Here is a 55,162-nt window from a genome sequence, read left to right on the forward strand (position 1 = left end):
AAAAAGTAGAGATCTCCCATTTGAAATTTCCACTTCCGATCTTTTTCAAAATAAGGTACCTTCAAGAGAAGTGCCACATTCCTTAGCGTGTTCTCGGAAAATTTTTTAGGAGAGACACCTCCTATAAAACTTTTATTCTCTTTTTTGTCCATAGTAAATGTCTCTTGAGTGGAAGACAGTTGTATTTCATTTATGGCATCAGCTTCCAAAGAACCTCGACCCTATCATCCCTTTCGAAGATTCTTTCTCGCTGCCGACAAGACTTCTCTTCCGCCATCTTGTTGTTCAGGCCAGATGTTTGAGCTAATCCATGACACGTTACCAGTAACTCGAGAGCACTTAGTAAGAAGAGAGAACTGCCAAACCGCAGGGCGGATAGACCGGCCGATTTTTAGCTGCATTTAAAAGTTAGGTTCTGCAGGGGAGCCTACTTTCTTCTCAACTAAACATTCTGTGATACGCGCTCCAAAACCTAACCAATTGTTAGGTTTTGGAAAGTGCTGTGTAGTCTTAAGCGCCGTAAGCCTTTCTGTAGGCCTCAATGGCTTTCTCGTATTGCTTAAGTTCGGAAGCTTCTGAGTTCTTCAGATAACTCATCAAGTCTTTCAAACTAGCAATTGAACAAACGGGAATTCCGTATTGTTCTTCTACTTCTTGGACTGCAGATTGTTTTTTAACTGTTTCTGCGTTGCCTGCGCATTCCATTCTGTCTAACGCAATGAGAACGCCGGAAGGGACGGCACCGTTGGCGCGAATAAGGTCAACGGACTCTCTAACGGAAGTTCCCGCAGAAATCACGTCATCGATAATAACAACGTTACCTTGAAGAGACGCCCCGACAATGGAGCCCCCTTCGCCGTGATCCTTGGCTTCCTTTCGGTTGAATGCAAACGGAAGGTCTCGGCCGAGTTCGGCCATGCGGATTGCAACGGCACAGCCCAAAGGGATGCCTTTATAAGCAGGGCCAAACACCATATCGCACTTTACTCGCCCTGTATCGATTGCGGCGATAAGAGTCTTCGCGTAAAAATCTGACAAAGTATGAAGCATGGAGCCGGTATTAAAAAGGCCCGCATTGAAGAAGTACGGGGACAAACGGCCTGCTTTCGTCTTAAACTCTCCGAATCTGAGAACTTTTGAATCAATACAAAATTGGATAAAGTTTTGCTGTAGAGTGGACATTTCAGGTAAGTAAAAAGTTAAACGATTAATCTTACGATTTTAGAATTTTTTCCAGTGTAAAAGTGCTACGAGTTATCACCATCAATACAAACGGCATCAGAAGTGCCTCTCAAAAAGGTTTTTTTAATTGGATGAAAGAACAAAACCCGGATTTTGTTTGCATCCAAGAACTGAAAGCTCAAGAATCTGATATATCCGAAAATATTCGGAACTGTCTGGGCTATAACTTTTATGCACACTATGCTGCCAAAAAGGGCTACTCAGGCTGTGCCGTGTACAGCAAAGAAAAAGCCGACAAGGTCCGTTTAGGATTCGGCATTGAAGAGTTTGACAACGAAGGCCGTTACGTTGAACTCTCCTTCAAAAATTTTATTTTGATTTCAGTTTACTTCCCTTCAGGAAGTTCCTCGGATGAACGTCAGCAAGCTAAATTCCGTTTCTTGGACGTATTCCTGCCTCACCTTCGTGAACTTAAGAAAACCGGAAAAGAAATTCTTGTTTGCGGAGACGTCAATATTGCTCACAAAGAAATCGATATCAAGAATTGGAAAGGAAATTTAAAAAATTCCGGCTTCCTTCCTGAAGAAAGAGCTTGGATGACAAACCTTTTTGATAACGAAGGGTGGTTCGACATCTTCAGAAAACTAGATAAACGTCCGGAGCAGTACACTTGGTGGAGCAACCGAGGCCAAGCCAGAGCTAAGAACGTTGGCTGGCGCATTGACTATCAGATTGGCACTCCCCTCATCTGCGATGCGGCTGCAAACGCATCGATTTATAAGGAAGAAAGATTCTCGGATCACGCTCCGCTCATCATCGACTATTTGTTTTCACCAGAACATGAAAGCTGAACAAGTACTATTTTCTCAAGGTTTCGGCACTCGCCATGAATGTGTCGGAATCATCGCCAACGGAAGATTTAAGGCAAACGGCGAGCTCGTTACCGATCCTTATGAAGAGATTGATACCGACAATCTCACTTTTGAGGTTGACGGCAAACCGTGGAGATTCTTTGAAAAGGCCATCATCCTTCTCAATAAGCCTCAGCATTACGAATGCTCTTTGAAGCCTCTGCATCATCCAAGCGTACTTTCTCTTCTTCCGCCGCCTTTGCGCGTTAGAGGCGTGCAGCCTATCGGGCGCCTTGATGAAGACACAACAGGACTTCTCCTTCTGACAGATGACGGCAAGCTCAATCATCGCCTGACTCATCCTAAGAAAAAAGTGCCCAAAGTGTATAGAGTCACTGCAAAGCATCCGATTACCGATAAAATGATTCAGCAGCTTCTGGCCGGCGTAAAACTCGATGACTCCGACGAGATTGTTAAGGCCCATGAGTGTTCTTTAATTTCAGAAAAAGTTCTGGATCTGACAATCTTTCAAGGCAAATACCATCAAGTAAAGAGAATGCTTGCCGCTGTCTCCAATCGAGTTGAAGCTTTAGAAAGAATCAAATTCGGGAAATTAGATCTTCCGAAGGATTTGCCTCTCGGAGAATGGACTTGGGTTGACGCTCCTTCAGAGATTTATTAGTTTCTATGTCTGATTCTGCTTCTTGGAAATCCCTCTTTAAGATTTATCTTCAGCCTGTCTGTCTGAGGATGTTTTTGCTTGGGTTTTCCGCCGGCCTTCCGCTTCTTTTGGTGTTAGGAACGCTCGGCTTTTGGCTTAGAGAAGCAGGAGTTGATTTAAAAACCATCGGCTTTATGTCTTGGCTTGGACTAGCCTATGGATGCAAATGGCTGTGGGCCCCTCTCGTTGACAATATCAGCCTTCCCTACCTGACCGCAAAACTAGGTCAGCGCAAAGCGTGGCTTTCTTTTTCTCAGGTTCTAATCGTCATCGGTCTGCTTGGAATGGCTTTCAGCAATCCGCAAACCCAACTGCTTCAATTAGGCATCTTTGCAGGGCTGACGGCCTTTGCTTCCGCTACTCAAGACATCTCATTGGATGCCTATAGAATCGAAAGTGCCGCCGAAGAATACCAGGGTGCGCTGGCCGCTTCCTATCAAACGGGCTATCGATTAGCCATGATTTGGGCCGGTGCAGGAGCTTTTGCCATTGCGGCTTTTGCTTCAAGAGCTGACGACGCTCTTACCTACGATCAGTTCGGCTGGACAGTAGCTTATACGGTGATGGCAGCTTCTATGGCGGTAGGCCTCTGTTCAACGCTTTTATCCCCGCCTCCTAATGAGGCCGACAAAGAACATAAAGCAGAACAACTGGCTCAAACCAAAACAGCCATCGACGCATTCTGCCTAGCACATCCTAACCTTCCGCTTCCGGCTTCCAAAATTATCGGATGGCTGAAAGTTATCTGTCTTACTCCGCTTTATGATTTCTTCATTCGCTACCGTTGGCACGCCGTTGCAATTCTTCTGCTGATTGCAACATACCGCATCAGCGATGTTGTGATGGGAGTCATGAGCAATCCCTTTTATCGGGACTTAGGATATTCAAAGGAAGAAGTTGCCGCTATTTCTAAGATCTTCGGCGTCATCATGACTTTGGCGGGGGCTTTCTTAGGAGGCGCCGTCGTTCTTAAGATTGGTGTTCTTAAAACTTTGTTCTTAGGTGCAGTCCTATCTGCAGGAACAAATCTTTTGTTCTCTTGGTTAGCCACCGTCGGCCATGACGTAACCTTTCTGATTTTTACCATCAGTGCCGATAACCTTGCAGGTGGATTGGCCAGCGCCGCGTTTGTGGCTTATCTCTCCGGACTTACGAACGTCGCCTATTCAGCGACTCAGTATGCGCTGTTCTCCTCAATCATGCTTATTCTGCCGAAATTCCTGGCAGGATTCTCGGGAGTAATCGTGGAAGCCGTCGGCTACAGCAATTTCTTTATCGGCACTGCGCTGCTCGGCCTCCCAGTCCTAGTTCTAATTCCTCTTATTGCTTATTTGCAAAAGAAGAATCCGCCAAACTAACTTTCAGGCTCTTCTTCCTCGGCCAACTTCTCTTCTACATCCCGCGGAAGAGGATAACCCTTCATGCCGTTTGCCATGATAGCCACGTTATTCACAACCGCTTCAAGCGCATCGTAGAAATCGTCATAGGTGACTGCCGTTTCTTCGACTTCTTCACCGGCTTCATTCTGCGGTTTGCCTAAAATGGATTCCAAATTAGAAGTGCCAACTACTAAGGGATAAACGGAATCCAGATCATTGAAGTTCAAGTTATTCGGGATGTCGTAAATAGCACAGTAGAGACCGTTAACGAAGGGGCTAAGGTAGCTGAGCTGTTCTTCCAGAGGTTCGGCAAGAAGCTCTTCAGTTTCCGGCTCAAAGCGTACCGGATCAATAACCTGAGAATTCTTAAGCTGTTCGTTGATTTCTTTATATCTCTTCATCAGAAGTTTTCTGAGTTTCTTGAAATCTTCAGTCTCAGCGATTGGCTTCCCGTCTTTGGCAAAAACTGCTTCAATCCAAACACGATGTCCCGGAGCATCCGGTAAAAGAGCCCATCCGGTTAAAAAGCCGTCCAAAAAAGAAGCGTCGATGTCATGCGGTCCGACTTCCTGAGCTACTGCTTCGGTCAGGCGTTCCATCTCTTCGAACTCTTCCATCGTCAGGGCATCGTTTTTAATTGACATTTTTATCCTCGTGTTTAGTCATGAAATTGTTTATTGCTGTCTTTACTTCAGCAGACGTATTTTTTCTCAGCAGATTCTTAGCAAACTTTTGGCACTCTTCCAGTGTCAATTTCCTAATCTGTTTTTTGACGGAAGGAATCTGCATTGCCGCCATCGAAAGTTCTTCGAATCCCAAACCGACAAAGAACGGCGCCAAATTTTTCTTTCCGCCCATCTCGCCGCACACTGAAAGCGGTTTATTAAGCTTCTGAGCCGCCTTTGCCGTATTAGCAATCAAATGGAGGACTGCCGGGTGGTATTCGCTGTAAATCGGAGCAACAGATGGATTTCCGCGGTCTACAGCCAACGTGTATTGAACCAAGTCGTTGGTTCCCAATGATGCAAAATCTACCTCTCGAAGGAAAGGCTCAGGGCGAATAGCCACGGCCGGAACTTCTACCATAATTCCAACCGGAACTTCAGGATTGAAGAGCTTTCCTTCTGCAGCAAGCTGTGCCTTTGCCGTCTCGATATATCTTTTTGCCTCAATGATTTCTTCTATGGAAGTTACCATCGGAAGCAGAATCTTGACGTTTTCTTTATATGCTGCACGGAGAATTGCTCTTATCTGAGTTAAGAAAAGGGAGGGATTAGCCAAGGTAAAACGAATGGCCCTCAGACCCAAAGCCGGATTTTCTTCCTCTTCATTTAGAGCAGTCTGAGGAAGGTTGGCCGCCTTCGCCTCGTGGGTCAGAAGTTTATCTCCTCCAACATCCAAGGTTCTAATAGTGACGGGCCTGCCGCCCATCGACTCGATAAGTTCTTTGTAGCTTTCGTACTGTTCTTCCTCGTCAGGAAGGCGGTTTCTTCCCATGAACAAATATTCACTGCGGAAGAGCCCCACGCCCTGAGCGCCCTGATGCAAGACTTCATCCAAGCCGGCAACCATGGCGATGTTAGCCAGAAGCTTAACCTTATGCTTTTGGTCCTTTGTTTCTGCGACACGTCTGCGGGCACGGTAGAACTCGGAGTAAAGCTCTTCCTGCTCTTGGACTTGAGCTGTAATTTCCAGGATCTCTTCCGGCGAGGGATTACAGATTATTTCTCCGGTATTAGAGTTTACGAAGAGCTGATCCCCATCTTGAATCTGGCTTCTAGCTCCTGCAACCCCAACAACTGCCGGTATAAACAATGTCTGCGACAGAACTGCAGTGTGAGATGTCGGTCCGCCTTTCTCTGTGATAATGCCTACAAGGTCAAGGTCTTCATATTCAGTCAGCCAAATCACGTCCGCCAAAGATAGGTCGTTCGTAACAAGGATGACTTCTTCTAAGGCCGTTCTTACTTCAGCCTGCAGTCTTCTGCCCTTTCCGAGAAGCTCTTCCTGCAGACGATTGACGGCATGTTCAATATCATCACCGCGTTCTGCCAAGTAAGAGTCGGTCATATTTTCGAAGACCGCCTTTACCTCTTCCAAGTGCTGCGCCAAAGCCCATTCCACATTGATCAAGCGTTCGGCAATAATATGATCAACCTCTTCTTTCATGGTTTGATCATTGATGAGCATCTTGAACATTTCCAAGAAGGACTTCAGCTCTTTCGGGGCTCTCTTCGGCGTTCTGGAGAGCATGCGGTTAATTTCTTTATTAACGGAAGCAATTGCCTTAACCAATCTTTCTTTTTCTGATTCTATTTGGTCAGGAGCGATGGAATACTGAGGAAGCTGTAGCGGAGCCATCGCCATTACACGTGCTCTGCCGAAACCGAGTCCGCTCGATACGCCTATTCCGCTAAGTTCCTTTCTGCCTGTTGCGCTGCTTTCCGTCATGGCTTACTGAGCCTCACCAAACTTATCTTCAAACATCTGTTTGAGTTCCGAAAGCATCTCTTCTTCATCGGTTCCGTCTCCGATTAAAGTCAGCTCGGTTCCCTTAGAAGCGGCCATCAGCATCACTCCCATGATGGACTTACCGTTGACCTCTCTGCGGCCATTGGTGATCTTCAAAGAACTGAGAAATTCGTTAGCTTTTTGAGTTAATTTAGTAGCCGGTCGGGCATGCAGACCAAGCTTATTCAACACGGTAACTTTAATTGTTTTCATTAGTTGTTCTCGTTGCGATTTGCGCCGCCTCAGAAGCCTTCTCCAACAATACTTCCAGAGGCTGATTTCTGTAGCAGAGGAGTTTCATCAGAAGAGGGAGGCTTAACGGAGCGATGCATTCGCAATTTTTTTCTTTTGCAAATGCGCAAACGACATTGCCGGGTGTTGCACCAAAAACATCGACCAGCACGACTTTCTGGTCCGCATCTATCGCATTCCAAGCTTTTTCGAGCTGCTCCTGCTGCAATTGCCGATCCTCGTCGGAATCTATATCCACTGCCTCCACGGCCTCCAGTCCCGCAAAGATTTCTTCAGCGACTGAATTAAACGCCGAGGCTAAGGGCTTATGAGCCACGAGTAGAAAACCTGTCTTCACAAAGAATACTCCTCCAGAATCCCACTAATTTTAGCCAAAGTTTCGAATCCTGGAGCTGCATAAAACCGAAAAAGAACAATCTTGAGTACCTTCAACTATGCTGTGTTCAAGAAATTCTCTGTGCGTTTTTCCTTCTCTGTACAGGCATAAGGCCAGAGACATTATGAAGACAAAGACTTGAGCCAAAGAAAATCTCTTCACCGCTGTAAAGGCGAAGCGTTCAGATAACCAGAGGTTTGTCTTGTTATTTTCTGTGAACGGCTACAAAATTACGTCTAAGTTTTCTTTTCTCGATTGCACAAAGAGGCGCATCCGGCCCACGCACATAGAAAATACAAAGAGTTCAAATATGGATAAAAAACCCAATAAGTTGGAAGAAGCTCAAATAGTACTTGAAATTTTAAACCGGATTCCTTACAGCCCGAATAAAACCAGTGCTGAAGATATCATCGAATCATTGGAAGCGGCCAGCATCCATTTGTCCAAAAGGTCGGTACAAAGATATCTGAAAAGAATATCAGAGTCAGATTCTTTCGGAGTTGAACGTGATCCTCGCGACAGGAAATTCGGCTACAGTCGAAACCGTTCGGAAAATAAATGGGAAACTTTGGAACTTAAACCTAATGAGTGTCTTCTTTTGAAGTTAGCTCAGGAATATATCAAAAATCAAGTTCCAGGCTCTATCCTTAAGTCTCTTGACTTCCTATTTGCCAAAGCCGATAAGGTTTTAAATGAAAAACACTCCAACCGGAAAGAAAAAGAATGGCTGCAAAAGGTAGCCCTTGTCTCCCCGGCCCTTCCCCAACTTCCTGCCAAAATTCTGCCGAGGATTTTTGATGAGGTTTCTAACGCATTATTCGAAGAGAAAAAACTTCGAATTAGCTATAAGAATATGCATGGAGTTTGCAGAACAGGAATTATCAATCCTTTAGGGCTCGTACAGCAACAATCTCGCCTTTATTTGGTGTGCACCTATGAGAACGATGACAAAATTTTTCATTTAGCGCTTCATCGAATCAAAAGCGCCAAGATGACAGATTTCTCAAGAGAGGTACCGAAAGATTTCTGCCTCTCCGAATACCTTAACTCTCGGCATTTCAACTACAGTGACGGCGAAAAAGTACGTTGGGTATTGGAATTTACTGGAGAAGATTCGGCACGAAATTTTGAAGAAACACCTTTTGCCAAAGATCAAGTATTGAAAAAACTAGATAACGGCAAATACCGGCTCGAAGTCGTCCTTCAAGACTCACGTTTACTTGATGGCTGGATTGCTACCTATGGAGACCTCTATCACATCACAAAAGAAAGAAGGTATCCTCTCTGACGAGGGCTGGAGGAGGGTGCTTTTTCCTCCTCCTCTTCCCACTTTTCGGAGTAGCTTTGCTTTTAACGGGCTTCTATCGGGTGGCTACCTTACACACTACGCTATTTATTGGATTACATCGCACAAAGTCAATTTAATTAGCTGATTAATCAGGAAGAACAAGATTCTCTTCCCGACATGAAGCGCTTTCTTTAATTGTTAATGTCAATACCTCTAACAATGCTGGAAGCGCCTCAGTACTCTTTTTCGAAATATGGAAATGAAAATATGAAGAATTCTCTATATGGCCTGCCTCCGCAGGATTGATGTTGATCTTTATTGCGTTCTTACATAGCCGAGAAAATGATGCCGCGGGATAAACCTCTCCGGAAGTTCCTACAGCAACAAATACATCTGTCCTCTTCAAATAATTTGGAATCCAGTCCATGAAATATGGCTGCTCGCCAAAAAGAACTACATCGGGCCTGACCGAGTAGCCTTTTGCTCCGCACGAAGGACAGACATTGTCTTTCCGAAATGAATTTGGACGAGGAAAGACAGCTCCACAAGCACTGCAACGTGCCTGATTCAATGATCCATGGAGATGGTAGACCTGAGGCGCCCCAGCTAACTCATTTAGCCAGTCTACATTTTGAGTTACGTGAATAAACTCACAAAAGCCAATTGTTTCCCGGGCAAACTTGGCCAATGCGTAGTGTGCTGAATTTGGCTGACAGCGGCATACAGTTTCAAACCTTTTGTTGTAAAACTCAAAAACTTTATCTGGAGTTCTGGCCAGAGCTTCCATTGTGGCTAGCTCTCTTGCATTGTTCTTGATCCATAGGCCATTCTTATCACGAAATGTTGCAATACCGCTTTCTGCCGACAGACCTGCGCCTGAGAGAACAAAGATGACCGGTGTGTTCCCTGTTTTTAAATTTTCAAAGTATTTTTCCATCGTGAGTACTCCTGGGCCTGAGCCTGTATTGAGGTCCCCAGACCCGTGGAAGATCTTTAAGATCTTGGCTTCCTTCCGGACCTTCCTCCAAAAGGAACGGATTTGCGGTCCGATAGTTCGTCCCAAAAATCTTCCTCTAGTGCGGAATCCTCTAATTCTTCGTCTGCATCGACATATTCATTGTCGAAATCATCATTTTCTTCGTCTTCTCCGATGTCATCGAAGTCTTCGGAACTGTCTAGAATATCTTCCAGAAATGGATCTTCTGCCTCCTCCGGAATCTTTTCCCAGCCGTTTGCAAGTGTCCGTATTTCGGTTACATCACTCTTACTCAATGCATCGCACAATTCTTCGCGCACGCTCTTTTCTCTTACTTTATCTAAAACAAGCTCGGCTAATTCTGGGTCATTGCCGATGATTTCCACAAGCTCTTGCGCGCAAAAGTTACCTTGAGCAAATGCTTTTGTTCTTAACGCGGCTTCTCTCACAAAAAAGAACTGATCCTTTAGGAGATTTTTCAATAACTCAGAATTGCGCACATAAGGAAGAGCAAGCGCACGGACGTAAGGATTCCGATTGGAAAGCAATTCTTCCAGTAATCGCTGTTTTTCTGTACGAGTCCCATGTTTGTCAACACTCCGGATAATTTCATCTAAATCTTCTTTTGTTGGTTCCCAACTGATGCCCTTGGAGCGGAACTCGCAAAAACAGTCTTCCTCACTGCCGCCGGATGATAAATAAGACAACCAAAATCTGACTTCGGGATTTCTGATGAGAGGTAGAAGCTCAGATTCTTTTTGAGCAATAAGCTCAGAACCACTGGCCCGCAGCAATGCCTCCGGAGATTTGTTAAACAAGAGCGCCAAAGAATGAATTGAGAGCTTCTCAAATAATTCTTGTCCTACAACCTCGTTTAAGTTATTCCGGCAGGTTTCTTTCTCAATAAATTTTTCAAGAGCATTTAAGTCTGAAATCGGATTGCTGATAGCTCTTGCTCTTATCTTGCGTGAATCATTACAAAGAAGCTTCGCACTTAATTCGGTTGGAATATCCCAAAGACCATCTGCCAGCAAAATAGTCTCGAGATTAACAAAAAACTCATTTTCTCCAGCGTCATTTTTACTTTCATCTCTGTCAAAGATAACTTTCATAGTCCTCTTCCTTTTCAACCAACTACGTTTTCAACGTTAACTTGCGGCACCTTTATTGCATCGCGTCTTTGGCACCAGCAGTATCTCTTCTCACGGGAATAAGCAGCGACATCGACTGCCGCTCTAATGCCTTACTAAAAACAGTTTAAGATTTGTTGCGACAGAATACGCCGCATATTTCGCTTACTTCTCTCTCAAGGAAACAGACAAACTAATAAAAATTCAATAAGTTATATTGCTTTTGAACCATGAACATTACTTGAATAGAAACCAACTTCGAAACTATCTAAGCTATTTCTATCTCCTTCTCGTCAGCGCGGTTTTTTATTGAAGCTCGCTTTCTATCTTTGGTCAGAAATAGTTTGAGTCTTTATAGACGAAGCCATAATGGGGAGCCAGAGTAAGAAGAGAAAGACTTTCCTCGGTTGTAGCCCGCATTGGATCTCCACCAGGAGTTCATAACCCATTGTTTAAAGGCGTTTTTTCAAATGAATGGTTGCTTTTTTGACGACTCTTTCTGTCGCATTATGAATCAAAATACTTCTATGTAAGATATTAAGGAGACCTGTTAATCGGAGCCTAGAAATGAGACAAAGCAGGTTCATGACGGACCTGCAGTCACTTATCTGCACGACCGCAATTCTGTTCTTCTTAGAACCTAAGACTCACAGCAGAAATTCAAGAAGTCTAAAAGCAGCCTCCAATAACTTACAGATCCTTTGAACCAATTCAAATTCTTCTATATTTTTCCTTCTTAAGAAAATGAGTGATAAGACGATAACATTGGCCACCTCCCCCGTACTGAATTATTGTGATCAGAGCCACCTTCACCGTGAAGATATTCACCTTAATCAAGAAGAGGAACCACTTAACTCTAACCTGTGTCTTGCCGAAAGTCGTCTCACGAAAATGCAAGAAATAGCCACAGAGATCAGAGAAAAATCTCATGCCAATCAAAAAGCAAACTTATTGACTTTTCGGAACGAAATCGAAAAAGCCCGCAGTACGACGGACATTTTGCGAGCTTTTTTTGTTTGCGGACTTCTTCAGGAAAAACCGCAGACCTTAACGGCATGTACGCTCGCAACAACCATATCTATCGCCAGAGCAGTGGCTGATGTTTGTGAAAAATATCCGTTACTTTTCGGAGAGATCAGAGGGATAAAAGTTAAATCAAGACTGAGAACCTCCATGGCTACTTGTTCCAAAGAAAGAATGATTTCTCTAAATCCGCGATACTTCTGTGGTAATCACACAGACAAAATCGAGGCCGCAGTGAAAAAAAATTTCTGGACTTCTTTTTCTGACAAAGGAGGTGTCTACCAAATTATGGCGCACGAGCTCGGACATGCTGTGCATTTTTCTCTCTTTAACCTTTTGGATAGAAAAGGATCTTTTGCTTTGCCTTCTATTTTCAATACTGCAGTGCGCCGAAGGGTCCTTCTTAAGCACGGCTACAACATAGAGAATAATCTAAGCAAGTATGCGAAAAAAAATTGTTATGAATTTTTTGCGGAAGCGTTTTGCGAGTTAATTTGCAGTAGCCAGCCTAGAATCTTCGCTCAAGAGCTCGGAGTGATATTAGAAGAGATTACTGACGGTGATCTTTCAATGCTTATTGGCTTCTACAGGTAAGAATAATTGAATGCTCATTAGTTTCGATTTTTGAAATCACCTAAATTCTTTTAAACGAAAGAAATGACTTTTCTGAAAGCAGTGCTTCCACGATGTTTTATGCCTGGCATAGACCTGAAACAGCTCATAGTGTTTGATTGTCCTCTTTAGCTCCTAGTAAAATCGGGTAAACACACTTAAGCGCTTTCCGTCTCAGGAAATTCATTAAACGAGAAGCACTACCTAAAATTTTTGGTTTTACGGAGGATTCCGAATGGCAATCGTCACATTCCGTTCTAAAGCTGCGGGCGAAATTTATATGTTTCGCGAAACAGCTGAGGAAATTTTTAAAGTATTCGGCAAACCTTTGGGCATTCGCGGAGTTTTAACTCCGGAAGAGATCCCTGCCGCCCTTAACTCCCTTCAGCTAAGAATTGAAAAAGAAAAAGAACTTCTGAAAGAGGTTAAAGCCAAGGAAGACAAAGCCTTCAGAGAAGGAAAAGATCTAGACAAAGAGAAGAAGCCGGCAATGGAACAAACCGTCTATTTCACTCAAAGAGCTTATCCCTTTGTCGAAATGCTTGAACGCTCGCTTAAAGATGATGTGCCTGTTACGTGGGGAGTTCCATAGCGGGAGTGATTTCTTTAAAGGTCCACTAAATAAGATACCAAAAAGAGTCATTCAAAAATTGTCGTGGTACAAAAGGCAAGCCTCACGTACCACGGTTTTCGAAGTATGCGCCGACACTTTCATGGCGAGTTACTTCTTCCTTTTCAACCATCCTAATAGCTTCAATCGTTTCATCTTTAAAAAACTCAACCTCAAATGGAAGTTTTCGCTCGTGAACCAGCTTAATCAAAGTAAGACGGACGAGATCTGAAAAATTTAATCCTATCGAATTCAAGACTTCAGAGGCATCCGCTTTGAGCTTTTTATTGACTCTGACTAGAATCGAATCATCGAAAATCTTCGTGGACATTCAATTCACCATTTCAACAATGTTGCTACAGAATTTAAAGGATGTCTTGTAGGTATCACTATCGTAAACGAAACAGCATAAAAGAATAATTTCTGAGGGAAGCCTCGTCTACATCTATAAAAACTTCTACTACGGTTCCTTTAGATCTTTTTCAATGCCGACGATCCTTTTTATTTCCTCGGTATCTGTTCCTGAAGGTATTGGAATATATTTGCCGGAAGAATTTTTAAATACACCAAGCGGGACAGTGGTTAAACCGGACCAACGAGCTATTTTGGCATTGGTCCAAACTTCATCTCTGTATTTTTTATCGACAGTTGTTCCGGTCGGATTTATACCTCGGAAATCTTTGTCTTTAAAGTGATCTTCGTGGTGCTGCATGGCATCCCAAGGTTCTTCAGAGGAAAGAATGAGAGCGGCTTGATCAATACTCAAATCACGTAGGACAGGAATTGGAAACCAAATAAAGTTCACATGGTTTTGCAGCGGCTTTGCTGCATTCCACAACTTGCTGCACCACGGACACTGAGTATCAGAGACAATGACGACTATAGGCTTATCTTTACCGACATTCGGATTGCTTATGCCGAATCCGTTAGCCAACATAGATTCATAGAGATGGTCGAGCTGTGTACCGGCACGTAGTTCCGGATAATCTGCACGTCCCGGAACAGTCTCCGGCTTGATTCCAACTTTTTCCGCTGCATGAACCATCGGTCCGCAAACAGACATTAAGGCCATAGCCAAACAGCTTCTTCTAAACATGCTTACTCCTGATTCTGTTTTCCGTATCTGGTTTTACATTAATTATCCCAACCAGTACCGAACTCAAGTTTATGCTCGCCAGAAACCTCTGGTAAAGAGAACGAGTACCGTAAATAGTTCCAAACGTCCGATAATCATTAAAAACGTACAGAAGAGGACTTGAAAATCCGTCAAAGACGAGAAGTTATAGGCGGGCCCCAAATTTCCTAACGCAGGACCAAGATTATTTAAGCAGCTAATTGCGGTAGAAAACGCTGTAAGGCCGTCAAAACCTGTCAGAAGGAAAACCATCGTGCTCAAGAAGGCAATCGCAATATAGAGCATTAAGAAGGCCAGAATCGCGAATATAACTTGGTTGCTAATCGGTTTGTTCCCAATCACCAACGGAGCAATGACGCGGGGATGCAAAATCTTCTTAAATTCGAGACCGCCCTGTTTTACCAAAGCAATCGCACGGATCATTTTGATGCCGCCGCCGGTAGAACCGGCACAAGTGGCAAAGCTCGAGCCGAACAAAGCCAGTAGCTGAACTACTAAAGGCCAGTCGCCATAGTTTGTGTTCGCAAAACCGCTGGTACTTATCACGAAAATGACGTTGGTCACCGAATAGTAAAAAGCATCTCCGACATTGACGTAAGTCTCAAAAGAAACCAATAAGAACGTCGATAAAAGAGTAAGGACTAACGCTGTTAAAAGCCATGCACAGCTTTCAACGTCTTTGAAGTAGAGCATCGGAGACAGCTTTTTCCATACGAGGAAGTGCATGGAGAAGTTAATGCCGCCGATAAGCAAAAAGACTACACACACATAGTCAACGGCTCTGGTTGACCAATATCCGAACCCGGCATCATGGCTGGAGAAACCTCCCAAAGACACCGTGGTGAACGTATGCATAATGGCATCGTCCCAGTCCATTCCGGCCATGTGATAGCAGATTGCGCAAAGAACGGAAATCGCAAAATAAATATTGAAGAAGGCCTTAGCTGTGTCCGAGATTCTTGGAGTGAGGCGCCCCTCCTTCAAAGGCCCCGTGCTTTCCGCCCTGAAGATCTGTGCACCACCGACGCCCAACAGCGGAAGAACTGCCACGGCCATCACCAGAATACCGATGCCTCCCAACCAAGCTAGGAAACATCTCCAGAAATTCACGCTCATCGGCAGATCGTCAAGTCCTCGAAGAATCGTCGCGCAAGTGGTCGTAATCCCCGAAACGGCTTCAAAGAAAGCATGCGTAAAAGGCAAATCCGGAATAGTGAGATAAACGGGCAGCGTGGCATAAAAGGCTAAGAAAACCCACGCCATTGTCACCAACAGGAATCCGTCTCGAGGAATCAGCTCTCTTCTAAAACTTCTTGTAGATAACCAAAGAAGTCCACCGGAAAAAAATGTAATAAGAAAAGAAATCAAAAATCCGTTAAATGCCCCGTCTTGTTTCCAAAAAGACAAGATGAGCGGGATCAGCATCGCAAAGGAAAATCCCACAATAATCGGACCTAAAACATTAAGGACCGGTAAGAGCATTAGACGGAGGATAGGATGCATCTGTGACTCCCTTTAGAAGAATCCTACAGATGGAGCAAAGAGCTTTTCTATCTCCGGCACCTGTTGGCGGCTGTCAGCAAAAATAATGACATGATCGCCGTCCTCAATGGTTAAATCTTTTTCAGAAGCCATCAAGACTTCTTGAGACTCATCCTCTTTTCGAACAATACAGCCGATAGTCACCCCATGCGGCAGGTTTAGTCTTGTGACAGGCTTGCCGATGACCTTAGAGTTTTTAGGCGTTCCGTGAGCAACTATCTCCATCGCTTCTGCCGCTCCTCTTCTCAAGGTATGAGCCGAAACTACGTCTCCCTGACGAATATGGCGAAGCAAGTCAGACAGTACGGACTCTGTCGGTGAAAAAGCAATATCAATATCGGTCGAGTCAATCAAGTCAATGTAGCTCGAACGGTTGATCAGCGCGATAGTGCAGTGGGCCCCGAGGCGCTTAGCCAACAAGCAGCTCATGAAATTATCTTCGTCATCATTGCTGACCGCAATAAATACGTCGATATTGGCAATGCCTTCGTTAATGAAGAGAGTCTCATCGGTCATGTCGCCGTTTAAGACTAAAACGGAACTCGACAGATGTTCGGAAAGATACTGACAGCGTGTCGGATCGCCTTCCAAAATTTTAATGTTGTAGTTATCTCCGTTAGCGGTCTCGGAGCTGTCGAGAGCTCGTGCCAACTGCAAGCTGAGAGAGCCGCCGCCGGCTATCATGATTCGGTCATATCTTCTGACCTTCTGTCTGAATACACGAATAATATTCGACGCCTCGGATTTAAGCGTCAGGAAGAAAACTTCGTCTCCAGGATTAATGACGGTGTCAGGCCTAATGTTGGTAACACGGAACTTCTGACGGCTGATAGAGACAATTTGCACCTTGGCATCAGGCAGAACCTGATGAATATCAGCCACGGTCTTGCCGGCCATTTTGGAGCCCGCATCAGTCTTAACGGAGACCAAAATCAAGTCAGCCGTAGAAAAATCAATAACCTGAAGAGCTTCCGGATAATGAATGAGCTGAACGATAGAGTTGGTTACCGCTTCCTCCGGCCAAATCACGGAAGTTGCTCTGAAGCCGGAAGTCGATAAAAGTGCCGGATACTCTCTTAATTCCTCGTTTCTAACGCGGGCAATACGTGCCGGAATATTAAAAAGCTGTTCAGCAATTAATGTTGTGGCTAAATTGGTTTCGTCGCTGGCAGTCACTGCCACGAGCATATCGGCATCAGCCGCGCCGGCGTCGGCCAAAACTGACGGGGACGTCGCGTCTCCAACAATCCCCTGCAAGTCATACATTCCTTGGATTTCGTTAATTTTATTTTTGTCTTTATCGACAATGGTGATGTCGTTAGACTCGGAAACCAGGTTTCCCGCTACTGAAGCACCAACCTTCCCCGCTCCAAGGATCAGTATTCTCATGTTGTCCTCAAATGGCTTTGGCTTCAGCCTTCAGAAAACTCGTCGTTGCGCTCTTTTGATCTTCCGGCCCGACCAATGTCTAAACCAAGTTGTTTCAACTTACGATAAAGGTGAGTGCGCTCTAAACCTGCGGCGCTTGCAACCTTCGTCATACTATTATTTTCTTTTCTAAGAAGATTCATAAAATAAATCCTCTCAAATTGGTCTCTTGCTTCTCTTAGCGGATCATTGAAATTGATGGCCGCCATCATAGAAGTAAGAGAGTCGTGCTTATGTTCAATAATTCTAGGTTGAACCGGCTGAGGCTGAGGCTCAGGTCTTGGCTGCTGATAAGTACCGTAGCCGGGCTGAGGACGAGGCTGAAGCGGCTGACGAGGCTGAGGAGCACGGTTTGTACCGATCTTGGGTTCAACGGAATTCTTTTCGAGAGCTGCTTTAACCGAGGAGATTAAGCGGGAAAGAGCAATCGGCTTTTCCAAAAAGTCTACGGCGCCGAATTTTGTTGCCTCGATGGCGGTATCCAAAGTGGCATGTCCGCTCATCATAATCACGGGCATTGTCAGCTTGCCTGTCGAACTCCACTCCTTCAGAAGTGAAACACCATCGTTGTCCGGCATCCAAATGTCCAGCAATACCAAATCGGGACGATTATTGATAGCAATTCTCGCTGCGCCGGCGTTTTCTGCCAAGAGCACCGAATAACCCTCATCAGACAAAATCTCAGAAAGAAGTTCCCTAATCCCTACTTCGTCATCAACTACTAAAATTACTGCCATATCGTTTTATTTTCGACTATTTATAAGGCATTCTAAACAAAGAATGACTATTTTCCTAATTCCTTCAGTTCGCAAGCTGTCGGAAGATAATCGTTATTCTTGCTCCTAATATTTGGCCCTGTTCATCCACTATATTTTCCACCCCGACCGTACCTCGGTGTTCTGCCACAATTTTCTTTATCATCGGCAATCCAAGCCCTGTGCCCGAGGTCTTTGTCGTAACATAAGGTTCGAAGGCATGCTCCAGAATTTGAGCGGCAAATCCTGGCCCATTGTCAATGACTTCAAGCTTTACGCCGTCCACAACATTTGTTCCGGGCTCATATTCTTTTGCGACTCTGATTTCCACACGCATGGCCTCTTTATCAGGAGCTGCTTCCATCGCATTGGAAATGAGATTGTGAAGTACTTGTCTGAGCATGTTGGCATCGGCCTCGATCAGAGGCACCGTCGGATCCAAGTCCAAATGAAGATGAATATCTCCGGCCAAATAAAGGTTGGTGACTTCCTGGACAAACTCGGCCAAATTGATCTCTTCGAATCGAGGAGAGCCGATCTTTGCGTACAAACGGAAGTCGTCCACCATCTGCTTCATGGCCGTTACCTGGTTCACAATAGTTCTCGTAGCCTTCTGAAGAATCTCTTCGTCCTTACCCGAGACTTTGGTCTCAAGTTTCATCTGAAGTCTTTCAGCAGCTAACTGTATCGGCGTCAGCGGATTCTTAATTTCGTGAGCCAAGCGGCGCGCAACTTCAGCCCAGGCTTCGGTTCTTTGGGCGGCTGCCAAGGAGCTGATATCGTCAAACAACAAAAGGTAACCTTCACGGCTTCCGAGGGAGAGGGTCGATCCTCTAGTGAACAAGAAAATACGCTGATGTTTCTTACCGGATTTCACAACAAGTTCGCTTTGGACCGAAACATCCGGATATTTGCCGTTAACCGGCTTGCCGATTTCTTCTCTAATCGGCTCAATAAAATCAGGAAGAACCTCCTGCAAAGGTTCGCCGAGACGGCCTGCCAAATCGATTTTAAGGATTGAAGAGGCACTGGCATTAACAGAAACGATATTCCACCACTCATCCGCGACAATTACGCCGGAAGACATCTTGGTCAGGATACTTTCCAGATAATCCTTGGCTTGTTCGAGTTCCTCGCCGCGCTTTTCAATGTCTCTGCGGGCATCTGCCAGCTGCGTGGTCATGATGTTAAAAGACCGCGTCAACTCCGAGACTTCATCGTTAGTCTTGGATTCCGGCAATAAATCATAATGGCCGCTTCCCAGTCTTCGGGTACCTTCAAGCAAAATCATCAGCGGCTTCGTGATTCTCGTCGCAATAATGACGGATAAGGCAATCGCAGCGAACATAGACATCAAAAGAACCAAGGTCAGCGTTATCAAATAAATGGAACGCAACCCTCCGCGGGCCAGAACCATTTCTTGATAGTCGCGGTAACCGTTCATCAGCACTTCAGAGTTATGAGCCAAAGAAGGCGGAATGTTGTCTACCACCTCCAGAAAAACTGCTTCTCCTGTCTGACTGGAAGATTCAAAACCGTTTCTGCTGAACGTAAAACGTTCGCTTCTCGGAGAACTGGCATTGGGAAGCAAAGACAGCGGAGCAGCAGCCGGCAGCTCAACCGTCGGAATCAGCACAATGGCTTTTGCCTGTATAGTGCCGCCTTCTTTTTCTTCCAGCCCCTCCCAGTGCCCCTCAGATCGTGCGGTCTGTAAGTTTCTTATCGAAGGAACCACGGGTGCTAAGGTATTGAATGAGGCTCCGCTGACGCCTATTAATCTGCCGCGGGAGGTCACAATCATCGCCTCGGATAAATTTTCTCTTTCGCGAAGACTGTCTAGACGCGACACCCATTCTGCGGGAGGACTTTCCGCCAATTCAACCGCGAGATTACGGGCACGATTCAATAATGATGACTGATAGTTCTCAAGAACTTCTCTACCAAGCGTCAACCCGGAATCTAAAGCTCGCTCAACCTTTCGGTCAAACCATGAATCTACGGAACCATAGAGGAACTGCACGGAAACTAAGAAGATAAGAACACCCGGGAGAACGCCTGCCAAACATAAAGCGAAAGCAAACTTAGAAAGGATTTTTACGCCGTATCTCTTTTTACGGGCTCTTTGATAAAGCCGAGTAAGAAGAACGGCGACGAGCCCCAGAAAAATTGCTGCGACACCGGTGTTGACCCACAAAAGAAGCTGATAGTACTTTTCAAAGAAGCCGGTATTACGGCTGGCGTTCACAAGCAAAAAAAGCAGGATACAGCTGACTCCCACCATAATCAGGAGCGCAAGCCTCAAGTACTTGGACACGGTTACTCCTTAGTGGAAACTATCGTCACATCAAACCATCCGGAATCTAGATTCCATCCGTCATCTTTCTTGAGCGTTACCTGGAAAGGCTTGGGCAGTCTTTCCGTATCCAAATAGAAGCGGGCCCGGACCTCATAGTCATCCGGGTTGATATCCCTGTACGGCGCAACGTACAGCTTGGAAATCGTAGTCATAAAAAATATGGCTTAATCGAGATTGTCAAAGTTCTGAGTCATCCCGCCGAGACTGACACGATACTGACGGGTCAGCGGGTTATAACTGAGACGAATTCTTTCAGTGACCTTACTGATCTCACGGTCAAACCAATACCAGCGATTTTTAAAGATTTCTACTTCCAGATTGAAGTTAAGAGGAACTCCTCTTTCAAGAACTTCTTTGACCTCAGGAGCCAGCTCCAACTCAAAGGAGCCGTCAAAGTAAATGGCTTTGGAGGAATCTTGAATGGCAGACACCTCCGCATGCACGGGCACAATACCTTCTGCACAAGCACTAACGGCCATAGCAGCTGCGATCAGCCCCGCAACTGTTAGTCGAACAAAGCGCCTGTGTAAAGTATTCATTAAATTTTCTCAAAAAGTGCGTAGAAAAAACCGTCTCTTACCCAAGGGATAAACTCCAAATCAGGAGCGTCCTCATGCGGGGACAGTCTTATCCATCCTTCAGGAGCTCCTTTAAAAGGTACAAGTTTTGCATCCAGATGTGAAGCCGCAAATTCCTTAATTTGGTCGATCCCTTCTTCGGGCATAACAGAACAAACCGCATAAAGCAGTCTGCCTTTTTTTGCCAATATAGACCACATTTTATCTAACAAATACGCTTGAGTCTTTGCCAAGCTCTTCACATCGCTCAAATCTTTTAGCCACGGAATATCGGGGTGACGCCTTGAAATCCCTGAAGCTGAGCAAGGAGCGTCTAAAAGGATGCGATCAAAAAGTTTCTTTTCTACATTCCAAGATGCCACATCACCGACATCAGCGACTCGAACTTCTGCTTTCAGATCCAATCGGCCTAAGTTTTCTCCGATTCGTTTTGCTCGCACCGGGTCTTTTTCTATCGCCGTTAAATCAACATCGGCCATTTCCAACAGATGTCCCGTCTTGCCTCCCGGAGCAGCACAGGCATCGAGCACAACCATGCCGTCCGAAGGATTTAAGATTTGAGCCGCAAGCTGACTGCCTGCATCCTGAATAGAAACCTCTCCGTCTAAGAATCCGGGGATATCCGAAACGGGTCTGGGCGAAAGCAAAACTATGCCGTCTTGGCCGACGCGAAGCGCATCTTTGATCCCGTTTTCTTCTAATTTCTTTAGATAGTTTTCGGGACTGATTCTTCTACGGTTAACTCGAAGCACCAACGGAGGATGCTTCTGCTGTAAAGCTAAAACTGCATCGGCATCTTTACCGAAAATCAAACGATATTTTTTTATCCACCAAGCAGGCGCATTAAATTTAACCTCATCGTTCTTCATTGCTTCAGCAACGAGGGCTTCCTGCTCTCTTAAGAACTTTCTAAGAACCGCATTGGCGAAATTTGCCGCGTTAGCCAGACTCGGATCTTTTTTAACAGCCCGAACTGTCTGATCAACAACGGTAAAAGGCTTCTTCTCACCAAGCACGGCCTGAGCAAAGGCTACCTCTAACAGAGAAGAGAGCAAGGGTTTAGGAGGTTTAGAGGCCAACTTCTTGAGAATCCATTGAGTCAGAACTCTTCTTCGGGCAACGGCATACACCAAGCTTTGGACAGCCGGTTTAATTTCGCCCTTTATTTGTCCGAGCGCTCCGTCAATTGAGGAGCCTTCTTTAATTTTCTGCCAAGTTTTAGCGGCTTCCATTAAAGCCGTCGACAACGCTACTTTACTCATTGCAACAGTTCTTTTTCTTTAATGGGATGACCGGCTAAAAACTCTCTTGCGGGCAATTTCTTTCCGCCCGGTCTCTGCAATTCTTTAAGACAAACGACTTTGCCGTCGCCGGCACAGACGCGAACACCTTTAGCGTCTGCCGAGAGCACGGTTCCGGCCGGTTCTTTGTATTGTTTATCCTTTTCGCATACGGCAAACCAAGCCTTCAAATCAGTCTCACCGTGTTTGAAAGATGTCCCGGGGAACGGATTAAAAGCGCGAATCTTGTTAACGATGACCTGAGCCGGCTGATACCAATCAATAACGCCTTCGGCTTTTTCCAACTTGCTGGCATAAGAAGCTTCTTCGGGCTGAGCCACAGGCGGATATTTTGTCGGGTCTTTCAAATATTCAGCAAGCATCTCCGCACCGAGCTTTCCAACTTTTTCGGTCAGTGTTCCGGCAGTATCTTCTTCCGTGATCGGAATAGCTTTTTTATAAAGCATCGGACCGGTATCGAGGCCGACATCCATCTGCATAAGCGTTACACCGGCTTCTTTATCGCCTTTTTCAAGACCTCGGGCGATGGGAGCCGCTCCTCTCCAATCAGGCAGCAAGCTGCCGTGGATATTAACCGCTTTCAGATTCGGATATTCGCTCCAAATTCCTTTCGGAAGTTCAAGCAGTTCTTGAGGAAGGATCAAACCATAAGCAGCAACGATTAATAAGTCCGGATCGATTTCGCGCAGTTTGTCGTAAACCGCAGCGGTTTCTTCTCCCCCTTTGGCTCGTCTGAATGTCAAAGGGGTTTCAACAGGAATACCAGCCTTAAGTGCAACTTCTTTGACTGCGCTTGCTTTTAATTTACGTCCTCTGCCGGAGGGACGATCGGGCTGAGTCAGGACCATTCTTATGTCGTGCCCTTCTTCTATTAATTTATTTAAGGCATAAGCGGCAAATTCAGGCGTGCCTGCAAAAACAATCTTCATGTAGTTCACCTTTTGAAAAGGAAAGAATTTCTTTCCGACAGAGATTTTGTTCTCAGATTGTAGGACAATGGAAGCTTAATACATCAAGTATGGCTCGATTTGGATTACTTTCATGCCGGTTGCTAAATTAAAAAACGTTACTTTGTCATACCACGAGTACGGAGATAAGCACCTTCCCACAGTCGTCCTGATTATGGGACTCGGCATGAGTGAGCATTCTTGGCCGAAAGAACTTTTGCGCCTATTAGTCAAAAAAGGACTTCGGGTCATTACTTTTGATAATAGAGATGTTGGTCACTCGCAATATTTCCCAACCGATAAGAATTTTCAATCCGTTCCGATTGCCATCGGCAGAGCGTTATTAAGGCTTCCTGTCAAAGCCCCTTATAAATTAGAGAACATGGCTTTGGATTTGGTTGAGCTGCTGGACTATTTGAAGATTGATTCGGCCCACTTGGTCGGTGTCTCCATGGGAGGCATGATTGCACAGGTAACGGCAACCATCCGCCCGTCCCGCGTGAAATCTTTGACCTCCATTATGTCGGCTTCCGGAAACCCTAGGACCGGGACCGGCAAGGTCAAAGCCATCTACTCTCTGTTTATGCATCCGGAACAACCTGATAATCCGGAGAAGCTCTTCGAGCATTTCTGCCGTGTATTCAATACTCTTAAGAGTCCTAAATATGAATATCCGCGTGAAGAACAAGAAAAACTCCTGCGCGACTCCAGTCAAATTCCTTTTGACTCGAAGGGAGCGGAAAGACAGCTTTTAGCCATTTTAGCCAGCGGAGACAGATCAGCTCAGTTGTCCCGCCTTAGTACTCCGACCTTAGTCATTCACGGCGAGGATGATCCGTTGCTGCCGCTAAGCGCCGGTAAAGAGGTGGCAGACCTTATTCCCAACGCAAAATTAAAGGTCATGCCTTTGATGGGCCATGACCTTCCTCCGATACACTACGAAGAGATTTCTTCTGCCATCGCCAAACATGTTTGGGATGCAGAGAACTGATTAATCTTCTTTGTGCTTAGCCGCTTTGGCTTCTTCTGCTCTTTGTTTTCTGATTTTTGTGCAGATACGGCTGCGCTTGAGCAAACTCAAGTGATCAACAAATACGATACCGTTCAAATGATCCATTTCATGCTGAACACAAACGGCAAGCAAGCCGTCGCAAGCCATTTCAAAAGTATTGCCGTCTAAATCCTGAGCTCTGACGACGACCTCAGCCGGTCTTTTAACCTTGTCGTAAATGCCGGGCAAAGACAAGCAGCCCTCTTCCCATGGTTTTAGCTCTTCGCTTGCTGAGACAATTTCCGGGTTAATCAAAACCTTCAAATCGTTTTTCTCTTCCGTAATATCAATAACAATCAGGCGAATGTGCTTATCAACCTGGGTGGCTGCAAGACCAACACCGGGAGCTTTGTACATCGTTTCTGCCATATCGGCAGCTAATTTTTTCAGTTCCTCATTGAATTCCGTGACAGTAGCGGCTTTCGTTTTAAGGCGCTCATCCGGATATTTAAGAATAGGAAGTATTGCCATTAAAGGCCTCCATAATATTTTTCTCGAGATCATACTAGGTACGAGATAGAAAAAAGCTTTGATCCGCCTCTATTAAGCAAAAAAGCCTTTCGTCGTAGGCCAAGAAACAAGATCTAATCAGAAAAAGAAGAATTCTTACAAACAATCACACCTCTTGAATTTCCTGACTTAATTGAGAGTTATGGGTCCATGGAATTTTCGACAACTCTTTGAAAAGGTGCTAATTTAGAAAAAAGAAACCACATTTATGCAGGATAAAAGATGGGCAAGACATTGGTTATCGCGGAAAAACCCTCCGTAGCGACTGACATTGCAAAAACCTTAGGCGGCCTCAAAAAGGTCACCGATTATTATGAAGGCGACGAATACATCGTCGCCTCTGCAGTCGGTCATTTATTGGAGATCAAAGCTCCTGAAGAGTATGAAGTCAAACGAGGAAAATGGAGTTTTGCGCATCTTCCTGTAATTCCGCCTCACTTTGAACTTCAGCCCATAAAGAAATCCGAAGCCAAGCTCAAAACGCTCTCCAAATTAATTAAGAGAAGAGATGTAGACAAAATTGTCAATGCATGCGATGCGGGACGAGAAGGCGAACTCATTTTCCGTTACATCATTGAAGCAGTAAAGACTAAAAAACCGACCGAAAGACTTTGGCTTCAATCCATGACCAAAGAAGCCATCCGTACGGCTTTCCATCATTTGCGTACAGCCGCAGAAATGCAGCCTTTGGCAGACGCCGCCAAGAGCCGCTCTGAAGCAGACTGGCTTGTCGGCATCAACGGCACACGCGCCATGACCGCTTTCAACAGCAAGGACGGCGGTTTCTTCTTAACCACCGTCGGCCGGGTGCAGACCCCGACTCTGGCCCTGGTCGTTAAACGCGAAAACCAAATCAGAAGCTTCATTCCTAAAGATTATTGGGAAGTTCATGCTGACTTCGGCGTTCAGTCAGGCTCTTACCACGGTAAGTATTTTGACCCTAACTTTAAGAAAGGCGATGACAACACATTAAAAGCGGATCGCCTATGGAATGCGGAAGAAGCGCAGAAAATCGTCAACGCCTGTCAGGGCAAGACCGGTGTTGTAACCGAAACGTTCAAGCCTTCTACAACCAGCTGTCCGCTATTATATGATTTGACCACTCTGCAAAGAGAAGCTAACCAGCGATTCGGATTCTCTGCTAAGACAACTTTAGCCATTGCCCAGGCCCTTTATGAAAAACATAAAGTGTTGACCTACCCGAGAACCGATGCGCGTGCTCTTCCGGAAGACTACATCCCCTCCGTCAAAGAAATCATGCACATGCTGCTGGAGTCTCCTTGGGGTCGATTTGCAAATGAAGTTCTGAAGAACAACTGGGTCACATTCAATAAAAAGATCTTCAACAACGCCAAGATCAGCGACCACTTTGCAATTATTCCGACAACACAGAAAGTTCCTGCTTCTTTAAGCGAAGCCGAGCAGAAGATTTATGACTTGGTCGTTAAGAGATTTTTGGCCATTTTCTTCCCGCCTGCACAGTTCAAGAACATTACCCGCATCACTGAGGTAGAAAAGTACTCTTTCCTATCTGAAGGAAAAGTCTTAGAGAGCCCGGGCTGGTTAGCCGTTTATGGTAAAGGCGCGGATGCCGTCGGACAGGAAGTGATGGTTCCGATTCAACAGAATGAACCTGCTGCCGTCGAGCATATTGAATCTCAGCAGCTCGCTACAAAACCGCCTGCAAGATACACTGAAGCGACTCTCTTGAGCGCAATGGAAAACGCCGGCAAAGAAATCCAAGAAGCAGAACTGCGCGACGCGATGCGTGAAAAAGGCATTGGTACACCGGCTACACGAGCCGCTATTATTGAAGGTCTGGTTCTGCAGAGCTATATGATTCGCGAAGGCCGCGAACTTGTTCCGACAGCAAAAGCTCAGCAGCTTTTAACACTTCTTCACGGCTTAAACATCAACGTCTTATCTGAAGCCGAACTCACCGGTGAATGGGAATATCAGCTGTCCCAGATCGAAAAAGGAAAACTTTCCCGCAATGAGTTCATGAAGGGCATTGCCGAGTTGACAACGCAGATCGTTGATAAAGCAAAGAGCTATGGTGCAGACACCGTACCTATTGAACAACCAATGCTGCTTCACGCTAAATGTCCGAAGTGCCACTCACCGATGGTTGAACATTACAAGCGTTTTGCATGCTCTCACTGTGATTACAGCATTGCTAAACATCCGGGCGGACGCATGCTGGAAGCCAAAGAAGTTGATGAACTCTTTGAAAAAGGAAGCATCGGCCCTCTCGACGGGTTTATCAGCAAAATGGGACGTCCTTTCTCTGCTGTTCTTAAACTTGGTCCGGCCCCTGATTACAAGCTTGATTTTGATTTCGGCAACAAAGAAGAGGACGAACCCAAAACACCGGTCGACATCAATTCTCTTCCGGTCATCGGAAAATGTCCGGTCTGCGGCAAGAGAGTATTAGAAACCGAAACTGCTTACGCCTGCGAAGACGCCCTGAATCCTGAAGCTAAGAAGAAATGCACTTTCAGAAGCGGAAAGGTTATTCTTCAGCAGCCAATTGACGAAGCTCAGATGAAGAAGCTATTAGAGACAGGCAGCACTGATCTTCTAACCGCCTTCGTCTCCAATAGAACTAAACGCCCGTTCTCTGCCTTCTTGGTTTTAGAAAAAGGCGGCAAAGTCGGCTTCAAGTTTGAAGAAAAGAAACCGAGAGCTGCCGGAACCGGTGCCAAGAGAACAACAACCGCACGGAAAACCTCGGCCGGCAAAGAGGCTTAAGAGAATAGGCTAGACCGATCTGCATGTCTATCAACAAAAACTGAAGCTGTTACGGCTTCAGTTTTTGTTTGTGCTTGTTAAGTTCCAAGCTATTTCATTTCGCTACTTCGCAGCTGCACCTTCCGAAGGATGCTCGGCTTCATCAACTTTGGTCACAAGAATCTGGTCAATACGATTCCTTTCAACGTCGATAACTTCGAATTTATAGCCTTCATAAATGAACTTATCCGTCAGCTTCGGCACCTTGCGAAGCATATACATCATGAATCCTGCAACGGTTTCGTAAGTTTCATCATCAGGAAGCTGTCCGAAATCAAAAACTCTTTCAACGTCATCAATCGGAGTTGAGCCGTCAATCAGCCATGAGCCGTCTTCTCTCTGAACGATCTGAGCTTCTTCCGGAGTCTGTACCAAATCGCCCATCACCGTACTCATAATATCGTTGAGAGTTATTACACCAACTGTAAGTGCGTACTCATTTACAACAACTGCGAAGTCTGCTCTCTTGTTCTTGAACATTTCCAAAACTTCAGAAAGAGACAAAGAGTCTGGAACGGCAGGAAGCGGGGCGATGAAGTTTTCGTCCTTCAAAGAGAAGGAACGTCCTTCAATGACCCGGCGCAGGAGATCTTTGGAATCTACGTACCCGATAACATGATCGATGTCTCTGTCGCAGACAGGAAACTTGTTATGCGGGCTGTCTGCAATCTTCTTGCAGATGCTCTCGTAGGTTTCATTGAGCGTAAAGTAAACCACGAATTCACGTGCTGTCATGGCGCTTGGAACCAAACGGCTTTCCAAGTCCATCACGTTTTCAATAGCTGCTTGCTCACTCGGAGCGAGAACGCCTGCCGCACCTCCGGCTTCAACGGTAGCGACAATATCTTCTGATGTAAGTTTGTTATTGCTCTTTGTCGGCAGACCCAAGGTCTTCATGATGGCGTTGGAGACCACCGTCAACAGCCAAACCATCGGTTTCAGGATGGTTATCAGAAACAACATCGAGCGAATAAGACGTACTGATATTGATTCCGGCCTACTCAGTCCCACTCTCTTCGGAATCAGGTCAGCAAACATAATGAACATGAAGGTGACCAACACGAAGGAAGCAAGCCATGAAACTGTCGAAAGCATTTCAGGCGGACAAATAGGCGCCAATAACTTTTCAAAGATCGGAGTAAAAGTCGGCTCGCCTACGATACCGCCGAGAATGGCAACAGCGTTGATACCGATTTGAATAACAGAGAAGAAAGGTCCGGGTTTTTCTTGGAGTTTCAAAACTAAATGGGCCCTTTCATCGCCCTGCTCTTCAAGCTGAGTTAGGCGGACTTTACGCGAGCCCGCCAGAGAGATTTCTGCAATAGCGAAATAACCGCCTGCAGCAACTAAAAGTAGTATTGCTATTATTCTTAGAGAGATGTCCACGATTTTCCTCTTAATCAGACGACATTATCTCAGATTGAGGAAAATACGCTAAATCGCTCAATCATAGATAAGGATTTGTCCTGTATATCTTTCTTATTTGTCTCCTCAACTCTTGGCTTTCACCGATGAAGTGAATCAAGAGGGCCAGTGAATTTGCGTCAAGCTGAAAACTTTTCCTCAATCTTCCGGCTTTCTTAAAAACCACCACCGTGTTTGCCGGAAGGACTCCTTCTCGGAAAAATTCATCCAAAGCACCCAACTCTCTGAGCTCATTGAATACATCTGCCGGGATACCGCTCAATTTTTGGAGCTCATCGACATCCAATGTTTCGAAAGTGGTCTGAATCTGTGTAACTAATGCTTTACTCATATTCTTCGCTCCTTAAAGATCGGCCCGCGGATCAAATGTTGAAATCTCAGAGAGCTTCTTGTAGAGCTCTTTCTCTTCATCCGTCGGTTTCGGAGGAACCGCGATGGAAAGCACCAAGTAGAAGTCGCCCGGGTCACCCTTCTTATTCGGGAAGCCTTTACCGGCTAAGCGAATCTTCTGGCCGGCTCTGGCACCTGCCGGTACCTTCACGGAAACTTTCTTACCGGAAAGCATCGGGATGACGACTTCTGCACCGAGAACCGCTTCATACGGAGCAAGCGGAACAGACAAGTAAACGTCGCGTCCTTCTACCTTGAAGCGACCGGATTCAATAATGTTGATAGTGATATAAAGGTTGCCGTTAGGACCGCCGTTATAACCGAGACCGCCTTTACCGGCCAAGCGCATTCTTTGTCCGTCAATTGTTCCGGCAGGAACCTTGATTTCCAATGTCTTAGTCACATGGCGGACAGTGCCGTCAGGCTGCTGTTCCGGTTCTCTCAAAGAGAGGCTTACGGAAGTGCCGTTGAAAGCCTGTTCCGGTGTAATTTCCACAGCAGCTTCCAAATCTTCACCAGCCATCGCTCTTTGTCTGGATGCTCTTGCACCTCCCATGGAGCTGAACAAATCGGCGAAATCGAATCCTGCGCCACCGAAATCAAAGCCTGAAGCACCGCCTTCACCGAAACCGCCAAAGCCGCCCCATCCCGGAGGAGGCTCAAAATTGCTTCCTTCTCGTCTTTGTCCGAGCTGGTCATATGCTGCTTTTTTCTCAGGATCGGAGAGGGTTTGATAGGCTTCATTTACGTCTTTAAATTTAGCCTCGGCATCTTTTTCTTTAGATACATCAGGGTGATACTTGTGTGCCAATTTTCTGAAGGCCTTTTTAATATCAGCCTCGGAGGCATCTCTTTCTACGCCCAATATCTTGTAATAGTCTTTGTATTCCATAATGACAAATCCCTTATAAGTCTTGCTAGTTTGTTCTTTTTTTAGCCATTTATGGCTTCTGCCTCGCTAAAAATGGGCCTATGGGTGAACCGGAATGCTCGAAGAGTCGTGTGAGACTCGACAAGCGCTGTATAAATCAAAAGTTCCGAAATTCTTTTTGTAGTGCGCAAAACACATCCTTTCCTCTTCCGACCCATTACCCAACGGATTTTCTCGGAAAATACAAATTTCTAGTAAAAACATTTGTTAACAGTTGCCATTGTGGTAAAAGTATTAATAGCTCAACCTTAAAAAGGGAAACCTCATGAAAAAAATTCTGCTTTCTGCCGTCGCCGCTGCGGCAGCTCTCTCTTTCAGCCAAGCCGCACTTGCGGGCGCCGTACTCGATAAGGTTAAAAAAGACGGCGTAGTAGTTTGCGGCGTCAATACAGCCGCTCCGGGCTTCTCTAATGCTGACAGCCAAGGTAAATGGACAGGTCTGGATGTTGATTACTGCCGTGCACTTGCTGCTGCAGTTCTTGGCGACGCCACAAAAGTAAAATTTGTTCCGCTGAGCTCCCCGCAGCGCTTCTCCGCTCTCCAAGCAGGCGAAATCGATGTTTTGGCCCGCAACACAACTTGGAACCTGACACGCGACGCTTCTCTCGGAGCCGTCTTCGTCGGTACAATCTACTATGACGGTCAGGGCTTCTTAGTACCTAAGAAACTCGGTGTTAAATCCGTTAATGAACTCAACGGCGCCACTATCTGCGTTCAGTCCGGCACCAGCAGCGAACCAAGCGTCGCCGACTACTTCAAGTCTCATAACATGAAGTACAAAGCCGTTGTATTCGATACCACTGAAGCAACTCAGGGAGCTTTCCTCTCCGGCCGCTGCCAGGTTTACACCACCGACATGAGCGACTTAGCCGGTGCAAGAACTAAAGCCGCTAACCCTGATGACTACATCATTCTTCCTGAAGTTATCTCCAAAGAACCTCTGGGACCTTCCGTCAGACGCGGCGACAACGAATGGTTCCAGATCTGCCGTTGGGTTCTGAATGCTTTGATCGAAGCTGAAGAATACGGCATCACTCAGGAAAACGTTGACCAGGTCAAGAAGACCAGCACCAACCCGAACGTACAGCGTTTAGTCGGCAGCGGCGAAGATATGGGTAAACTTCTCGGCTTGGATAAAGATTGGTCTTACCGCATTGTTAAGCAGGTCGGCAATTACGGCGAAAGCTTCGAAAAGAATCTTGGACCAAAGACTCCGCTTGCTCTTCCGCGCGGTGTTAACAATCAATGGACAAAAGGCGGTATCCTGTACGCTCCTCCCGTCCGTTAAGATTTAACTCCGGTTAAAAAATGGCGGGATTCCCGCCATTTTTACCCGTTATTTGGAAGTAAGAAAAAATTATGTCAGGACCAAAAGGTGATGCCTCTTGGAGGCTAAGAGAAAGACACAGAAAAATTAAAGAAGGTCTCTGGCAGGGAGCTTTGCTGTTAATTCTGATGGCTGTCTTCGGCTCCTTTATTTTCAATGTTTCTGCGAACTTATCCGCAAGAAATATCCATTCCGGATTTGACTTCCTCTTCGAAAGATCAGGATTTGAAATCGGTGAATCTTTAATCACCTTCAACTCTTCAGAGGCTTATTTCAAAGCTTTCTTAGCCGGCCTTCTCAACACGATCAAAGTCTCCGTCTTGTCGATCATTACAGCGACGGTACTAGGCATTATCGTCGGGTTAATGAGACTTTCAAAGCATCCTCTGATTAAATTTCTCGGAGCATTGCACGTCGAGTTCTACCGGAATATTCCTCTTTTGGTTCAGCTGCTTTTGGTCTATCTTGTCATCACCGAGCTGCTGCCGGATTCCTTTGACCCAATCCATTTCGGATCTTGGGCCGTGCTCTCAAAAGCCGGATTCCAATTTGCCCTCCCAAACGATTGGCACATTTCATTCGTAATCACAACCGTCTCCTTCTTTGTCTCCTGGCTGGCCCTAAGAGCCGCTTTTATTAAGAAATCAACAGGGCTGGTTGCGACTGTCAGCGGATTTTTGGGAGGCGTTGTTATCTCTCTTCTGACATGGATGATCTGCGGTTTTGTTTTCGGTTGGGATAAGCCGGAAGTTCAGCGCTTTGCTATCGAAGGAGGAGGCTCCCTCTCTCCGGAATTCTTGGCACTCTGGTTTGGATTAACGTTCTTCACCTCTGCAGCCATTGCAGAGATTTTCCGTGCCGGTTTTCTTGCGGTGCCAAAAGGACAATGGGCTGCCGCTTCGGCACTGGGAATGACAAAAACAGAAATCATCAGTTATATCGTCTTTCCCCAAGCACTAAAATTAGCCGTGCCTCCTCTGGCCAGCCAATACATGAACTTAACTAAAAACTCATCCTTGGCTGTAGTTGTCGGGTATCCGGACCTAGTTTCCATTGGGAACTCCACAATTAACTTAAACGGACAAGCATTAGAAGTTATCGTCATCATCATGTCCGTCTTCCTGACTCTGAATTTAATTACCGCAGTCCTGATGAACTGGCTGAACGCTAAAGTTACGAGAGGTACAAATGGCTCGTAATATTATTTTCAAGTACTCCAACAAGATTTGGAGAAGCTTTTTTTATTCTCCGTTGGCCTCCATTCTTACGATTGGTCTTATCTTGTTTTTCGGATTAGCCGGCTGGTATGTTTGGAACTGGGGCGTAGCAGATGCCATTTTCAGAGCAGACTTCAAAGCCTGTCTGCAGAATCACGACGGCGCCTGCTGGGGCTTTGTTACGGAAAAATGGCGTTTGATCATTTTCGGAAGATTCCCCTATGAAATTCAATGGAGACCTGCTTTAGCCACCTTCTTGGTCTTATTGATGCTGGTCATTTCGGCTTTCCCTCAGACCTGGACAAAACAAGCCTCTAAGTGGCTTATCGGTGGCTGGGTTTGCAGTTTGGCAGCCTTCTTTATTTTGATGAAAGGCGGTATTTTCGGCCTTGAGCGCGTGGATTCCGACAGCTGGGGCGGCTTGCCTCTGACAATCATTCTGACATTGTTGGGGATGACGCTTTCGGCACCTATCGGCATTCTGCTTGCTATCGGACGCCGATCCAAAATGGCAATCATCCGCAACCTATGCGCCGGCTATATCGAACTTATCCGCGGCGTCCCGCTCATTACCGTACTCTTTGTAGCTTCATTTATTTTTCCGCTGCTGCTTCCTCCGGCATGGAGAATTGAAGCCTTCTGGAGAATTGTGATCGGTATCGTGCTTTTCCAAGCAGCGTATATGGCAGAAACTATACGAGGAGGCTTGCAAACTATTCCGCAAGGACAGTTCTACGCTGCCGATTCGCTCGGTTTAAACCGTTTTCAAGTTTATGTTTACATCATTTTGCCGCAGGCTTTTGTCACGATTATTCCGGCGTTCGTTAATAGTTTGCTTTCCACTTTTATGGACACCTCATTGGTCACCATCGTATCCATGTATGACCTAACAGGCAGCCTGAGATTGGCTCTCGGAGATCCCAATTGGCGCAACTTCTTCCTGGAAGGATATCTCTTTATTGCCATAATCTATTTCGTATTCAGTTTTATCATGTCCAGGTACAGCATCTGGCTTGAAAAGCGAATTGAACGAAAGAAACAAGGCGCGCTTGCTGAGGCTAAAGCTCAAGCAGCATAAGGAATAAGACAATGCAAAAAGTTCATGAACATATCATCCGCATGTCCAGCAAAACCCCAGATCTTGCAGGCAAAGTAACACGTGATGATTTATGGATGGGGCTCATGTTTTTTGTGACTCATCCGGAAGACTTTATTTCCGTACTGGAAGATGCAGAAATTGATGAGAACCTTCATCCTGACGGGACAACTACTCTCAATAGAAAATTGAATTTCGGTCCCTACACCGTTCAAGACGTAGTAGAAACAATTCCGCAGGAGTTAATTAAATTCAATATTGACGAGACGGAAGCAATCCCACAGAGCCGCTTCGAAGTTCAGATTGAAGAACCGGAGGCCGGCGTTTTCTTCCTGCGATTTACGTATTTTGAAAATACAGAACACGAGCAGGTTAAGGGTGCTGAGCAATACAAGCCGTTAAGAATTCAAGCTTGGGAACAGAAAGACAAAGATGTTGCCAATAAGCTTCTTGAAATGATTGCTCAAGGAAAGTTCATTACCACAAAGCAATAACGCAAAATCCACAAAGTAAAACTCCCTGAATCTTTCGAGACAGGGAGCTTTTTATGAGCAGCGAACCTAAGGATTAGATCTTACCGACGAGGTCAAGACCCGGCTTGAGAGTCTTAGCACCCGGCTGCCATTTAGCTGGGCAAACCAAACCTGGGTTGGCTTCTACGAACTGAGCAGCCTGAACCTTGCGGAGGAGTTCCTTAGCGTCACGGCCGATGCCGCCGTCGTGGATTTCGCAAACAACGATCTTGCCGCTAGGATTAATAACGAATGTACCGCGCTGTGCAAGGCCTTCGCTTTCGATCATGACGCCGAAGTTACGTGTCAATGTACCTGTTGGGTCACCAACCATTGGGTATTCAACTTTCTTGATAGCGGCAGATGTGTCGTGCCATGCTTTGTGTGTGAAATGTGTGTCTGTAGAAACAGCATAGATTTCAACACCAATCTTTTGGAATTCTGCATATTGTTCAGCAAGGTCTTCCAATTCTGTCGGGCAGACGAATGTGAAGTCTGCTGGATAGAAGAAAACGACAGACCATTTACCGAGGAGGTCTTTGTCAGTAACTGTGATGAATTCGTTGTTCTTGAATGCTTCAGCTTGGAACGGCTGAAGTTGAGTGCCGATTAAAGACATGTTTGTCTCTCCTTTAAAAATTTCGGTCAGTCTAAGCCAGCATTAGGGTTTTGTCTAATGGACTACGTCTATTAACGTTATCGAAATTTTCTATCAATCTTCTCTGTCCTTGATGGTCACGAGGTTATAGAAAGTATCTTCATTTCGTAATAAAGAGTAAGAAAAGGGATATTGCTTAAGTGGTAATACCACATTATGATTTAGGGCTATTACCAATGAACAAACAAGGAATTTCAGATGTCAGATCCAATCAAACTTCCTCCGATTCCAAATTCTGTTGTCGAAGCCTACAACCAGATCAAAACCTTCGAACCAGTCATTAAAGCTGTTGCAGCTGCAAAAGACGAAGAAGAAAGAACGCTCAAGGATCAAGTAGAAATTACAGAAATTGAAGCCGCTCCTTTCCACGAAGAAGACAGAGCCAAAGATTTTGCACAAAGACTCAAAGATCTCGGCTTGACTAACGTCAGAATTGACCAGGAAGGCAACGTTATCGGCATTCGCCCGGGTACTGGCAATGGTCCTCGTTTAGCCCTCGGCGCCCACTTAGACACCGTTTTCCCGATGGGAACCAATGTCAAAGTCCGCAGAGAAGGCAACAAGTTCTACGCTCCCGGAATTTCCGATGATGCCAGAGGATTGGCTGTTATTCTCGAGGTTCTTCGCACTCTTCAGGAACAGAAGATCGAAACTGTCGGCGACATCCTCTTTACTGCAACCGTTGGTGAAGAAGGCAACGGCGACCTTCGCGGTTCCAAGTACTTGTTCAAGAGCAAAGAAGAACACATTGACGGCTTCATTTCCGTTGACAGTGCTGATGTTGAAAGACTTCTTCACGGTTCTACAGGCTCCCGCCGCTTTAGAGTTACTTTCGAAGGTCCCGGCGGACACAGCTGGAGTGCTTTCGGTACAGCCAGCGCAACTCATGCATTAGGACGTGCTATCGCTAAGATTGCTGACCTCGAAGTTCCTGCTGATCCGAAGACAACCTTCACTGTCGGCACAATCGTCGGCGGCACTACAGTCAACTCCATTGCTGCCTCCGCTACAACTGAAATTGACACACGTTCCGTCTGCAATACTGAGCTCAACAAGTTAGTTGACCGCCTGCTTCCGCTTCTTCAGCAAGCTGCCGACGAAGAAAATGCTCGCTGGAAAGCTGAAGGCGATGCACAGATCAAAGTTAAGATTGAACCTATCGGCGAACGCCCCGCCGGTGATCAACCGGATTCTTCTCCTGTTCTGATGGCTGCAAGATGCGCCATGGACGTTCTTGGTATTCCTCTTAAGAAATACACCTGCGCCAGCACAGACCAGAACGTTCCATTGAGCCTCGGCATCCCTGCTACAACACTCGGCGGCGGCGGAACAGAAGGATTCAACCACAACGTTAAGGAATGGTATGACTCCACAGATTCCTACCGTGGTCCGCAGTTAGCTCTCATGACCGTTCTCGGCTTAGTCGGAGTTAAGGGCAGAAGCGAACCGCTTCTTCCAAAAAGAGCATAATTTGCACATAGTGCATTAAAGGAACTTCAAGAGCACAGATTTTTCTGTGCTCTTGTGCTATCAGCCTCCGGAGGAACTCAATGAGCAAACTAACGATATCGTGCGGAGACATCACTCGTTTAGCTGTTGACGCCATCGTCAATGCCGCAAACTGTTCTCTTCTAGGAGGAGGCGGAGTAGACGGTGCAATCCATAAAGCTGCCGGCAAACAACTGTTTGAAGAATGTTTGCAACTGGACGGTTGCGCAACCGGACAAAGTAAGGTTACCAAAGGCTATCTGCTTCCTGCCAAACACGTCATCCATACGGTCGGACCTATTTGGAGAGGCGGTCACGCAAATGAAGCCGAGCTTTTAGCTTCCTGCTATCGGACCGCCCTAGATATTGCCAAAGAATTGAATCTGAAAACTGTAGCTTTTCCAAGCATCTCAACAGGAGCCTATCGCTTTCCGAAGGAATTAGCGGCAGAAATAGCCGTCAAAACTATCCTGGAACATCCATTTGACGGCGAAGTTCAGATGTGTACTTTTTCACCTACAGATCAAGAGATCTATCAAAAGAAATTGGACGAAGCCAGAGGCCAGAGCAACTAACTCTTCTGCCCACGAGTCACAAAACTTCTGTTGAACTAGTCAAAAAAGAGTCACACGCAATGTGTGGTCATTTGCTTAACTCTCAAATATAGGAAATGCGCTTCTGCCATTCAAAGGGAAGCGCATTTGAAAGTTTATGAAGTTTCACAGGTTTTATCGAGCCAAATGAAACTTCAACTCAACGGTTCTACAAGAGGATCAAAGAACTGAGGACGACGGTAATCATACCGATAGCCATGACAGGAATTGTCCTTCTTACAACTTCGAACGGGGAAAGTTCTGCAATACTGGAAACAGCAATCGTAACACCTGCGATTGGAGACATAGAACGTCCAATACCGCTGACTAATTGAACCGGGCAAGCCATCACAATCAAATCCCAATTTACTGCTTTAGCAGCATGCGGTAAAAGAGAGTTGAATGCAAAGAATGCTGCATTGGCTGAGCCAGTAAGAATAGAAGCGAAAGCCAAAAGTGTGCACATAACAATCAGCATGACGACACCGGCAGTGTTCTGCATAGAAGCAGCCCAACCGATGATGGTTGTAATACCGCCGGACAGCTTCAAACCTTCTGCAAAGACCAGCGCGCAGATGATTAGAGAGACTGTGGAGGTAAATACGCGGCCCATACCCTGGAAAATAGATTTGGTACTGGCAACACATTCTTTGAAGATTCTCTTAGTTAACAAATCAACCAAGAAGGTGATGATCATGCATAAGAACATGCAGGTAATGAGCTCAAGTCTTACGCCTGTATAGCAGAACTTCGAGAAGATGAATAAGAATACGATTGGCAGTACGGGAAGAATGGCATAAAAGCGAGGAGCATCAGGCTGTTTATCTTTTGCACCGGCAGCCATAAGTTCGCTTCTCATCTTGAAATCATCTTCAGTCAGGCGTCCACTGGCCAAATCCTTCTTATCGAAATATCTTTGCAGGAAGCCGTGAGAAACAGCAATAACGGCGGCAGCAATCACGCCGATAAGCAGCTGGCCTTCCAAGAAATATTCCATTGCAGAAATGCCTAAGAGCTTTGAAGTAACAATGGAGTTTGCAGAAGCAGGTCCTAAATCCAAGCAGCTTGCCGTTACGATGACGGCAGCAGCCGATACTCTGGAGACTCCTACAGCCATTAAAAGCGGATACACGGTGAGCATCAACAAAACGCCGAGGCCTACGGCAGACGGAATAAAGATGTTAATGAACTGACCGACCAGATAGGAGATGGCAAGAAGCGTATAAGGACTATGGATATAGTAAAGCGGCTTAGAACAAACTTTAACGAAGGATTTGGTAGCACCAATTTTATCCAAGTAATCAGCTAAGCCGGAAATAACCATAATTTGCAAACCAAGTCCGGCTAAGGTTGAAGAAGACAGGTTAGTTACGACCTGAACCACGTCAAGCAGCATGCTGTGAGTGACTTTCTTTCCCGTGACAAGAGGCACATTAGTAAATAAGCCAACGGCAAGCAGCATCAGAAGGCCTACAAGAAGCAACGCCCAAGGAGCATAGTATTTCTTAACGATGAGGTATCCGACTAGAACGATACCAACTGTAACGGTTATAAGTCCGAACATTATGGTTCTCCTAATAGTTTATGGGATATAGCGGTTTTCGATTTGGGCTAAAGAAAGCGGGGCTTTGACGACATATGGGAGCCCTCTCCGCTTTAAAGTTCCTGCACCTCTTTCATCACAGATGAACGTAGTACCGGAACCAACCAAGTTTCCGTCAAGCATGGAAACTCGGCCGTTTACAATCGTGGCAAAAGCTTTTTCGGCTTCGATATCCAGAATGGAAATATCAGCATCTGCACCAACAGAAAGATGGCCTTTATTCGGAAGGCCCAAGGCACGAGCTCCATTCAAACTAGCTTTCACTGCATATTCCGTCAAGGAAAGAGCGCCGAATTTGACGAGAAGCAGACCATTTTCAACAATCACGTTACGCGGATAACAACCGCCGTCTGTTGAAAAAGAATCCACAACGAAGGAGCCGTCAGCTCTTTTTGCCGTTGCCAATAAAAAGCGGCTCACTGCAGGATTGACGCTGAAACTGCCGACACATTCCGTGTTGCGCGCTTCCCAATATTGAACGCCTTCACGGCCGGAAAGAAGAACGCCGATTACGCCGGTATCGGCCAACACACCCGCAGCTCCATCCAGAATTGCCTTCTTTACACCTTCATAATCATTTGAGTACCCAAGCTTGAGAAGACAAGTAGTCGTTACCTTGCTTACGGGAAGATTGTCTCGGATTACAAATCTGGTTCCGTTGAGAGGAGACAGATAAGACTCAGAGAAAATATTGGGGTGCGCCTTGAGCAGCTCAATGGCTTCCAAAGCTTCATCTCGTTCATTCAGAACTTGGCCACGACAATAGCTATTTACATGAGCCACATGAAGAAAACGATCCGTACCGGCTGCAGCCACAGCCTCCCTCAGTCCCTCAATGTTGGAGCCATGTTTTGTACTTCCCACATGCCAAGCAACCCAGGCTTTCTTTTGATTGGCGGTGTCAATAAAGCTCTCACTAATGTCAAAATCCATCGGAAAATGGCCGCCGAGCAGCTTTATGCCGATCCCGCCCTGTTCAAGAGTTTTGTCTAGAAAGTCTTCTTGCTCGCTTAGAGAGGGCCGGGAAGAGGACAAAGTAAAACCTTCCCTAGCAGCTTCCAAAACTGCGATGTTTACACCTGCTCCTGTTTCAGAAACGGTAGAAAGAATATCTTCGAGGGGACCGGCCATATCTAAGGTGGTACAGACACCGGCTTTGGCAATCATTCTTTGAGCGTGCTTATGGCCAAGCACGGTACGCATATGTGTATGCATATCAATGATTCCGGGGATGAGAACTTTACCGGCCGCTGAAATTTCCTCACAAGAAGGTTCGCAGATTTCTTCAGCAACCGCTTTTATTTTCCCGTCTTCGACGGCAACATCTCTGAAGGCGTTGAGCTTATTGAGCGGATCAACCACTCGCGCTCCTCTGATAATCAAATCAGCCATGGTTTGCTCCTTGGAGTGGATTAACCTGATTCCAGTCTAAAGATCCTCCGGAATATGTCGATAAGAAAATATCTAAAATAGCAACATAGATTTCTGTTCTGGAAATAAGATGACTGAAGACCTGGACGTTTGGAAAGTATTCTTGGCCGTATTCAATGAAGGCTCGGTACAGGATGCCGCAGTAAAACTTAATATGGAAAGTTCTTCAGTATCGAAGAAACTTCAGAAACTTGAGAAACTGCTAGGTGTCCAACTCTTCGATAGAACCGGAAGACCTTTTCTTCCGACACCGACCGCTTATGAGCTGTTTCCCTATGCGGAGTCGATGATTCACTCTCGAGAAAAAATTTCCAATATTCTTTCGGATAGAGTTTGCGATGATTCTCAGATTATCCGGTTAATGATCGGCAACACGCATGCCAAATATATGCCGAAGATGATTCAACAATACGTTGCCCAAAATCCTAGGACTCGTGTAAATGTCATCGCTCCCTTAGATGTTGAAGAATTCAAGCAAAGATTAGCGGACATTGCTTTTATTTCCGGCGTTATCCCGCTTCCGGACTGTGTTTTACTTTCGCGAGGAAAGATGGTTTTTATGCCGGTTGCCTCCAAAGAATATCTTGAAAAAAACGGTCCTATCGAAACTCTTCAAGACCTTGAACATCACCATATCTTCTCGAGCCTATATCCGTCCCGTTATGCTTTTTCCGTCAACTATGTTTTGAGAAAAGGTGCGGAAGTCATGAACATCCCGAAGACAACCTCTATCCGGTGGAGTAATGTGGAAATGGCAAAACAGGCCGTTCTTCAAGGAATCGGCATTTCTCTAGGCTTTCCGCTTTTTCACTGCATTGACGAGATAGAACGAGGGGAATTAGTTCCTATTCTTAACGGCTGGCACCGGCCTTCCCAAGAGAATTATGTGGCTATTCATACAGACGACTGGAAGAAACCTTACCTTCGCCGCTTTGCAGATTACATGGCCAAGGAATTTGCCAAAACGGAAGCCTCTTGCGAGGCCCGACTCAAAAAGGCAGTCCCGAAAGCTCTTTATGACGAGTACCTGAGGTAGAACTGATTTGGGACACTTCTCCTCATTTGTTCTGTAGGCGCATCGGGAAGATCATTTTGCTAGGCGAGAAGCGCCAGCAGAGGCTGACTGTTGCTCTTATCGGCCAACTTTTTAATGAAAAAAAACCGTGAACCGCTTTTGCAAGTCCACGGGTGCATTGGCTTCAAGCAATTGCTCTCTTTAGAGAACAACGGAAGAAAAAATCACTATATTTTCGAAAAAATGCCCTGTTCTTCTAATTCTTATTTCAAGCTCTTAATTTGAGAAGAGAGACGGACAAGACTCAACGCTACGTCAGCAGCAGCTTCCAGTGATTTAACCGGGATGCATTCGTAGACGCTGTGGTAATTCATTCCGCCGGTAAAGACGTTCGGGCAAGGCAAGCCTCTAGTAGACAGACGAGCACCGTCAGTGCCTCCGCGAATCGGCTCTTCGATCGGTTCGATTCCTGCTTCTCTATACGCCTGACGGACAATTTCCATTACCTTAGGAGCTTGATCCAAATAAGGACGCATATTTTCGTAGCTGTCTTTGATAGTCAAACTTACTTTTGCTCTTGGTTCGGATTCTTGGATCTCTTCTACCAGCTTTTTCAGAAGTTCTTTCTTGGCTTCAAACTTAGCTTTGTCGTGATCGCGAATCAAAATACGAACAGTGGTTGATGCAACCGTTCCTTCAACTTTATTCGGATGGATAAAGCCTTCATAGCCTTCAGTTGTTTCAGGGGCTTGATCTGCGGGAAGCCGGCTAATCAAGTTAGCAGCCAGTTTCAAGGAGTTAACCATCTTTCCTTTAGAAAGACCAGGATGAACAACAACGCCGGCAATCTGAACAAAAGCCGTGGCTGCATTAAAGTTCTCGGTTTCTAAAGTTCCAATCTCGCCGCCGTCAAAAGTATAGGCATACTGAGCGCCGAAATGCTCAATATCAAAATTGACCGTTCCTTTTGCGATTTCTTCATCCGGCGTGAAGGCTACGCAGATTTTTGCATGCGGAATTTCCGGATGAGTTTTGAGATAAGCCATGCAAGCGGTAATAGCTGCAATTCCGGCTTTATCATCAGCGCCCAGCAGAGTTGTGCCGTCTGTAAAAATGATTTCCTGATTAAGGTATTTCTTAATTTCCGGGAAGGCTTCTTCTTTGAAATAGATTCCCTTCTCCGGATTCAGAAGTACGTCTTTTCCTTCATAAACCAAGATCTGTGGCTTTATATTGACTGCCGGAGCATCCGGAGAAGTGTCCATGTGAGCGATCAGACCAAGTCCCGGGCAATCTTCACAGCCCGGCGTGGCGGGAAGCGTTCCATAAACTACGCCGCCCTTCCCGATATGTGCGTCTCGCAATCCGGAAGACTTCAGCTCTGTGACCAGCTCCTCGGCTAAAAGCAATTGATTAGGGGTAGAAGGCTCTTCTGTGCTTTCTCTTGAAGACTGAGTCTCATAAAGAACATAACTTAGAAACTCAGGAACGATGTTCGGAAATTTTTTAGGAGTCATTTTCTTTCAAAAATAATTAAGAACTTTCGGCATTATTTGCTCGGGTTTATCAAATAGTCATGCAGGAAATTACTTACTCACATATGGGTAGATAGTTATAATTCTCATTATTTTTCATAAAGTTATTGTTAATTCTTGATTTTATAAATATCTTCACAATACAGCGTTATTCCCAATTGATTTAATTGAATTTCCTGATTTTTGAAATTAGCTCTGCTCTCTAACATGAGCCCGTTCATTTCAACTTTGCGAGACAAAAATGACTTTTAGTGCTTGGGTTGCTATTGCGGCAGTAATAGGAACCATCTATGGCCTTATTAAGCGGTACGAGACTCGTCTAGTACTTCTTCTTGCAGGCTTAGCCATGTGCGTACTCTCCATGGATCCCATGGAGGCTTTTCTGCAGTTTGATAAATCAATGACAAATAAGGCGCTGATTATCTCAATCTGTTCTTCTATGGGTTTTGCGGCTTGCGTTACGATGACTAAATGCGACCTTCATTTGGTCAGTCTTTTAACGAAGCCTTTAAACAAACTCGGTGTTTTGCTTCTTCCATGCTGCATGCTGGTAACCGGTGTCGCTTCCTTGGCAATCGGTTCCTTAGCAGGTTTGTGTGCCGCTATCGGCCCAACACTTGTCGCACTCATGATTAGAGCAGGCTTCCGTCCGGCAATTGCCGCAGCAGCGATTATTTCATCTACTCTGCCTAACTATTGGTCTCCCGGCTCAACTGACAACATCCTTGTAGCGCAAATTGCAAACATTGCCGTAATGGATCAAATCAACTACATCTCCGGCAAAATCCTTCTTTTGTTCGTCTTCTGCGTCATCGCACTGACAGCTATCTGTTTCCTTTTCGGGGACTACAAGAAAAACGGTACTTTCCAAGAAGCAGGAGCTGCCGACTCCGGAGAATTGAACCGCCCCTTACCAGAGCTTCCGGCTAACCCGAACATCCTTAAAGCCTTTGCTCCTCTTCTTCCGGTTGTGCTTCTGTTCGTAATCTCTTTGTGGTTCCCGCAAATCAAGATGAGCGTTGCTACTGCCATGTTAATCGGCTTCATCTACGTCATCTTTGTGACTAGAAGCAATCCTGCCGAATTAGTTAAGAAATTCTTTGACGGGATGGGTTCAGGCTACGGCAACATTATCGGCTTAATTATCGCCGCCGGTGTTTTTGCAGCCGGATTAAGAAGCTGCGGTGTAGTTACCGGATTCATTGACTACCTCAAGGACTCTTCAGAAATCGCAAAGATCGGAGGCTCATTCGGTCCTTATATTCTGGGTGTTATGACCGGATCCGGCAATGCAGCAGCTTTTGCCTTCTGCGAATCCGTTGTACCTCACGCCGCTGATTTCGGCATGAAGATCCAAGACCTCGGCTTCCTGACCTGCCTTTCCGCAACCCTCGGCCGCGTATCTTCTCCATTAGCCGCCGGCGTTATTCTGATTGCAGGTATTGCCGGAACTTCTCCAATCGAAGTAATTAAACGTTCCGCTTTAGTCAGCCTCGGCGCCATCGTTTTTACCATCTTCCTTATGTAACAACCGAAAGAATCAAAATGAAAAAACTCTCCATTGCCTTACTAGCAGCACTCTCATTTACTGCAACCGCTTACGCAGAATCTTCAGTAACCGTATACGGAAGAATCGACGTCGGAGTCGGCGCCTCGCACGTTGACAACGGCTTGGGCTCTACCGTCAACAATGTTGAAATGATTAGCGGAGGCGGTACCTCTAACCGCATTGGCATCAAAGGAACCGAAGACCTCGGAAACGGTTATAAAGTCAAATTCGTGCTGGAAAACGGCTTTGACTCCGACACCGGTGCAGAAGGCTCAGAAGGACTTGCATTCAGCAGAGAAGCCACTTTGCAAATTGAATCTCCTTACGGCATCCTCGCAGCCGGCCGCTCTTCCGTCCTTGGAACTGACGGTGGATCCTTTAACCTTCTTGGAAACGTAAATCCTTTCGGAACCGGCATCTGGGAAATTGGCAACCAAAACATCGTCTATGCCAAACTGCCCGCATCCCGCAATGACAATGCCGTTATCTACCGCTCTCCGGTTATGGACGGATTCCAGCTTACAACTCAATATTCCATGGGTGAAGAAGATCATGAAAACCGTTCAACTTCCGATCATTATTTCGGTTTAGGCGTGACTTGGAAAGGATCACAAGCTGAAGGTGTGGTCCTCTTCGAAAGAGTTAATGAAAAACTCACGACTTTAAAGAGAAATCCAAAAGACATGTGGAGAGTGACTGCCGGTGGAAACTGGAAACTCCAAAGCTTCACTACCTATCTTTCTCTGCAATACTTTAGAAATGCGGACGGTGTAGGAACTCCGGCTTTCGGCGACATGAAAGACCACGGCATCGGCAAAATTTCTGCCGAACAGCTCAAAGTAATTGACGGCCTTAAAGGCGGCAGCGTCATCTTAGGTTTCTCAACTCCTGTTCTCGGCGGAAATCTTTTAGGCGCAGCCGGCTATGTACACGCAGACACAGATCAGTATGCATCCAAACTTAAAGTTGACGGCGGTTTTGTCGGCTTAGGGTATCAGTATGCTTTCTCTAAGAACACTAAGCTGTATTCAGCCATTGGAGCCTCGGGTGCCAAATATAAATCTTCCAACGAATCCATCAAACCAAAGGCATTCTACGGAACACTTGGGCTTTCCCACTATTTCTAATCACTTGAGTATTTAATCTTCCTTCTGGAAGATGTAACTCATATAAGATCTAATTTCTCCCATTGGAAGAAGCGCCTCGTCCAAGGCCTTCTTCCAAATTTCGTTCTGTTCTATATCAATATTCAAAATTCTTCTAAAAATTTCTTCGTAGGGATACAACGCACAGGTCTCTAAAATCGACTTTCCGATATCTTCCGGCCCTTCATATTTTTTTAGAGCCGCAATCAAAAGGTTTGCTGAAAGGAATCCGAGCGTGTATTGAAAATCATGGTGAGGTCTCACCGGATTATAAAAATGAGGCTTTCTTGCCCAGATATACTGGTCCGTATCTGCCACGGTATCTTGGAAGAAGTGAGTCCAGCACGTTCTTGTCAAGTCGTTGATTTTTTCTACCGAAAGATATCCATTCGACCTCTCGGCGTAAATTCTTTCAACCAGCCGAAACCTAAACGGTATTTGGACCAAGTTGATAACCAGTCTTCTTAAGCCGTGCCACAATATTGCGCACCTGTCCTCCGGCTTTTGAGTGCACATGAGAAGATGCCGGAGAAGCAGTTCTTCGAAAAGTCTGCCGATAAACTCGCAACGCAATTCAGACAATCGTCTCTGATGGTAAGGGACCCGGAAAGTAGACCAACGCAAGAATGCATCTCCTAGCGTGTGAGCCGTTTCGAAAGCCCGATTAATATTTGCTTCGTAGTCCACATAAACGGCGACAGCTCGATCCGACGGGATTTCCGAACACCATGCGCCACCGGCGCCGCCTGAGTAATTGTGAGTTTCTATCCAACGGCCGTTTCGGCACTCTTCTAAAAATTCTGAAAAATTGGGAAATACATCTCGAACCGCCTTTTCTAATACTTGCAAAGTCATTTCAAAAGAACGCAAATGGCTCGGACAGCTTAAATGAGGAAGAGCCGTCCCGAACAAGGCCGTCGGAAGAGCTTGAGAGGTCTCATTTCCGAGGCAGGAACCAAGAAATCTAATCACTTTCCGCAATTCAGGCATTCGTTCCCAGTACGCAACATAAACAGCATCAAATGCCGCCTTCCCTATGTTCTCCTGGGATAAAGCGTATTCCAAAATGGTTTGGTTATTGCGCGAGGCGTGCAGGAGATGAGCTCCGGTAACTGAATTCAAGATATCGCAGAAAACCGTTGAATTTTGAGCAAAACTCGCCGAGAGAGCATTAAAAATCCTTTTGCGCTTCTCGGGTTCGGCGGTATTCTTGAGCAAAAAATTAATAGCCGAAGGCGAAGCTCTTTTAATAGAGCCATCAGGAAAAATCACCGTGGTTTGTATACTTCCTTTCAGGTGGAAGTAAAGAGAAAACAGCGGTTCCAGGACAAGCATCTCTACTTTGTTATCTAAACCTTGGGAGGACTCGGAGCCTGATTTTCTTTTCTCCTCCAACCATTTTTTTGCGAGTTCTGACGAAAATGTTTTCTTATCCAAGGCTTCTTGGAAGTAATCTTGTATTTCTTTGGAGACCTTCCGCAGAATCAAAGCCTTTTCCATCACGTTGACTTTTTCTGCTGAAATTTTGCTGTCGGCGGCGGCGATTGTTTCAGCCGCCTTGCAGCAGGTCATTAAAGTTTCTTTGAGTTTTTCTGTTTCTTCCAGAAGAGCGATGAGATTTTCGGCTGACAAAGCGTCCCGCGGTCTAAATGAACTCAGACGTTGAAGCAAAATTATTCCATTTAAGAACTCCTGCTTTTTCTCCAAGTAAGCGTCGCTTCGCAGATCCGCTAATCCTTTGGGCGACCAAACTAAAACCGTATGTCCTTTTTCCTTCATCCTTTATCTACTTGCTCCCACGAATATCTTCACCATGCTGCAACATCTTCAGCATTCGGCATTTATGAAAGTTCGAGGCTTTTATTGCTTCTCTTAGATCCTGGAAAAGATAAATTCAAAGCCCTCTCGCTAACCAAGAAAGACTGGTAGTTGCCCTCTAGTCCCTTCAAAATTCTTTCTCGGTTGAGTATTGATAATAATCATTAGTTATAGCCAACAAAAGTTAGTCTATAGAGCAAATACAGAAATAGGTGCCTTTCCTCAGTAAAAAGCACAGAGTTCTCTGCGTCAGAGCTCACTCCCCCTAAGAAAGAACCCCACGCACCAAGAGGACAAGCGGTTATTTCTCGAGTTTCAATATAATAAAAGAATCATCCAGGAGAGGAAAAATATGAGTTTCGACTTTGAAACCGCAGAACACATAGTCGGCTACTTTTTATGGAAGGCCGGCGGAACTATGTCGTACCTCAAACTCCTCAAACTTGTTTACCTAGCAGATCGAAAGGCGCTTTTAGAAACAGGAAAAACACTCACAGGCGACTCCTACTCTGCCATGAAACTTGGGCCCGTTCCTTCTTTTACCTATAACTATTTAAAACAGGATATGTTCCTGCCCGACTGGATTGAACATAAAAAATTTGATACTCGTCTAAAAAAAGAAGTAGATTCAAAAGATCCTCTGGAAACTTTTGAGCTGTTGAGTCCAATAGCCCAAGACATCTTGGAAAGCATTTGGGAAAAATACGGGAAGATAGACAAATATAATCTCTCCAAGCTTACTCGTACTATTTGTCCTGAATGGGAAAAATGCAAAGATGATTCTATCGAGCTAGCCGATATTTTAAAGGCAGAAGGCTACAGTTCCTCACAGATTCATTCGACTCTGGAGAGGCTGGCCGAATTTAAAAAACTTCAAGAATTTTCCAAGGAAATGCAATGATTTCCTCTCTCATGAGGAAAGAAAAGCTTTGTCCCTACTACTTCCGCAATCTCTTCGGTTTGATAGTCATTCAAACGTTTCTGCTCGGACAATATGCAACCCATGCAGTCCTCAGACAATTTCTCGAGCGCGGTAACCTATTCCGTGAACAGTTTCTATGAGCTCCTTAACTACGGTCCTTGCCAACTGTTTCCTGAGCCTCAGCATGTGAACATCAACGGTCCTCTCATCAATGCAAACTCCGTATCCCCATACTTTGTCAATAATCTGTTGTCGAGAATAGACGCGGCCCGGGTGTTGGGCAAAAAGCAAAAGCATCCTAAATTCCGTCACAGAAACTTTCAGAGTCTGATCGGCAACCTTAATTTCAAATTTTGTCGGATCGATAGACAAAGGGCCGCAGACAATCTTTTCTTCGGCCTCTGTACCTCCAGCTCGATGCCTTATTGCCACTCGAATACGAGCGATAAGCTCCCTTGGAGAAAACGGTTTGACCATATAGTCATCGGCTCCTACTTCAAGGCCTAAGACTTTATCGTCTTCCTGTCCTCTGGCGGTCAGCATAATAACCGGAATTGTTTTCGTCTCTTCACGATGTCTCAACTCATTAAGCCACTCAAGCCCGGAGCAATCCGGAAGCATCCAGTCGAGCAAAATAATATCCGGAACATGATTTTCGATTTTTCTTTGCGCCTCTCCTACGGTTGTCGTACGTTCGACTTCAAAGCCGGAGGTTCTGCAGGTGTAGGCGATAAGTTCTTGAATAGCACGTTCATCTTCGACGATTAGCACTTTTATTGGCATACTTGGTATTGAAAGTTTTGACTCGACGCCACGATAGCGAATCGATATGACGCTTCCGTGACATTTTGTTTCGTCTTCAACAGGCAAAAAAAATACCTGCAGTTTCTTCTACGCAGGTACCAGTAAATAAACCACCCGGATCTCACCTATCTGTATGCCATCCGAGGCCGCTTTTCTGTTTAATTTCGTACGGCTCTTGCCACTTCTGCTGCGAATGCCTCCTTGCCTTGAGAGCTGAGAATGGCATACAAGCGCATAGCTGTTAGTTGAGCGAGCACGTAGTTTCTAAATGCGTTGAAATCTTTTTCGTTTTGAATCCCGTACTGCTGTGCAGCTAATTGACGCAGAGCTTCTACACTCCACTTGCAAGCCGGTGCCGATAACACAAAGTCATGGTCAGCCAAATGAACCGCAAAACCTTCCATGCCGCGAGGCAAAGGAAGAGTCTTCTTGTCAGCAGCAAGATAACCGGCTTTAACCGGATCAACACCGGCAAAAATAGAAGCGGCGTCAAGCCATTTAACCACAGAAGCTTCACTCTTCGGATTGCCGGGATGATCATGAGCGCAAGCCTGAGCAACAACTAGTTTTGCAGGCAGACCTCGCTTCATGGATTCGGCAATACTAAGAACATGGTGCTCTCCGGTACCGGCACAAGGTTCTTCTTTTCGACTCGAATTGTCCTTATTCCACTGGAAAACCCATGGTTTGTGAAGATCGTGCAGCAATTCAGCAGCAACGGCTGTGTCAGCGTCTAATGCGCAGTTAAAAACTCCGTTGTAGTTTTTAAGTAAATCCTGAATGCTTAAAGTGTTCAATGCCACGTGTGTTGCCAATCCGCCCGGATAAGCGTGATGACTTGCATAGCCTGAACCAGGAGCACTCCAAAACGCCTGAGGAGCATTAGTGGTGCTTTCGCATACCGGATATGCGCTCTCTCTGCTCTCAGGAATATAGCCTTTAGCCTTCAAGGCTTTTGTCACAGATTCTTTATCGGCGCCCGCAATAGTTGGGGCCGGATTTCTAATAATCTCAAGAACGATTGCTCTAAGCTTTGCGTCTTGAATAGAGGCGGCGGCATTATTGATGACATTCATCGCAGCCTGTACTGCTTTGCTTTCTTGAGCTGCATTCGCAGGACTCATGGAAAGAATGTCGCTGAGAGAATGAGCACGAATTTCACCTGCCGCAGCCTCGGCGATTGGATTCATACTTCCGAGAACGCTGAGCACGGAAGCTGCCGCACCGCTCTTTAATAATTTTCTTCTGGATAACGTCATTTAATTCTCCTTAAGTAAAAAATAATTGATTGACAATGAAAGCCTAAGATTGAGTTATGAACGCTGAATGCAAGTTCTATGAATTTTTTATGACAACTACGAAAGAGGCTTGCGAGCAATGAGCTTGCTCTGAAGATAAGCACACAAACATGCCAAGAAAAATGTTCCGAAAACAAGCTGGAGCAGCTCAAAACTCAAGGTCGGATGCATCACAATGCCCGTCTCTCGGCTAAGGTAATAGGCGCAGATTTCCGCCTCTGCAAATGCAAGGACACACCCAAAAGCCAAAGAAACAGCTACTGTGATTAAGACAAGACTAAAAATAACCTTCCGAATGTAGGAGGGAGGAGCACCAAGCAGGCGTAATTGCGTAAACGAATCAGCTCGGAGAGCGGAAATAATCCAGCCTGAAGCTAAAACAACGATTAAGCCCAATACTAATGTCAGCAAATTCACCAGAGTTAACGCTTTTCCGGCACTGTTTAATACCGCAAACAGAGAAACAAGCACCTCACCGGTAAAAATTCCGGTTGTCGAAACAAAATTCTTCCTATTATCTTGAAAGGTTGTCTTGTTAAATTTCCCGTGCAGCTTATAAGCGTCCGACACACTCTTTGGTTTAACTATAACCGCTGAGAATCCCGGCAGCTTTTTAAGAGCCTCATCGCTGAGCTCCGGGAGACGGCCGCCGGAAAGAGGAATACCGTGAGCCTCATAAGAATATTCAATTGGAACTAATACCGCTTTATCCCATGGGGTCCCTGTTGAGTCGAGTACACCGACCACGCTTATCTCGCCGGCTTCTCGATGCTCGTGACGGCTGCCTTGCGACCGCCCGTGAGTAGAAAAGAAACGATCTCCAACTCTATAACCGCTTGCAGCGCCTACCACCGCTTCATGGCTATGAGCAAACATACGACCGGAGTGAAGAGGTACCGTTCCGCCAAAAGTTGCAAGAGATTCAGTGGTTCCGACAATAGGCGCCTCTCCTGCTCTATCACCTACTGTCATAGGAGCGAACCATTCGATGCCGGGACTTTTCTTTAACTCGGTAATAATTTCAGCCGGAACCATCGGCAATGATTCGTCCCGCAGGTAAACCGTCCCAAACAGCAAAGCTGTCGGACTGTTTTTTGCTCCGATAATTAAATCAAAGGATTCTGCAGCTCGCACAGTAGATTCTTTAATCATCCGCTCCGTCATCATTGTTGCAGCAGACAAAGAAAAAGCCAGTGCAAGAATTAAGCCTACGGTGATCAACAGTCCTTTGGAGCGAAATAACTCAGCCTTTACAATCAAGCTTGTTCTCATTTGAAGATTCCGTCCTCCAGCACACCTTTATTAAGATCGGCTACGTGAGAAAATTGTTGAATAACACGACTGTCGTGACTGACCATAATTAACGTGGCGCCAAGCTCTTCGACTACTCCCATCAAAGTGCTCATAACCAATTGAGCATTTTCTGCATCCAAACTGGCGGTGGGCTCATCAGCCAAAATGACTTTAGGTTTTTGAAGCAGAGTTCTGACAATTGCGACCCTCTGCATTTCTCCTCTCGATAGAAGTTCCGAACACGTTTGAGCACGCAGGTTAAAACGACCAAGAAGTTGAGCAGCTTTCTCCTTAAGTTCCCGGTCAATGCTCTGTCGAAAAGAAAAAGGAAGCAACACATTTTCCAAAGCCGTTAGTCCCGGGAACAATCGAAAATCTTGGAAAATCAGGCCCAAATTCTCTCCTCTCCACATATCGCGGGCCTCATCCTTAAGCAGACCCAGATCCTCTTTTCCCCAGAGAATCTTTCCCGATTGCGGAGTGATTACGCCGGAAATCAGTTTGAGAAAGGTGGTCTTCCCGGCACCCGACTCTCCTTTTATTCCGAGTCTTGCTCCTTGCTTGACGATAAGCTTGTTGCAATAAAAAACTGTCCTATTACTAACTCCGTCCGGAACAGTTCTTTTCGCCTTTTCTATCGTTAAATCAAAATTTGCGTTCATACTTTTCGAAAAGTGGCATCCGTAATTCGTACAAGACTGACAAATCCGGTCTTTGCATCTTTCTTTGAGCCAAGCTCTAAAGTCCCGGTCACTTCAATGAGCCGATTGTTTTGCACAAATTCCTGACGTTTCGACAATTGAACAACAATGATGCTGTCAGGCCAATCCTCATCGGAATTACAGAACGGACAGAGACTCACCGGCTCTTTCGTCAATACAAGAAAGTCTGCATCCGCCTTCAAAGGAGGAGCCATAAACCCTTGAACGGAAACAATCTTGTCCTTCAGTTCGGTAAGTTTTTTAGAAAAAGTAAGACCCAAGACCGAGCTAGAGGCATACATTTCATCAAACCAAAATCTGTTTTCTGCCGCGAATCCGCAAATAGGAAGACACCCCAATGCTAAAAATCCTCTTCGTTTCATGGAAAGCTCAATAGTTGTTAAGGAGCAGCCGGAGACTGAACCCGGCCGCTTCCCTATAGGTTTTTAATGACCCAGAGCCAATGCATCGGCCATGACGCGGAAAATTTCCGTGGAATTCATAAAGCCTTTGATTTTCTCTGCGTTCGGTCCCTGAGCTGTGACGACTAAGTCATCCACGGTATGAACTCCTTGACTTTCGCTGCGCGGGAGGTTGCCTTCGACAAAGTGAACTCCAGGTTGGTCTTTGTACTGAGCGTTTGCGACATAGTGTCCTTTCTCATCCTTTACAGCAGGTGTAAAGGTCTTTTCCGGGAAGGATCGATAAGTTTCGTAGTAGTCCGGATGTGCTCCAAAAAACACGGCCAAGCGCTTACTTGGAGAAAAGTCGTCCGGGAAACCATCCTTATCCTTATCTTCGTAGTTCGGATAACCTGCTTTTGCGTAGACGCCGACTTTTTCGCGCATATCGGTTCCCGGTTTGTTATCGTCAACGGTTCCCGCTACTGAAATTGAGTGAGTGTGGTCGCCTGTGACGATCAGAAGCGTATCCGGGTGCTTTTCACAGTAAGCCTTGGCGAGTTCGACTACCTTATCAAAAGCAATCGTGTCACCGACAGAACGGGTCCAGTCCAAAGGATGCGAATATTTATCAACTAAGCCGGCCTCGAGAAGCAAGAAAAACCCATTAGGATTCTTTTCCAAAACACGTACTGCCGCAGTAAAAGCATCGGTCAAATCCGGTTGATCGGGGAATTTTTTGACGGTATTTCCTTTCCACTGGTGTCGATCAATCCAACCATCCATGTTTCCTGTATGGAACAAGCCCAGAAGCTTATCTGGAACTTTCTCTCCGGTTTCTCGTGCTAACTCCGTTTTGTTGGTGACAAGCTGATAACCGTTGTCCTGAAAGAGTTTGATGTAATTAGTTTCGTCTTTACGTTTTGAGCCGAGAGTGGACTTAGGCAGGAAGTAAGCGGATCCACCGCCAAGCATAACTTCAGGTTTTACCTGGTAAAACATTCCGACAATATCGGCCTTATCAGATCTTTTTCTGGTGTGAGAGACGACAGAGGCCGGTGTTGCATCTTCGAGCTCCGCATCCGTGACAACGCCGATTGCCTTTTGAGTCTTGCGGCGGATCAGTTCGGCAATTGTCTCCTGCTTGGGATCGTCCTGACTTGCAGAAGTTCTGTCGGCATAGACGCCTAACGCATTCACGCTGGATTTATGACCGGTCATATAGGCCGAAGCAGTGTTGGCACTGTCGGCAGCGATGGTATCCACCGAACTAGTTCCGAGGAGCGCCATATGCGGCATGTCATCCATGGCGAGCGGTGCCTTGTACATACCGTTTTCTACGCCTTTTGACAGTATTCTGGCAGCGGTCCTGTGACCAACCGACAATCCATCAGCCAGAAGGATAATGACATTCTTGGCTACCGGCTTCTCGGCCGTGGAATAAAGCTCCCACGAGACGCTCTTCTCTCCGTCCGGTGTTTTTACCACAACGTTATATTTGCCCGGCTTTTTGATTTCCGTACCTCGTAAAATCAATGCGCTTGCATTTGCTTCTTCTTCCTTTGGAATCCATACGCTTTTTCCGGGAAGTGTCTCTTCAAACTTTTTCCCATTGATTTCGATGCTAACTTCATTTGGCTGATAGATTTTGTCAAATTCAACTTTGAAATCGAATTTAGCATTGGTCATGAATTTGGCCTGACTAACCGGATAAATTTCCGTAGCGCTCAGATTGCCGGAGGCCAGACAGAGCAGCACAGAAACGAAAGATAGAGATTTTGAGATTTTCATATAAATACAACAGTTAATTTAAAGGACTTCGCTTGAGTGCGAGTTGGAGAGAACGATAAATAACCGTTGTGACAAATCATTGACGGTTTAATGAACAATTCTTGAAGTTCTTGTGAAGGATTTATGACATTCGTCAACACTTTGATTATTAATGGGAAAACTCCAACATAGACTCAGGGATGAATGGAGAGGCTGCCTCAAGCTCCAAGACCAAGCCTGGCTCTACCGGAGTTTTCTCAAAACTAGCTCATATCTCGAGTCAATCGTCGGCTGTTTCTTGAGTTAGAAACCGCTTCGCTTGTGACAGAGCTTTGAATGGGACCTGGACAACCAGCCTCTCCTATTAACTATTGTTTCTTTTGTGATGTGAGGCAGAGACTGAAAAGGATCCTTGGCTTAATAAAATAAACGAAGCAGCCTCCTTGAAGTGATGGAAAGAATGCTTCGTCATATGGATTTTTACCTCTCCGCAAGGCGTCTACTGTTTCGAGCCTAGTTACTCTACCGGAGGAGGCATTAGCGAGGGAGTCTGGCCTTACGGCGTTTTCAAATCGAACTTATGGCAAGTATCACAAGTAGTCACGGACTTTTGATGACCCTTGTGACAGGTTGAGCAATCTCGATCTCCGAAGTGGTTGTAGTGCTGATTGGGCTTTACCTTTTCCGTACGTTGAGCCAATGATTCGTAACTGTCGTGGCAAGCCTGACACTGTGCTTTTCTCACCGGCAGAGCAGTGTTTCCGTCTTTGTGGCAGGCCGCGCACTGGACGCCCATTTTCTGGTGCCGATCAGCTGTTGTTGCTGTAGTGTCAGCTGCCCATGCGCAGCTTGCAAGGACTAAACCAATTGACATCCTCCTCTTCGTGAACGAAGAGGATTCCCTACCACCACTACAACAGCCGTAGCCTATTGTTG

General features: G+C 45.7%; 50 protein-coding genes and 1 pseudogene (1 of these 51 running past the window's edge). 18 read left to right on the plus strand and 33 right to left on the minus strand.

Annotated elements, in window-relative coordinates; genetic code table 11:
* Both RDK53_RS01330 and pyrE read right to left on the minus strand, forming a co-directional pair.
* Positions 1–152, minus strand: partial view of a hypothetical protein gene (locus RDK53_RS01330; RefSeq protein ID WP_308512933.1) — the start only. 193 nt of this gene lie to the left of the window's left edge; 152 of the gene's 345 nt are visible here — the first part of the coding sequence; its start codon is at positions 150–152; the stop codon falls past the left edge of the window.
* 358 nt (positions 153–510) lie between these two features.
* Positions 511–1,182, minus strand: coding sequence for an orotate phosphoribosyltransferase (gene pyrE, locus RDK53_RS01335; protein ID WP_308512934.1), 672 nt, complete (start codon positions 1,180–1,182; stop codon positions 511–513).
* Between the two features lie 62 nt (positions 1,183–1,244).
* Between pyrE and RDK53_RS01340 the strand changes: the two genes are divergently transcribed.
* From RDK53_RS01340 to RDK53_RS01350, 3 genes are read left to right on the plus strand one after another with little or no spacing between them, the layout of a single operon-like run.
* Positions 1,245–2,033 (plus strand): exodeoxyribonuclease III, encoded by a 789-nt coding sequence (locus RDK53_RS01340; RefSeq protein WP_308512935.1) that lies wholly within the window; start codon positions 1,245–1,247, stop codon positions 2,031–2,033.
* Positions 2,023–2,715 carry a 16S rRNA pseudouridine(516) synthase gene (locus RDK53_RS01345; RefSeq protein ID WP_308512937.1) on the plus strand — a complete coding sequence of 231 codons (693 nt, stop codon included), beginning with the start codon at positions 2,023–2,025 and terminating at the stop codon, positions 2,713–2,715. Before RDK53_RS01340 ends, RDK53_RS01345 begins: the two co-directional genes overlap by 11 nt.
* A gap of 5 nt (positions 2,716–2,720) precedes the next feature.
* Positions 2,721–4,112 carry an MFS transporter gene (locus RDK53_RS01350; RefSeq protein ID WP_308512938.1) on the plus strand — a complete coding sequence of 464 codons (1,392 nt, stop codon included), beginning with the start codon at positions 2,721–2,723 and terminating at the stop codon, positions 4,110–4,112.
* On the opposite strand, the gene RDK53_RS01355 is transcribed toward RDK53_RS01350, so the two are convergent.
* Genes RDK53_RS01355 through RDK53_RS01370 form a run of 4 tightly spaced genes read right to left on the minus strand, consistent with a single transcriptional unit; the run spans position 4,109 to position 7,233 of the window.
* Complete coding sequence (locus RDK53_RS01355) at positions 4,109–4,777, minus strand: UPF0149 family protein (RefSeq protein WP_308512939.1); 669 nt, start codon at positions 4,775–4,777, stop codon at positions 4,109–4,111. The genes RDK53_RS01350 and RDK53_RS01355 overlap by 4 nt on opposite strands.
* Positions 4,767–6,584 carry a phosphoenolpyruvate--protein phosphotransferase gene (gene ptsP, locus RDK53_RS01360; protein ID WP_304703183.1) on the minus strand — a complete coding sequence of 606 codons (1,818 nt, stop codon included), beginning with the start codon at positions 6,582–6,584 and terminating at the stop codon, positions 4,767–4,769. Before ptsP ends, RDK53_RS01355 begins: the two co-directional genes overlap by 11 nt.
* Before the next feature lie 3 nt (positions 6,585–6,587).
* Entirely contained in the window at positions 6,588–6,857 is a 270-nt protein-coding gene (locus tag RDK53_RS01365; protein WP_304703182.1) for an HPr family phosphocarrier protein, read from the minus strand.
* Positions 6,844–7,233 (minus strand): PTS sugar transporter subunit IIA, encoded by a 390-nt coding sequence (locus RDK53_RS01370; protein ID WP_304703181.1) that lies wholly within the window; start codon positions 7,231–7,233, stop codon positions 6,844–6,846. Before RDK53_RS01370 ends, RDK53_RS01365 begins: the two co-directional genes overlap by 14 nt.
* A gap of 349 nt (positions 7,234–7,582) precedes the next feature.
* Between RDK53_RS01370 and RDK53_RS01375 the strand changes: the two genes are divergently transcribed.
* Positions 7,583–8,560: a WYL domain-containing protein gene (locus RDK53_RS01375; protein ID WP_308512940.1), complete on the plus strand. Its 978-nt coding sequence runs from the start codon at positions 7,583–7,585 to the stop codon at positions 8,558–8,560.
* Positions 8,561–8,705: 145 nt separating this feature from the next.
* On the opposite strand, the gene RDK53_RS01380 is transcribed toward RDK53_RS01375, so the two are convergent.
* Together RDK53_RS01380 and RDK53_RS01385 are read right to left on the minus strand one after the other, a co-directional pair.
* Positions 8,706–9,497 carry a Sir2 family NAD-dependent protein deacetylase gene (locus RDK53_RS01380; protein ID WP_308512941.1) on the minus strand — a complete coding sequence of 264 codons (792 nt, stop codon included), beginning with the start codon at positions 9,495–9,497 and terminating at the stop codon, positions 8,706–8,708.
* A gap of 56 nt (positions 9,498–9,553) precedes the next feature.
* Positions 9,554–10,648, minus strand: a complete 1,095-nt coding sequence (locus tag RDK53_RS01385) for a hypothetical protein (RefSeq protein WP_308512942.1) — start codon at positions 10,646–10,648, stop codon at positions 9,554–9,556.
* Between the two features lie 762 nt (positions 10,649–11,410).
* Between RDK53_RS01385 and RDK53_RS01390 the strand changes: the two genes are divergently transcribed.
* A complete protein-coding gene (locus RDK53_RS01390) occupies positions 11,411–12,283 on the plus strand; it encodes a hypothetical protein (RefSeq protein ID WP_308512943.1) in 873 nt (290 codons plus the stop codon).
* A gap of 253 nt (positions 12,284–12,536) precedes the next feature.
* Complete coding sequence (locus RDK53_RS01395; protein ID WP_308512944.1) at positions 12,537–12,893, plus strand: DUF1840 domain-containing protein; 357 nt, start codon at positions 12,537–12,539, stop codon at positions 12,891–12,893.
* Positions 12,894–12,975: 82 nt separating this feature from the next.
* Here the strand turns inward: RDK53_RS01395 and RDK53_RS01400 are convergent, their stop codons facing one another.
* From RDK53_RS01400 to fmt, 9 genes and pseudogenes are all read right to left on the minus strand, one after another.
* Positions 12,976–13,242 carry a type II toxin-antitoxin system RelB/DinJ family antitoxin gene (locus tag RDK53_RS01400; protein WP_308512945.1) on the minus strand — a complete coding sequence of 89 codons (267 nt, stop codon included), beginning with the start codon at positions 13,240–13,242 and terminating at the stop codon, positions 12,976–12,978.
* A gap of 129 nt (positions 13,243–13,371) precedes the next feature.
* A complete protein-coding gene (locus tag RDK53_RS01405) occupies positions 13,372–14,007 on the minus strand; it encodes a hypothetical protein (RefSeq protein ID WP_308512946.1) in 636 nt (211 codons plus the stop codon).
* Positions 14,008–14,076: 69 nt separating this feature from the next.
* Positions 14,077–15,549 (minus strand): TrkH family potassium uptake protein, encoded by a 1,473-nt coding sequence (locus tag RDK53_RS01410; RefSeq protein WP_304703172.1) that lies wholly within the window; start codon positions 15,547–15,549, stop codon positions 14,077–14,079.
* Between the two features lie 12 nt (positions 15,550–15,561).
* Positions 15,562–16,977 carry a Trk system potassium transporter TrkA gene (trkA, locus tag RDK53_RS01415; RefSeq protein WP_308512947.1) on the minus strand — a complete coding sequence of 472 codons (1,416 nt, stop codon included), beginning with the start codon at positions 16,975–16,977 and terminating at the stop codon, positions 15,562–15,564.
* 23 nt (positions 16,978–17,000) lie between these two features.
* On the minus strand, positions 17,001–17,753 hold the full coding sequence (locus RDK53_RS01420) for a response regulator (protein WP_217983968.1): 753 nt from the start codon (positions 17,751–17,753) through the stop codon (positions 17,001–17,003).
* A 64-nt stretch (positions 17,754–17,817) separates the two neighbouring features.
* A complete protein-coding gene (locus RDK53_RS01425; protein ID WP_308512948.1) occupies positions 17,818–20,085 on the minus strand; it encodes an ATP-binding protein in 2,268 nt (755 codons plus the stop codon).
* A 2-nt stretch (positions 20,086–20,087) separates the two neighbouring features.
* Positions 20,088–20,666: pseudogene (locus RDK53_RS01430) on the minus strand (DUF4390 domain-containing protein).
* A complete protein-coding gene (rsmB, locus tag RDK53_RS01435; protein WP_308512949.1) occupies positions 20,666–21,967 on the minus strand; it encodes a 16S rRNA (cytosine(967)-C(5))-methyltransferase RsmB in 1,302 nt (433 codons plus the stop codon). Before rsmB ends, RDK53_RS01430 begins: the two are co-directional and overlap by 1 nt.
* Positions 21,964–22,935: a methionyl-tRNA formyltransferase gene (fmt, locus tag RDK53_RS01440; protein ID WP_308512950.1), complete on the minus strand. Its 972-nt coding sequence runs from the start codon at positions 22,933–22,935 to the stop codon at positions 21,964–21,966. Before fmt ends, rsmB begins: the two co-directional genes overlap by 4 nt.
* A gap of 112 nt (positions 22,936–23,047) precedes the next feature.
* On the opposite strand from fmt, the gene RDK53_RS01445 reads away from it, so the two are divergent.
* Positions 23,048–23,944, plus strand: coding sequence for an alpha/beta fold hydrolase (locus RDK53_RS01445; RefSeq protein WP_066594507.1), 897 nt, complete (start codon positions 23,048–23,050; stop codon positions 23,942–23,944).
* Here the strand turns inward: RDK53_RS01445 and def are convergent, their stop codons facing one another.
* The gene (def, locus tag RDK53_RS01450) at positions 23,945–24,475 is read right to left on the minus strand and encodes a peptide deformylase (RefSeq protein ID WP_066594509.1); all 531 of its coding nucleotides are present in this window, start codon (positions 24,473–24,475) and stop codon (positions 23,945–23,947) included.
* A gap of 261 nt (positions 24,476–24,736) precedes the next feature.
* Here def and RDK53_RS01455 point away from each other — a divergent pair, with 261 nt between their 5' ends.
* Positions 24,737–27,265, plus strand: a complete 2,529-nt coding sequence (locus tag RDK53_RS01455) for a DNA topoisomerase III (RefSeq protein ID WP_308512951.1) — start codon at positions 24,737–24,739, stop codon at positions 27,263–27,265.
* Between the two features lie 102 nt (positions 27,266–27,367).
* Here the strand turns inward: RDK53_RS01455 and RDK53_RS01460 are convergent, their stop codons facing one another.
* The 3 genes from RDK53_RS01460 to RDK53_RS01470 form a co-directional block, all read right to left on the minus strand.
* Entirely contained in the window at positions 27,368–28,690 is a 1,323-nt protein-coding gene (locus RDK53_RS01460; protein ID WP_308512952.1) for a hemolysin family protein, read from the minus strand.
* A gap of 61 nt (positions 28,691–28,751) precedes the next feature.
* Positions 28,752–29,060 carry a hypothetical protein gene (locus RDK53_RS01465; protein ID WP_066594514.1) on the minus strand — a complete coding sequence of 103 codons (309 nt, stop codon included), beginning with the start codon at positions 29,058–29,060 and terminating at the stop codon, positions 28,752–28,754.
* A 12-nt stretch (positions 29,061–29,072) separates the two neighbouring features.
* Complete coding sequence (locus RDK53_RS01470) at positions 29,073–30,011, minus strand: DnaJ C-terminal domain-containing protein (RefSeq protein ID WP_308512953.1); 939 nt, start codon at positions 30,009–30,011, stop codon at positions 29,073–29,075.
* Positions 30,012–30,315: 304 nt separating this feature from the next.
* On the opposite strand from RDK53_RS01470, the gene RDK53_RS01475 reads away from it, so the two are divergent.
* The 4 genes from RDK53_RS01475 (at position 30,316) to RDK53_RS01490 (ending at position 34,184) form a co-directional block, all read left to right on the plus strand.
* The gene (locus tag RDK53_RS01475) at positions 30,316–31,338 is read left to right on the plus strand and encodes an amino acid ABC transporter substrate-binding protein (RefSeq protein ID WP_066594515.1); all 1,023 of its coding nucleotides are present in this window, start codon (positions 30,316–30,318) and stop codon (positions 31,336–31,338) included.
* A gap of 71 nt (positions 31,339–31,409) precedes the next feature.
* Entirely contained in the window at positions 31,410–32,576 is a 1,167-nt protein-coding gene (locus RDK53_RS01480; protein WP_308512954.1) for an ABC transporter permease subunit, read from the plus strand.
* Positions 32,566–33,672 carry an amino acid ABC transporter permease gene (locus RDK53_RS01485; RefSeq protein ID WP_066594526.1) on the plus strand — a complete coding sequence of 369 codons (1,107 nt, stop codon included), beginning with the start codon at positions 32,566–32,568 and terminating at the stop codon, positions 33,670–33,672. The genes RDK53_RS01480 and RDK53_RS01485 overlap by 11 nt, the downstream gene beginning before the upstream one ends.
* A gap of 11 nt (positions 33,673–33,683) precedes the next feature.
* The gene (locus RDK53_RS01490; RefSeq protein WP_308512955.1) at positions 33,684–34,184 is read left to right on the plus strand and encodes an AtaL-like protein; all 501 of its coding nucleotides are present in this window, start codon (positions 33,684–33,686) and stop codon (positions 34,182–34,184) included.
* A gap of 73 nt (positions 34,185–34,257) precedes the next feature.
* Here RDK53_RS01490 and ahpC read toward each other — a convergent pair whose 3' ends face one another.
* Positions 34,258–34,821: an alkyl hydroperoxide reductase subunit C gene (ahpC, locus tag RDK53_RS01495; RefSeq protein WP_066594529.1), complete on the minus strand. Its 564-nt coding sequence runs from the start codon at positions 34,819–34,821 to the stop codon at positions 34,258–34,260.
* Between the two features lie 237 nt (positions 34,822–35,058).
* On the opposite strand from ahpC, the gene RDK53_RS01500 reads away from it, so the two are divergent.
* Together RDK53_RS01500 and RDK53_RS01505 are read left to right on the plus strand one after the other, a co-directional pair.
* Positions 35,059–36,330: a M20/M25/M40 family metallo-hydrolase gene (locus RDK53_RS01500; RefSeq protein WP_308512956.1), complete on the plus strand. Its 1,272-nt coding sequence runs from the start codon at positions 35,059–35,061 to the stop codon at positions 36,328–36,330.
* Between the two features lie 80 nt (positions 36,331–36,410).
* Positions 36,411–36,923 (plus strand): O-acetyl-ADP-ribose deacetylase, encoded by a 513-nt coding sequence (locus tag RDK53_RS01505; protein ID WP_308512957.1) that lies wholly within the window; start codon positions 36,411–36,413, stop codon positions 36,921–36,923.
* A 187-nt stretch (positions 36,924–37,110) separates the two neighbouring features.
* Here RDK53_RS01505 and dcuC (RDK53_RS01510) read toward each other — a convergent pair whose 3' ends face one another.
* Positions 37,111–38,505, minus strand: a complete 1,395-nt coding sequence (gene dcuC / locus RDK53_RS01510) for a C4-dicarboxylate transporter DcuC (protein WP_308512958.1) — start codon at positions 38,503–38,505, stop codon at positions 37,111–37,113.
* Positions 38,506–38,523: 18 nt separating this feature from the next.
* Complete coding sequence (locus RDK53_RS01515) at positions 38,524–39,936, minus strand: amidohydrolase family protein (protein ID WP_308512959.1); 1,413 nt, start codon at positions 39,934–39,936, stop codon at positions 38,524–38,526.
* Positions 39,937–40,045: 109 nt separating this feature from the next.
* Between RDK53_RS01515 and RDK53_RS01520 the strand changes: the two genes are divergently transcribed.
* Positions 40,046–41,011, plus strand: coding sequence for a LysR family transcriptional regulator (locus tag RDK53_RS01520; RefSeq protein WP_308512960.1), 966 nt, complete (start codon positions 40,046–40,048; stop codon positions 41,009–41,011).
* Between the two features lie 242 nt (positions 41,012–41,253).
* Here the strand turns inward: RDK53_RS01520 and pepT are convergent, their stop codons facing one another.
* A complete protein-coding gene (pepT, locus tag RDK53_RS01525; RefSeq protein WP_308512961.1) occupies positions 41,254–42,507 on the minus strand; it encodes a peptidase T in 1,254 nt (417 codons plus the stop codon).
* Positions 42,508–42,766: 259 nt separating this feature from the next.
* Between pepT and dcuC (RDK53_RS01530) the strand changes: the two genes are divergently transcribed.
* Together dcuC (RDK53_RS01530) and RDK53_RS01535 are read left to right on the plus strand one after the other, a co-directional pair.
* Positions 42,767–44,053 carry a C4-dicarboxylate transporter DcuC gene (gene dcuC / locus RDK53_RS01530; protein WP_308512962.1) on the plus strand — a complete coding sequence of 429 codons (1,287 nt, stop codon included), beginning with the start codon at positions 42,767–42,769 and terminating at the stop codon, positions 44,051–44,053.
* 17 nt (positions 44,054–44,070) lie between these two features.
* A complete protein-coding gene (locus RDK53_RS01535; protein WP_308512963.1) occupies positions 44,071–45,201 on the plus strand; it encodes a porin in 1,131 nt (376 codons plus the stop codon).
* 12 nt (positions 45,202–45,213) lie between these two features.
* On the opposite strand, the gene RDK53_RS01540 is transcribed toward RDK53_RS01535, so the two are convergent.
* Positions 45,214–46,998, minus strand: a complete 1,785-nt coding sequence (locus RDK53_RS01540; RefSeq protein WP_308512964.1) for a hypothetical protein — start codon at positions 46,996–46,998, stop codon at positions 45,214–45,216.
* Positions 46,999–47,389: 391 nt separating this feature from the next.
* Here RDK53_RS01540 and RDK53_RS01545 point away from each other — a divergent pair, with 391 nt between their 5' ends.
* Positions 47,390–47,938 carry a Panacea domain-containing protein gene (locus RDK53_RS01545; protein WP_308512965.1) on the plus strand — a complete coding sequence of 183 codons (549 nt, stop codon included), beginning with the start codon at positions 47,390–47,392 and terminating at the stop codon, positions 47,936–47,938.
* Between the two features lie 111 nt (positions 47,939–48,049).
* Here RDK53_RS01545 and RDK53_RS01550 read toward each other — a convergent pair whose 3' ends face one another.
* The 7 genes from RDK53_RS01550 to RDK53_RS01580 all read right to left on the minus strand — a co-directional run bounded on the left by RDK53_RS01550 (position 48,050) and on the right by RDK53_RS01580 (position 55,100).
* Positions 48,050–48,829, minus strand: coding sequence for a response regulator (locus RDK53_RS01550; RefSeq protein ID WP_308512966.1), 780 nt, complete (start codon positions 48,827–48,829; stop codon positions 48,050–48,052).
* Between the two features lie 92 nt (positions 48,830–48,921).
* The gene (locus RDK53_RS01555; protein ID WP_308512967.1) at positions 48,922–50,022 is read right to left on the minus strand and encodes a metal-dependent phosphohydrolase; all 1,101 of its coding nucleotides are present in this window, start codon (positions 50,020–50,022) and stop codon (positions 48,922–48,924) included.
* A gap of 96 nt (positions 50,023–50,118) precedes the next feature.
* Positions 50,119–51,333, minus strand: a complete 1,215-nt coding sequence (locus tag RDK53_RS01560) for an FtsX-like permease family protein (protein WP_308512968.1) — start codon at positions 51,331–51,333, stop codon at positions 50,119–50,121.
* Positions 51,330–52,016, minus strand: coding sequence for an ATP-binding cassette domain-containing protein (locus tag RDK53_RS01565; protein ID WP_308512969.1), 687 nt, complete (start codon positions 52,014–52,016; stop codon positions 51,330–51,332). Before RDK53_RS01565 ends, RDK53_RS01560 begins: the two co-directional genes overlap by 4 nt.
* Positions 52,013–52,438 carry a hypothetical protein gene (locus RDK53_RS01570; protein ID WP_308512970.1) on the minus strand — a complete coding sequence of 142 codons (426 nt, stop codon included), beginning with the start codon at positions 52,436–52,438 and terminating at the stop codon, positions 52,013–52,015. The genes RDK53_RS01565 and RDK53_RS01570 overlap by 4 nt, the downstream gene beginning before the upstream one ends.
* A 63-nt stretch (positions 52,439–52,501) precedes the next feature.
* Positions 52,502–54,247 (minus strand): alkaline phosphatase, encoded by a 1,746-nt coding sequence (locus RDK53_RS01575; protein ID WP_308512971.1) that lies wholly within the window; start codon positions 54,245–54,247, stop codon positions 52,502–52,504.
* Positions 54,248–54,782: 535 nt separating this feature from the next.
* On the minus strand, positions 54,783–55,100 hold the full coding sequence (locus RDK53_RS01580; protein ID WP_308512972.1) for a cytochrome c3 family protein: 318 nt from the start codon (positions 55,098–55,100) through the stop codon (positions 54,783–54,785).
* Between the last annotated feature and the right edge of the window lie 62 nt (positions 55,101–55,162).

The organism is uncultured Turicimonas sp., assembly GCF_902477955.1.
Lineage (GTDB): Bacteria > Pseudomonadota > Gammaproteobacteria > Burkholderiales > Burkholderiaceae_F > Turicimonas.

Bases quoted from the DNA above. Each gene is read 5' to 3' on its own strand.
- pyrE (WP_308512934.1), bottom strand. From the start codon at position 1,182: ATGTCCACTCTACAGCAAAACTTTATCCAATTTTGTATTGATTCAAAA.
- RDK53_RS01345 (WP_308512937.1), top strand. From the start codon at position 2,023: ATGAAAGCTGAACAAGTACTATTTTCTCAAGGTTTCGGCACTCGCCAT.
- RDK53_RS01350 (WP_308512938.1), top strand. From the start codon at position 2,721: ATGTCTGATTCTGCTTCTTGGAAATCCCTCTTTAAGATTTATCTTCAG.
- RDK53_RS01355 (WP_308512939.1), bottom strand. From the start codon at position 4,777: ATGTCAATTAAAAACGATGCCCTGACGATGGAAGAGTTCGAAGAGATG.
- ptsP (WP_304703183.1), bottom strand. From the start codon at position 6,584: ATGACGGAAAGCAGCGCAACAGGCAGAAAGGAACTTAGCGGAATAGGC.
- RDK53_RS01365 (WP_304703182.1), bottom strand. From the start codon at position 6,857: ATGAAAACAATTAAAGTTACCGTGTTGAATAAGCTTGGTCTGCATGCC.
- RDK53_RS01375 (WP_308512940.1), top strand. From the start codon at position 7,583: ATGGATAAAAAACCCAATAAGTTGGAAGAAGCTCAAATAGTACTTGAA.
- RDK53_RS01380 (WP_308512941.1), bottom strand. From the start codon at position 9,497: ATGGAAAAATACTTTGAAAATTTAAAAACAGGGAACACACCGGTCATC.
- RDK53_RS01385 (WP_308512942.1), bottom strand. From the start codon at position 10,648: ATGAAAGTTATCTTTGACAGAGATGAAAGTAAAAATGACGCTGGAGAA.
- RDK53_RS01390 (WP_308512943.1), top strand. From the start codon at position 11,411: ATGAGTGATAAGACGATAACATTGGCCACCTCCCCCGTACTGAATTAT.
- RDK53_RS01395 (WP_308512944.1), top strand. From the start codon at position 12,537: ATGGCAATCGTCACATTCCGTTCTAAAGCTGCGGGCGAAATTTATATG.
- RDK53_RS01400 (WP_308512945.1), bottom strand. From the start codon at position 13,242: ATGTCCACGAAGATTTTCGATGATTCGATTCTAGTCAGAGTCAATAAA.
- RDK53_RS01405 (WP_308512946.1), bottom strand. From the start codon at position 14,007: ATGTTTAGAAGAAGCTGTTTGGCTATGGCCTTAATGTCTGTTTGCGGA.
- RDK53_RS01410 (WP_304703172.1), bottom strand. From the start codon at position 15,549: ATGCATCCTATCCTCCGTCTAATGCTCTTACCGGTCCTTAATGTTTTA.
- trkA (WP_308512947.1), bottom strand. From the start codon at position 16,977: ATGAGAATACTGATCCTTGGAGCGGGGAAGGTTGGTGCTTCAGTAGCG.
- RDK53_RS01420 (WP_217983968.1), bottom strand. From the start codon at position 17,753: ATGGCAGTAATTTTAGTAGTTGATGACGAAGTAGGGATTAGGGAACTT.
- rsmB (WP_308512949.1), bottom strand. From the start codon at position 21,967: ATGAGTAAAGTAGCGTTGTCGACGGCTTTAATGGAAGCCGCTAAAACT.
- fmt (WP_308512950.1), bottom strand. From the start codon at position 22,935: ATGAAGATTGTTTTTGCAGGCACGCCTGAATTTGCCGCTTATGCCTTA.
- RDK53_RS01445 (WP_066594507.1), top strand. From the start codon at position 23,048: ATGCCGGTTGCTAAATTAAAAAACGTTACTTTGTCATACCACGAGTAC.
- def (WP_066594509.1), bottom strand. From the start codon at position 24,475: ATGGCAATACTTCCTATTCTTAAATATCCGGATGAGCGCCTTAAAACG.
- RDK53_RS01455 (WP_308512951.1), top strand. From the start codon at position 24,737: ATGGGCAAGACATTGGTTATCGCGGAAAAACCCTCCGTAGCGACTGAC.
- RDK53_RS01465 (WP_066594514.1), bottom strand. From the start codon at position 29,060: ATGAGTAAAGCATTAGTTACACAGATTCAGACCACTTTCGAAACATTG.
- RDK53_RS01470 (WP_308512953.1), bottom strand. From the start codon at position 30,011: ATGGAATACAAAGACTATTACAAGATATTGGGCGTAGAAAGAGATGCC.
- RDK53_RS01475 (WP_066594515.1), top strand. From the start codon at position 30,316: ATGAAAAAAATTCTGCTTTCTGCCGTCGCCGCTGCGGCAGCTCTCTCT.
- RDK53_RS01480 (WP_308512954.1), top strand. From the start codon at position 31,410: ATGTCAGGACCAAAAGGTGATGCCTCTTGGAGGCTAAGAGAAAGACAC.
- RDK53_RS01485 (WP_066594526.1), top strand. From the start codon at position 32,566: ATGGCTCGTAATATTATTTTCAAGTACTCCAACAAGATTTGGAGAAGC.
- RDK53_RS01490 (WP_308512955.1), top strand. From the start codon at position 33,684: ATGCAAAAAGTTCATGAACATATCATCCGCATGTCCAGCAAAACCCCA.
- ahpC (WP_066594529.1), bottom strand. From the start codon at position 34,821: ATGTCTTTAATCGGCACTCAACTTCAGCCGTTCCAAGCTGAAGCATTC.
- RDK53_RS01500 (WP_308512956.1), top strand. From the start codon at position 35,059: ATGTCAGATCCAATCAAACTTCCTCCGATTCCAAATTCTGTTGTCGAA.
- RDK53_RS01505 (WP_308512957.1), top strand. From the start codon at position 36,411: ATGAGCAAACTAACGATATCGTGCGGAGACATCACTCGTTTAGCTGTT.
- dcuC (WP_308512958.1), bottom strand. From the start codon at position 38,505: ATGTTCGGACTTATAACCGTTACAGTTGGTATCGTTCTAGTCGGATAC.
- RDK53_RS01515 (WP_308512959.1), bottom strand. From the start codon at position 39,936: ATGGCTGATTTGATTATCAGAGGAGCGCGAGTGGTTGATCCGCTCAAT.
- RDK53_RS01520 (WP_308512960.1), top strand. From the start codon at position 40,046: ATGACTGAAGACCTGGACGTTTGGAAAGTATTCTTGGCCGTATTCAAT.
- pepT (WP_308512961.1), bottom strand. From the start codon at position 42,507: ATGACTCCTAAAAAATTTCCGAACATCGTTCCTGAGTTTCTAAGTTAT.
- dcuC (WP_308512962.1), top strand. From the start codon at position 42,767: ATGACTTTTAGTGCTTGGGTTGCTATTGCGGCAGTAATAGGAACCATC.
- RDK53_RS01535 (WP_308512963.1), top strand. From the start codon at position 44,071: ATGAAAAAACTCTCCATTGCCTTACTAGCAGCACTCTCATTTACTGCA.
- RDK53_RS01540 (WP_308512964.1), bottom strand. From the start codon at position 46,998: ATGAAGGAAAAAGGACATACGGTTTTAGTTTGGTCGCCCAAAGGATTA.
- RDK53_RS01545 (WP_308512965.1), top strand. From the start codon at position 47,390: ATGAGTTTCGACTTTGAAACCGCAGAACACATAGTCGGCTACTTTTTA.
- RDK53_RS01555 (WP_308512967.1), bottom strand. From the start codon at position 50,022: ATGACGTTATCCAGAAGAAAATTATTAAAGAGCGGTGCGGCAGCTTCC.
- RDK53_RS01560 (WP_308512968.1), bottom strand. From the start codon at position 51,333: ATGAGAACAAGCTTGATTGTAAAGGCTGAGTTATTTCGCTCCAAAGGA.
- RDK53_RS01565 (WP_308512969.1), bottom strand. From the start codon at position 52,016: ATGAACGCAAATTTTGATTTAACGATAGAAAAGGCGAAAAGAACTGTT.
- RDK53_RS01570 (WP_308512970.1), bottom strand. From the start codon at position 52,438: ATGAAACGAAGAGGATTTTTAGCATTGGGGTGTCTTCCTATTTGCGGA.
- RDK53_RS01575 (WP_308512971.1), bottom strand. From the start codon at position 54,247: ATGAAAATCTCAAAATCTCTATCTTTCGTTTCTGTGCTGCTCTGTCTG.
- RDK53_RS01580 (WP_308512972.1), bottom strand. From the start codon at position 55,100: ATGTCAATTGGTTTAGTCCTTGCAAGCTGCGCATGGGCAGCTGACACT.